The following is a 57,671-nucleotide window of genomic DNA, read 5'->3' as shown; positions in this document are numbered from 1 at the left end:
CCAGCTTGTTTTCCTTCTAAGATAAGCATCTCAAATAGCTTTTTGTCATCATAGACAGGATTTCCCCATTCTTTGTCGTGATATATTTTTTCAAGGGGATTGTGATTTGCCCAATCACAACGAATACAATCATGTTCTTTCATTAAATTATACCTCCAATACCGAAAGCAATCAAAAAATCACTTTTATAATTATACCATAAAATAGGAAGGTATAATTTTAAAAATACATTATTTGGAGAATAAATATTTATAAGGAAATTAGGTAAATAAAAATATTAACAAATATTAGATATTTTATACGATCATTTTGTTGTGTATGCATAGTATAAAAGTATTAAGATAGCCTTTAAAGGAAAATATTTATTAGTAGTTAAGATATATATAAATTATAAAAGAGGTGTATAAATGGAATACAATATATTAATTGGTGGAAGTGCAGGACAAGGACTTGATACCCTAAGTGATTTTTTAGAAAAAACAATAAAGAAATCTGGATTGTATCTTTTTTCAAATAAAGATTATATGTCAAGAGTTAGAGGAGGACATAACTTTATACAAATCAGATTTGGAGAAAATAAAATATATTCACATAAGAATGAATTAGATTTAATACTTGCTTTAGATGAAGATACTATTTTATATCATATGGATAGATTAAAGCATGATGGAGTTGTAATAGCGGATAAAGGTATAAAGCTAGAATATGAAAAAATTTTAAAACTACCACTAGTAGCTACAGCAAAAGGATTAAGTTTATCTAAGGCTTTTACTTCAGTAGCAGCGGGAGCAGTATTAAAATACTTTTCTATAGATATAGTAGGTATAGATAAATATTTTAGTAATAAGTTGTCTGATGATATAAGAAATAAAAATATAGAAGCAGTTAAATTAGGATATGATTTAATTGATTCTAAGTATTCAATGGAAGAGACAGACTTATCAAAGCATATATTGATAAATGGAAATAATGCTATTGCATTAGGTGCTATTGCAGGTGGATTAGATTTTTATTCTGCTTATCCAATGACACCAGCAACGAGCATAATGACTTACTTAGCTAAAAAGCAAGTAGAAACAGGAATAGTTGTTGATCAAGCTGAAGATGAAATTGCAGCTATAAACTTTGCTATTGGAGCATCATATGCAGGGGCTAGGGCAATGACAGGAAGTTCTGGTGGTGGAGTTTCACTTATGGTAGAGGCATTTGGACTTGCAGGTATAACAGAAACACCAATAGTTATAGTAGATTCACAAAGGCCAGGGCCAGCCACAGGTTTACCAACACGAACAGAGCAAAGTGATTTAAGTTTTTTATTAACAGCATCTCAAGGAGAATTCCCAAGAGCTATAATAAGTGTTAGGAATGCAGAAGATGCTTTTTATAAAACTGCGAAAGCCTTAAATTTAGCTGATAAATATCAAACTGTTGTAATTTTATTAACAGATCAATATTTAGCAGATGCCAATATAACTATTCCTAAATATGATTTAGATAAAATAAAAATAGAAAATTATATATCAGAGGGAGAAGAGTTAAAAGAAGGAGAGGAATATAAGAGATATAAAATAACAGAAAGTGGAATATCTCCAAGAATGCTTCCTGGTAACTCTAAGCATCAAGTAGTTTTAGTAGATAGCGATGAGCACACTGAAGAGTCCCATATAACAGAAACAGCAGAAATGAGAGTTGCTCAAATGGAAAAGAGGATGAGAAAGCTATTATTAATGAAAAAGGATATGGAAGAACCAGAATTTATAGGATATGAAAATGCTGAAATTTTATTATTAGGCTTTGGTTCAACTTATGGAGCATTAAAAGATGCTGTTAAAGAATTAAATAAGCAGGGGAAAAAAGTTGGAGCATTAAGTTTTGGAGATATATATCCATTACCACAAGAAAATTTGAGAAAATATTCAAAACAAGCTAAAAAAATAATAAATGTTGAACAAAATTTTACAGGACAATTAGGTAAGTTAATAACTCAAGAAACAGGGATATTAATGACTTCCAGCATATTAAAATATGATGGAAGACAAATAACAGGAAGTGATATAGTAAAGAAAATTGGAAAGGAGGAGTTCTAATGTTAGAGTTAAATTTATATAAAAGTAATGATGAAATTGCTTGGTGTCCAGGATGCGGAAATTTTGGTATATTAGCAGCGATAAAAGAAGCATTATCTGAACTAGAGCTAAAGCCAGAAGATGTTGTTATGGTATCCGGTATTGGACAAGCTGCTAAAACTCCTCACTATTTAAAAGCAAATGGATTCAATGGTCTTCATGGTAGAGCATTACCACCAGCACAAGCTATAAAAATGGTAAATAAAAATCTTAAGGTAATTATAACTAGTGGTGATGGAGATTCTTATGGTGAAGGTGGAAACCATTTTATTCATAATATAAGAAGAAATGTAGATATGGTACATCTTGTTCATAACAATCAAATATATGGTTTAACAAAAGGACAAGGATCTCCAACAACGGCAAAAGGGCAAGTTACTTCAATGCAATTTGAAGGAGTATATATTAATCCAATAAATCCATTAGCAATAGCCATTAGTGCAGGAGCAACTTTCGTAGCAAGGAGCTTTTCAGCAGATAAGGAGCATTTGAAATCTACAATAAAAGCAGCAATGAATCATAATGGATATTCACTAATAGATATAATGCAACCTTGTGTAGTATTTAATAAAATAAATACTTTTAAATGGTACAAGGATAGAATATATAAGTTAGATGATAGCTATGATTCAACTAATAAAGTAGAAGCACTTAAAAAAGCAGAAGAATTCGGTGATGAAGGAATTCCAGTAGGAATAATATATAGAGATAATACTAAAGAAAGCTATCATCAAGCTCATCCAGTATTAAAGACAGGTGCAAATTTGATAGATAGAAAATGGCAACCGAAAGATACTGAAATGCTTGTTGATGAGTTTTTATATAATTAGAAAGTTTAAGATGAAAAATAGATTTATATTAAAAATAGTAAGTAATTTGTTAAATTACTTACTATTTTTAATAATTAATCAAGAGTATTTAAAAAACTTAGAACTTCATGAGAATTCCCACTGAAAATAACCTTTTCCTTTTTGTTTTCTAAAGAGTATTTATAAAGAGGATCATAGTAATCTTTAAGAAAGACCTCTATCCAATTCTTATGTTTTTCTAATCTGCCAGTTGATAATTGATTTTTAAAGGCAAGCTCAAGTTCATCTAGTACTATTTTGAATCTATCCCCACCTAATTTTTTCTTTAATCGGTCCATACTAGAATATATGTAATTAAACCATTCATTTAAACCTAACTCTTCACCAAATTTATTTTTATATTCTTTTTGTGCATCGATAACATATTCTTTTAATGTATTTTCAATACGCTCTTCTAGGGAAACATCTAAAAGAACTACATTTCCACTATGAAAATAATTAAATAAATCTAGTGGAATAAAGTTCCTTCCTACATTTTTTCCTTCATCTTCTAAAATAATATGTTTAAGGGCTTTTTCTTTATGTTTGATTAAAGAATAAGCTAAATTATTTTCAAAGTTTATTTGTGTTGGTTGAGGAGTAGTATGAGCACCAAAAGAGGAGCCTCTATGATTAGCTAGTCCTTCTAAATCTATTGAATTCTCTAATTTATTTAAAATTATAGTCTTCCCAGAACCAGTGAATCCTGTGAGAATTATAGGAGTATAATTTTGATTTTCTAAAGCTAATGAATCTATAAGATAATTACGAAAGGCCTTATATCCGCCTTCTATCCTATAAATTTCCTTTTTAAGCTCGTTTGTAATCCACTCTTGAGAAATTCTTGATCTTGAACCACCTCTAAAGCAATATAATATAGCATTAGGATTAGATTCTATAAATGATATCCAAGAGTTTACTCTATCATCTTTAGTTTTACCTGAAACTAATTTATATCCAAGCTTTGTAGCTTCCTCATTTCCTTTTTCTTTATAGCAAATCCCAATAATATGACGTTCCTCATTATTTAAAATAGGAAAGTTAAATGAATTTAAAAATGCTCCTTTTTCATATTCAATAGGAGCTCTTACATCTATAAGTGGTATTTCTTCTAAAACAATTTTTTTGAAATCATTAGTTAATGGATATTTAGTATTGATCATAATCAGTCCTTTTTAATTTAATATACTTGTTAATTATACTATTATTATAAGCTTTATTAAATATTATAAGAGTTTATTTAATAATAATAAAGGGAAATCTTAAAACTAATGAAATTTAATGTAAGAAATTGTATATAAAAATATTGAAAATGATTACATAAAATGTTAATATATGTATGGGATAAATATATTAATTAAATTATTTAGGGGGTCTTAATAATGTTTTTATTTGAAGCAATCCCATGGTATTCATTTGCTATGTGGATTGTAGTATTAATTGGACTTATTCTTATCAATGAAATTGCTCGTTCAAACAAATGGTTTTCACTAGCAATATTTTTAATTCTACCAATAGTTCTTACTTTTGAAGTATGGCCTAAAACTGCAGGGAAGGGTTCTAGTGTTGGAACTTGGTTCCATTGGGCAAAGGTTTATTCAGCACTGGCAGGATGTTTAGGGTTTATGGCTTTAAGATTTATTAAAGAAGCTAATACTAAAAAATATCTTTTAATTTTTCCACCATTAATATTATCTATAAATATTTTAGAAGCCGTTATTCGTGATTTTCAGTGTTATAGCTTAAATGGATTAGTAGATGGTGTTTTTATGGTTGGAGGACCATGGAATATTATGAATGGAATTGCAGGAATATTAAATATAATAACAATTTCGGGTTGGATGGGAATTGTTATAGGAAAAGATAAGTATAAAGATATGTTATGGCCAGATCAATTATGGTTTTGGATAATTGCTTATGATTTATGGAATTTTGCTTATGTTTATAACTGTGTTTCAGATCATTCTTTCTATGCTGGACTAGCTCTTTTATTATCTTGTACAATTCCAGCATTTTTTATAAAGAAAGGTGCATGGTTGCAACATAGAGCTCAAACTTTAGGAATATGGATGATGTTTGTTATGTGTTTCCCATCATTTGTTGATACATCAATGTTTGCAGTTAAATCATCACATAACGAATTAGCTTTATGGATAGTAAGTGGATTAGCCTTAGCATCAAATGTAGCAGTATTTATTTATCATTTCTATAAGATAGTAAAATATAAACGCAATCCTTTAAAAGTTGAAATCCATAATGATTTAGAAGCATATAATGAAATTTTAGCAAAGGGAAATATTACTCTATAATAAACGAAAAGCGTATGAACTGTAAAAGTTTCTACGCTTTTTATTTATATTTTAAGATTTTTAATGTATAAGCTTAAATATTTTTAATAGTTCTTAGTTGATAACTAAGATGAGCAGTAGGAAAATACAATAATTAAAGTTATGTGACATAGTTACATAAAAAACTCTTTTAATGATGTAAAATATCCACATAAGAAAAAAATAATAAATTTTAGGAGTGAAAATAGTATGTTTGGTTTATTTAATAAAAATTCAGGAAAAGTTATGAATGTAAATGATATTGATAATTTAATTGGAAAGATAGATTTAATTGATATAAGAGAACCATATGAATATAAAACAGGAAGTATAAAAAGTGCAAAAAATATTCCAATGGGAGATCTTTTATCAAATCCAGAAAAGTATTTAAAGAAAGATAAAGAGTATCACATATTATGTCAATCAGGGGGAAGGAGCTCATCAGCTTGTGGTAAGTTAACAAAGCTTGGCTTTAATGTAGTTAATGTAGCTGGTGGCGTTGGCTCATATGCAGGAAGTAAAAGAAAGTAGTATAAATATATATTAATAAAACCTTTGAGAGGGTTAAGGTATGAAAAAAAGAATATTAATAATTGGTGGTGTTGATAGAGGAGCTTCAGCAGTAGCAAGACTTAGAAGATTAAGCGAAGAAGATGAAATAATAATGTTTGAAAGGGATACTCATGTATCATTTTACGAATACTTTAATGATAAAACTACATAAAGAGAAAGTATAGAAACAAAATATAATTTTAAATAACAAAAAGGCTTCAAGAAAATTATCTTGAAGCCTTTTTAGGAGTAGTTTAATAAAGAGAAAGAGATAAAATACATAAATAGTTTATGTATTTTAAATGAATTTATACAAATTAATTAACAAATATAAAATTTATATAATTTTTAAAGGAATATAGAGTTAAGATATATATGTGTTAAAATATAGAGTGTTAGATAAAATATGTAAAAGTTAATTATAAAGATAATTTCTTTTATAAGTATATTTTATTTAAATGAGTAAAAAAACAATATAAGAATGGAGAGTGAAGTTATGAAAAGAGTAGAAGAAAGATTTTTAGAATATGTAAAAATAAATACTAAATCAGATGAAACAACTAGAAAGACTCCAAGTACAAAGGGGCAATTAATTTTAGCAGAAAAACTATGCAATGAGCTTAAAGAAATAGGATTAAAGGATGCAAAAATAAGTGAACATGGATATGTTTATGCTACACTAGAGAAAAACTGTAACAGAGATTTACCAGTTGTAGGTTTTATAGCTCATATGGATACAGCTCCAGATTATAGTGGAGAAAATGTAAATCCTAAAATTATAGAGAATTATGATGGAGGAGATATTAAGTTAAATGATTCAGTAGTACTATCTCCTAAATTTTCACCTGAATTAAAAGAGTATATAGGAAAAACATTAATTACTACAGATGGAAATACACTTTTAGGTGCAGATGATAAAGCAGGACTTGCAGAAATTATGACTGCAATAGAGTATTTAGTTAATCATCCAGAAATTGAGCATGGAACTATCAAAGTAGGATTCACACCTGATGAAGAAATTGGAGAAGGTGCAGATCATTTTGATGTTGAAGAGTTTGGAGCAGATTTTGCTTACACTATGGATGGTGGGAGACTTGGAGAGCTTGAGTATGAAAACTTCAATGCTGCTGGAGTAAAAGTTCAAATAAAAGGAGTTAATGTTCATCCAGGTTATGCAAAGAATAAGATGTTAAATTCAATAATGGTTGCTAATGAATTTATAAATAGTCTTCCATTAGATGAAGTTCCAGAAAAAACTGATAAGTATGAAGGCTTCTCACATCTTACAGATATAGAAGGAACTGTTGAAAATACATCACTAAATTATATTGTAAGAGATTTCTTTACAGATTCTTTTGAAGCAAGAAAAGAAAAGTTTAAAGCTATAGAAAAAGAATTGAATGAGAAGTATGGAGAAGGAACTGTAGTGGTAAGTATAAAAGATCAATATAGAAATATGAAAGAAAAAATTGAACCTGTTATGCATATAGTAGAAAATGCAAAAGAAGCTATGATAGATGCAGGTGTTACTCCAAATATTAGACCAATAAGAGGTGGAACTGATGGCGCCAGACTTTCATTTATGGGCTTACCAACTCCAAATATATTTGCAGGTGGAGAAAACTTCCATGGAAAGTACGAATATGTTCCAATAGAATCAATGGAAAAAGCTGTTGATGTAATAGTTAATATAGTTAAGAAATATAGTAAATAGTTATACTTTTTAATAAAAAAATTACTACAAGTTTATTAATTCTTGTAGTAATTTTTTGCGAATTTATTCTATTATGTTTGATGCCTTTTCCTCAGTATCTTTTGGAGCAATATTATTAGAAGTAGGAATTACATTAGTATCTTTATTGACGAAATTATTTAATACATTTGCTAAATCTACACCTGTTAAACTTTTTAACACTTCAAAGCCATTAGCAGCAACGTCAGTTACAATTTTAGAAACTTTTGATGCTCCTTGGCTACCACCATTATCTATTACTGTTAATTTATCTATTTGCTCTAATGGGCTTGCTACTTCTTTCATTACATCTGGCAATTTATTTACTATCATTTCAACTATTGCAGCTTCACCATATTTAGCCATTGCCTCAGCTAATCTGTCTTTTGCTTCAGCTTCGGCAATTCCTCTAGCCTTAATAGCCTCAGCCTCAGCTAAACCTTTAGCTCTTATTGCTTCAGCATCAGCTTGAGCTTGTATTTTTTTAGCATCAGCTTCAGCTATTGCTCTTACTCTTATTGCTTCAGCATCAGCTTCTGCTTGTCTAATTGCTTGTATTTTATGTGCTTCTGCAGCAACTTCAACTTCATACTTTTTAGCATCAGCAGGCTTCTTTACTTCTGCTATTAATTTTTTTTCTACAACTAAAGCTTCTTTTTCAGCAAGTTCAGCTTGTTGTTCAGCTAAAATTGAATTATTCTCAACTTCTTGCAATTTATAGGCAACGTCTGCATTTGCTTTTGCCTTGTCCTGTTCAGCTCTAAAGGATTCTAGTTTGATTTTTTTGTCTCTTTCACTTTGAGCAATTTGAGTTTCAGCTTCTAGTTTTGCTTTTTGACCTTCTCTTGTTGCACTTGCAGTTTTAATTTCCGTATCTCTTTTTCTTTCAGCTTCTGCTATGTCTGCTTCAGATTTTGCTGCTGCTATTTGAGGCTTGGCTCTATTTTCTAAGTAGCCTCCTTGAGTACTTATCTTTAAGATAGTATAAGATATCAGAACTAATCCCATTGATCCTAATTCATTTCTTATATCATCTTCAATTCTTTGTTCAAATGAAGCTCTATCTTCATTTATTTGTTCAACAGTTAAAGTAGATATAATACCTCTTAACTTACCTTCTAATATTTGCTCTACTATAGTTCTTATTACGGTTACTGTATTTTTTTCCCCACCATTACAGAATTGTTCTACTGCTTTTAATACGCTTTCATTATCACTTTTAACTTTTACAACTGCTGTACCAACTATATTTACAAATATACCTTGCTTCGCAGGTGCTTCATTTACATCTGTTGTCATTGAAATATTTTCTAGTGAAATAGTAGAAGATGTTTCTAATACGGGAATCATTAATCCCCCTCTTCCAACTAAAACTCTTTTTCTAAGTCCTGTGATTACCATTGCTTTATCAGCAGGTACTCTTCTCCAAAAAGATAGAAAGACTATTAATACTACAAGTACAATAATTATTATTGGAAGTGCATTTAATAATTTTTCAAGTAAAATATTCATTATTATTTCCCCCTTGTATAAATTTAGATTAATTCTATACTTATATTTTATCATAAATTTTTCATTATTATGAAATATTTACAAAGATTTTTTGCTACATAAACCTAAAACAATTTATATATATATTGGTAAAATATGTTTTTAAATGTAGGTATATATTGTATAATAAATATAAAAATTAAGTATGTAAGGAGAAGATTTAAGTTATCTTTAGTAATTATAATATAGATAGTAAATAATAATATAAGTATTGATAAAAGTAGAGATATAGAGGGATAAGATAGTATAAGAAGAAACAAGAGACTATCGAAAAGGTTAATAGAGTAATAGATAAACTAAAGCGTTCTAAAACAAAGAAAATCAACTTTAAAACAGTAGGCGAGGAAGCAGGAGTATATAAGGCTACTCTATATAATAATGATATTCTAAAAGAGCGTATATTAAGCCTTAGAGCTATTGAAAAAGGTGTTCCTAATGATAGTATGTTTCTACATCTAAAGATAAAATAAAGGAATTATATAAAGAAATAAAAAAACTTAAAGATAATAAAGAAAAACTAATAATTCAACTTATAGAAATGGAAGAACTTAAAGTTTAGAACAAAAATTGTAAAATAATGAGAATTAAAGAGTATTTATATTAACATAGGGAGGCCAGTTGTAATGGAGTTTTTAATAAGACCAATAGATATTGGAGATGGCAAAGGAATAAATGCACTTAGGCGTATGCCAGGAGTGTTTGAAAATATACTAGGTATTCCGTCAGAAAGAGTAAAACGTAATGAAGATTTCATTGTGAATATGGATGGTAACCAACACCAATTTGTAGCTATAACAAAAAATAAAAATGGTGAAGAACAAATTATTGGCTCCGCAGGTTTAACGATCAACGCAAATCCTCGTACACGCCATAGTGGTAGCATCGGAATTATGATTCACAAGGACTATCAGAATATGGGTGTCGGCACTGCTTTAATGGAAGCTTTACTTGATGTTGCGGACAATTGGTTGATGCTTATTCGTGTTGAGTTAACAGTTTTTGAAGATAATAAAAGAGCTATTCATCTTTATGAAAAGTTTGGTTTTGAAAAAGAAGGTCTTAAACGTCTTGCAAGTATTAGAAATGGTAAATATGAAAATGAATACTTAATGGCAAGGATTAACCCATCATATATTAAAGAATAAAATACTTAGTGTACTTTATTCTTATAAAGCGAATTAACTTCTTATTAGATAATAAAAAATGTATAAAGCGAAAGGAGGATAGATTTAGTGAGGGTTTTGTACTTATAAGAGATACTCTCACTAAAGATAAAATATGATGGGAGCAATTTTAATATTAATACTTTTATTAACTATTTATAATGTTATTTTTTATATTCCTAATAAGCTGAAGGCTCAGGATGAAAAAATATCATTACACTTTAAAGAATTATATATTCGATTAAATAGACTTGAAAAGATGATTAAAGACAATTCAAATGAAGTGGAGTGATAGAAAATTAAAAATAATGACTTATGCATAATATTGAAGATAGTTTTATGTTTATATATTAGCTGGACAAGTGTAGAGCTTAATAAATTAAGTTTAGCAGTTGTAGTTATTATATTAATTTATATAATAACTACATTTATTAGAAGGGTTTTATATAATAAATACAGATTTTCATCTGAGATGTTAACTATATTAGAGGTTTTACTTTCACTTTTATTTACCTTGAGATATATTGAATTTGGAGTTTTAATGATAAGCTTAAGTATGGCTGAGTATTTTATAAGTGAAAAGAAAAGAGTTGTATTAGGGATAATTTTAGCTAGTACTCCTTTATCTTTAGTACTTAAGTATCAGGAATTCAGTGATATAATTATGATTTTAGTTATTATATTAATAGCAATAATAAATGATAACATTCAATGTAGTAAACTTAAAAGATTTGAGGATATAGAAGAAAAACAACGAAAGTCTATAAATAAACTTCAAGACAAATTAGCTAAAGAAAGATATATACAAGAGCAAATTCTTCATACAGCAAGACTTGAAGAAAGAAATAAAATATCTACAAGACTTCATGATAAGATAGGGCATACTGTTTCAGGAACCCTGCTTCAGCTAGAAGCTATTAAACTTATAATAGATACAGATAAAGAAAATGCATACGTTATGTTAGATTCATGCACCGAAAATTTAAGAGCTGGAATGGAAGAGATAAGAATGGCTCTGAGAAATATTAAACCTGCAGAGGAAGAATTAGGTATTAATAGAATTAAAAAAATACTAGATGAGAAAATAAAAGGGACAAGCATTAAGGGAAAAGTAAATTACATAGGAGATTTAGATAAGATATCTTCAAGAATATGGTTATTATTTATACAAGCTATAACTGAACTTACAACTAATTCAATTAAATATTCTAGAGGAGATTTTATAACAATTAATATAGAGGTCTTAAAGAAATTTATAAAGTTAGAGGTAAAAGATAATGGAGAGGGCTGTAAGACTCTTAAAAAGGGAATAGGTCTTAGTAGTATAGAAGATAAAGTAAATAATATTGATGGAAAGTTTATTGTAAATTACGACAAAGAATTTGGGGTTATAATTTTAATTCCTTATTAACTAATAAGGGGGAACTAAAATGAGTATAAAGCTAGTACTAGCAGATGATGATGCTTTAATTAGAGAAAGTTTAAAGATCATTTTATCATCTCATAGTGAAATTGAAGTAGTAGGAGCATTTGAAAATGGAAAAGATGCAATTGAATTTTTATTAAATAATCATGTTGATATAGCATTGCTAGATGTTAGAATGCCTTTAATTAATGGAGTGATAGCAACTGGTGAAATATCTAGAAAAACAAATACGAAAGTAATTATTTTAACTACCTTTGATGAAGATGAATATATAAGGGACGGAATAAGAAATGGCGCTAAAGGTTATTTATTAAAAAATACTCATCCTAATAAAATAATAGAAACTATAAAAATGGTTAGTGAAGGAAATTGTGTTATTCAAGATGAAATTTTAATTAAGCTTAGCGGTAATTTAAACAAAGAAGAGATAAAAGAAAATAAATTAGATAAAAGTATATTTACTGAAAGAGAATTAGAAGTTATGAAAGCTATTTCAGAAGGATTAAATAATAAGGAAATTTCAAAATCTTTATATATATCAGAGGGGACAGTTAAAAATTATATAACCTCTATATTCCAAAAAACTGGACTAACACATAGAACTCAAATTGCAATTTATTATATAAAAGGAGAACAGTAGTCTATGTAAATTTATTTATTCCGTCGTTACGCTCCAAGTCAACATAAACTTACATAGACTACTTAAAAACTGAAGGAAATATATGACTTTTGTCATAGTTAAAAGGTGACCTTTGCTAGATTCTCTAGAAGGGTCTTTTTTATATAATATTAGTAAAGATATATTAGGCATCTGAAAATAAATAACAAGTCAAAGATGAGAAGTATATTTTGACTTATTTATTTTTTGAAGATGCCTTAAGGAGGAGAATCTTATGGAAGTTATAGAAATAAAAGATTTAGTAAAAAAATATGAGGATAATATAGCCGTTGATAATATTAATTTAAAGATAGAAGAAGGAGAAATTTATGGGGTTTTAGGACCAAATGGGGCAGGTAAAAGTACAACTATAAGCATAATTTGTTCGCTTTTACACCCTACATCTGGTGAGATTAAGGTTTTAGGAGAGGATATAAGAAAAAACTCTTTAAAGGTAAGAAGATGTTTAGGACTAGTTCCTCAAAATATTGCTATATATAGTGATTTTACAGCTTATGAAAATGTTAAATTCTTTGGAGAGCTTTATGGGCTAAGAGGTAGTGAACTTAAGGAAGGCATAGAAAATTCATTGGAATTTACAGGACTTTTGGAGTTTAAAAATAAAAAAGCAAAGGATTTTTCAGGTGGTATGCTGAGAAGATTAAATATAGCTTGTGCGATAATTCATAAGCCTAAGATATTAATTATGGATGAGCCCACAGTAGGGATAGATCCTCAATCTAGAAATCATATAATGCAGTCTGTTAAAGAACTAAATAAAAAAGGTGTAACTATAGTTTATACAACTCACTATATGGAAGAAGCGGAGGCTTTATGTTCTAAAATTGCTATTATAGATCAAGGAAAAATAATAGTTGAGGGAACTAAAGAAGAGTTAAAGGATATGGTAAGTGACAAAAGAACTCTAAATATAGGGCTTGAGGATATTTATAAGATAAATATTGAATCTCTAAGAAATGTTGAAGGAGTTTTAGATATATCTATAAATGAAAATAACCTTATTATAGCTTCATCAAAAGAGGTAAACAATCTAGATAAGATAATAAAAGTAGTATCAGATCAAAAATTAAAAATAACGGATTTAGGTTTTAAAGAAATAACATTAGAAACAGTATTTTTATCTTTAACTGGGAAAAAGTTAAGGGATTAGGAGGAAAAATTATGATTCCTATAATAAAAGCAACAATTTTGCATTGTATAAGAGATAAAAAGAATCATTTATTTATGATATTTTTTCCGTTATTTTTAATACTATTGATTGGAAGTACATTATCATCATACTTTAATAAAGTGAACAACAAAGCTGTTTTGAATGAAACAATTATATGCTATTTAGATGAAGGTTCTGATGAAACTAAAGAAGTTTTAAATGCATTTAAGAATGCAAAATTAGATGATGAAGAGGATTTATCAATTACTTTTAAAGAGATAAGTGATATAGAGGAAGGAAAAAAAGAAGTAAGAATTAATAGAGCTGTATTGTTACATTTAAAGGAGGATACTATAGAGTTTTATTCTAATAGTCAATCTTTAATAAAGCCATCCTTTGTATATGGAGTATTAAATGGAATTTCTAATAAGTTTAATGCTATAATGGAGGTTTATAGTATAAATCCTAGTAAGGTTAATGAGATAGTTAAGATTGAAAACACTAAGAATTATATAGAAGAAGAAAATATTACTTTAAATGAAAAGCCAAGTTCAATGGATTATTATGGTGTGGCAGAAATAGGTCTTATGATATTTTATTTTGTAACATTACCTCTATATAATATTAAAAATGATAGAAGAAATAGTATAAAAGATAGAATAAGCTTATCGGGAGTATCTACGAGTAAATATTATCTATCATCATTTATTGGATTTTTCTTATATTCTTTTGGAACATTAATGGTAACTTATTTATTAAGTAATATTATTTTTGATGTAAATTATGGTAAAAATTTATTTATAGTACCTTTGGCAATGTTACCATTTTTAACTATAGTAATTGGAGTAGGTATTGTAATACCAATGATTTTTAAAGAAGAAGAAATTTCAGGAACACTAATACAAAATATTATTATACCAGTTTTAGTATTCTTAGGTGGAGGATATATAGCATTAGATGACAACTTAGGTAGAGTATTAAATTTTATAACTAATATTTCTCCGTTGAGATGGTTTAATATAAGTATATTTAGATATATTTATTCAGGAGATTCATCAACTTTAATTAGATGGTTAGAAATTGGATTGATTAGTTTAATAATTACAATATTATTAATCTATATTATAGGGAGAAGGAGTGATAGAGTAAATGAAAAATATAATAGTATTAATTAAAAACAATTTAAAGATAGCTATAATAAAAAAGCCAATAGGGTTTATTATGTCTATTATTGCTCCTATTTTAATACTTTTGCTTATGTTAAATGTAATTAATATGAATTCAGGCTATATAACAGTTGGCATTATCGATAATGATAGTTCAAAAACTAGCAAGGATATTCTAGATTCAATTAAGAATTATGAGGGATTTAATGTAAGGGAAATCCAACAAAATGAGAAGAAAGATTTATTTTCAGAAAATGCTATAAATGCAGTTATAGAAGTAACCAGTGGATTCGAAGATAGTTTATTGAAAGGTGACACAAACCCAATAAAGATTACTTCTGTAGAAAATGATGATGTTGGAATGATAATAAGAAACTTAGTAAATGAGCAAATGAGCAATATAAATAGTATTGCAATAGCAGCAGAAGGAAATAAAGAGGTATATTATAAATCTTTAGATAATTATAGTAATAATTCATATATAAAGCTAGAAAGAGAAAGTTTAAATGATTTACATGAAGAGTATTCTTTTAGTCAAACGTTTATTGGTTTTATAATAATGTTTATGCTTATAAGAGGAATGAGTACTTCATATAGAGTATTTAAGGAAAAGGAGGAAAATGTATATAATAGAATATTTATGGCTCCTATAAAGACATATGAATATTATGTTGCTGATGCAATAAGTGGATATATATCAATATTACTTCAAGTTAGTCTAAGTATTATTGGTATAAAATTTGTTAAAGTACAAGTTGGAGTTAGCACTTTAGAATTATTTGCAATATTAAGCCTTGTAGGCCTTGTTTCAATTAGTCTTGCAATATGTTGTAGATCTTTTGCTAAAAATATAACTGAGGCTTCTAATATATTTAATTTTGCTAATATAATAATGGTAATGATAGGAGGAGCTTTTGTACCAATAGAAATAATGCCGCCTATAATAGAAAAAATATCATATTTTACTCCTGTTAGATGGGCTATTCAATCAATAATAGATATACAGCAAGGGGCAAGCTTTAATGAGATATATAAATATTTAATTATAATAGTATTATTTGCAGTAGCATTTTTTGTTATTGGAATCTATAAAACTTCTAAAGAAGAAAGAAAGCTTAGTATAAATTAATAATTTTGAGATATATAAAGTAGGAAGCTACACTAACGTGTAGCTTTTTTGTTAAAAGTTTACAGTTAGTAAAGTTTTATGGTAAAATATCTATAAAAGAGTTTAACTACTATCTTTGCATTTATCATTTCATTTAAATAATTAAATGATAAATGTATAAGGGAAAGGAAATTCTGATGAAAAAGGTAGTATTATATATAATTTTAAGTATTTTAATAGCAGTTAATATTTGGATAGTTATGTTATTGTTTAATGAATCTAATTTACTATCTAAGTTAAATTTCTATTTAGTTTGGATAGTATCTATTTTAATTGGGGTAATAACATTTATAGTATCTAGAAAATATAAAATTAATAAAAATATTGATATGATTATATTAGTAGTAACTATTGCTTCAATATTATTATTAACAATTATAGGAGGCACATTAATTATAACATCGGCTATTTATTAAGAAAAATAATAAAGTTTATAGGAGGAGAACTATGGAAATCTTTTTTTTGCTTCTATATATTACAATACCTATTTTAGCTCTATATTTTATAATAAGACTTGCAGTTAGTCATGCCATAAAGGATAATTTAGAAAATATTGAATCGGTTATGAAAAGAGCTATTAAGACGAGTATTAACGAAAAAGAGTGGAGAGAAAATAACTAATAAGAGGGGAGAAAATATGGAAATTAACTTGAGACTATTAAATAAATTAGATGTAAATGAATACTGGGAGGTAGGATTTGAAAATCCAGACCAAGAAATGTTTTATTATACTGGAACAACAAACTACCCTACAAAAGAAGAAATAGAATTATTTATTGAGAAATCTATAAATAATGGGGAGAGAAGACATCTACTAATATGTGATAATGATCAAATTCTTGGAGAAGTAGTACTTATGGATATAGATGATGAGTATAAATCATGTAGTTTTAGAATAGCTATATTCGATAAGGATAACTTTAGTAAGGGTATTGGATTAAAAGCAACTAAGAAAGCTTTAGAGATCGCATTTACAGAACTAAATTTAAATAGAGTTGAATTAGAAGTTTTTGATTATAATCCTCGTGCTAGAGCTATGTATGAAAAGGCAGGATTTAAATTTGAGGGAACAAAAAGAGAAGCTCTTTTTATAAATAATGAATTTCATGATGTGCATATGATGGCAATATTAAGTAAAGAATTTAAACATAATTAGAATTAATAAAATCAAATATAAAAAAATTATAGACAGTTTAATTATAAATATGGAGATAAGGAGACATTATCTTGAAATATAAAAATGTTATAAAAGAAATTAGAGGGATTTTTTTAACTATAATAGGGAGCATCATAATAGTAACCGTAGTAAATACAAAGGCTTTAGCTAGTGCTAAGGTTCAGCAGGAATCTATGGAAAATACACTATATAACAATGAAAAACTTATAGTTGATAAATTGAGTTACAATTTTACAGAGCCTAAAAGAGGAGATATTATAATATTTTTTGATCACGGAGAAAAAGGTAATATATTTGAAGAAAGCTATGAATATTTAAAAGAAGTGGCTTCAGTTTCATATAATACTGATACAAGAACAAGACTTGTTAAAAGAGTAATTGGAATACCTGGAGATGAAATAGATATAAAAGGTGGATATGTATATTTAAATGGTGAAAAGTTAGAAGAAACATACGCTAAGGGTACGACCTATAGTAAAGATACTGCACTTTCAGTTAAGGTAAAAGAGGGAACTTTATTTGTATTAGGAGATAATAGAGAGGTAAGTAAAGATAGTAGAGCGTTTGGACTTATTAATATTAATCAAGTTGAAGGAAAAGCAGTATTTAGATTATCACCATTAAATAGATTTGGATTTCTAGAATAAAAAGTGGATTTATCCACTTTTTTATTATGTTTTATTTTAATTATTGCAAATGTATTAAGATTATAAAATTATGTTTAAGTTACAGATTTATTTATATATAATTAAAATTACTATAATTTTCAAGGAAATTAATATTACGAAGGATATTGTGAGAAAAGAAGTTAGAAATAATGAAGAAATACCTTATGTATTCAAAAATAATATTCAAGGATGTGATATGGGTTGGATACTCAAATTATAATTGTTTTAATATTAAACTTTATAATTTCATTAATTGGAACATTAGCCTATTCAGTTAGGTTAGTAGGTGTTAGAACTGGTAAGATAGCTGTTACCTTTGCAGTTTTTAATGTATTGATGCTTGTTTCTAGAACAGCATTAACGTTTCAGACTCCTTTATTAACAAAATTTGTAGAAAGTAATCCTAGTAGTGGAGATTTAATGACTATATTTAATTTAATAATTATAGTTTCAGGAATTGCAAGTATAGCTGGAGCTTTTTTAATACCAACTTTTCAACAAATGTTTAGTAAGGCAGTAAATCATTTTTCAGTAGAAAGATCTATCCCTAAACTTATTATCCATAGTGTTTCAAAGAACGGTATAAAGTATATGAAAGATAGTATAGCAATTCCAGTAAAAGAAAGTTTAACAAGTATAGATTACAGAAGACTTCCTAAAAAGATCTTATTTTATAATTTTATTTCTGTAGCTATTATTACGGCAGGAGCCTTTGCACCAATATATGCAGCAAGTATAGCTCCAGATCTTAGAATGACTTGTTTATCTTTGTCACCAATAATTAATGGAACAGCAACAATACTTACATCAATTTTTATTGATCCACATTTATCTATTATGACTGATGATGTTGTAGATGGTAAATGTAGTGTAGAAGATTTTAGGGCTTGTGTTATAGCTATGGTAGGAAGTAAAGTGGTAGGAACTTTCGTAGCGTTGGTATTATTTGTACCAGCATCATATTTAATTGCTTTTGTAGCTAATTTTATATAAGGTGAGTGAAGAGGAAATGGAGAATAATGAAACTTTTAAAGTTAGTAATATATTGCTTTTAATTTTAGGACTTTTTTGTGCAAAATTATGGGCATATCTATTAAGAGATATAAATATTCCTGAATTTTTTAAGTGGCTTACAGGTATTATAGTAATATTAACTATAATTTTTTCTATAAATAAAATCTATATAGTTATAAATCAAAAGAAAAAATAACTTTAATAGTTTATGTATTCTTATTTAATAAAAATTAAGAATATATTCAAAATTAAGAAGTGGGAAGAAGTTTAAAAATAAGCATGAAATTAAGAACATGAAATTAAGAATAGGTAATAAATATCTTTATATAATAAAAATATTTATTACCTATTAATTTTTATAGAAGTTAAAGTATATTAATTTATTCGTGTTATTGTGTAGCCTTTTTCTTCTAATAATTTTAATATGTTATCATCACCGATAAAATGGCCAGCACCAACTGCGACGGTATGTTTTTTATCATCTTTAATTAATTCATCTATTTTATTTGCCATATCAATGTTTCTATCAGTAATCATTATTTTATAAACTTCTGGGTTATCACTTTTAATCTTATTATTTGATTCTTCAATAAATTCAATATCACCATTTTTATAGGCATTAAGAGAATTTATTGCATAATCAACTTCCTTATCTATATTAGAATCAGAGTAATTATTTATATACTCTTTTATATAATTCCAAGTAAAAGTTTTATTTCCAGCAATAATTTGTGAATCAACTCCCTCCAGTTCATTTATAACTATAGTATCTCTGGCAGCGTTATGTTGCTTCATTTCATTAATCATTAATAAATCTAATCCATTTCCAAGTATACCAGCTTTAGCACAACATAGTTTAGTTAATAAGCTATACAAAGATGGGGGATTTAAATATTTAATACTATCTATATTTAAATTGGGACTTAAAGATTTAAATATAGAAGATAATTTTTCAGTTTCACTTTCAGTTAAATAATTATCTATAGTTTCACCATTTTTTAAATATCCAGATGATTGAGCTTTTTCGATAGTTTCTTTTTCAGATAAATCGAGTTCTACAGATAATACATCAGTTTCATCAATTATTTTTTTAATATCATCATTTAAAAAATTAATTTTATTGTCACCAATATGCATAGTTCCAACTAAAGTTACACTATTAGTTCCATTAGTAGCCTCCCAAATATACCCCCTAGCAGTTTCTTTTTCAATAGCTTTATTATTATTATCACATGCAACTGATATAGATATGAAGAAAGTAATAAGAAAGAAACAAAGAAAATTTTTCAGTTTTAAAATACTTCTCATATATTTTACCTCCTTAAAGTAATTTATTTTATGTTAAACTATATTTTACCATAAATGGTTTTATATTCATAGGAGACTTTATATAATATAACTTACTATATAAGTACTTATAAATTTTTTTAGTAAATTACTATTAAGAGTTTATATTATAGTTTATTATGTTAAAATTAGAAAAAATAAGCTAGTCAAATTGTATTATTAATATTTATGTAAATAATATAGAAATAGGAGAATATTATTATGAAGAGAAAAGTTGTATTATATATTGCAGTAAGCTTAGATGGATATATGTCAAGAAAAAATGGTGATGTAGATTTGCTATAAGATGATGGAGTATCTTTATTTAAATAAAATAGTCTAGAAATAAAATTTAAATTATTAGAAAGTAAAATTTTTAATAGAGTAGTAAAAAAATACTACATAAAAAAGATAATATCTAGCTAAAGATCGATATTTTAGGTTATAATTAAAATATAAATTTTAGGAGGGATACTTATGATAAATAAAATAGGTAAAATAACTATATACGTTAATGATCAAGAAAAGGCAAAGGAATTTTGGACTAAAAAATTAAACTTTGTAGTTAAATTTGAGCAAGCAATGGGTCCAAATATGAAATGGATAGAAGTAGGTCCAAGTGAAGATGAATTCACAACTTTTGTTTTATATAATAAAGAGTTAATGAAAGCTCAAAATCCACAAGCAAATGTAGAGCATCCATCAATAATACTAAGCACTAGTAATATTGAAGAAACATATAACAAAATTAAAGGAAATGAAGTTAAAGTTGGAGAACTTATGAAAATGCCATACGGTTCTATGTTTTCTTTCTTTGATGAAGATGGAAATCAATATTTAGTAAGAGAAGATTAGAGGTTTATAAATAAGGCTTATTATAATTAAATATGATAAGCCTTATTTAATTTACTTTCAAAATATATTATGTATAGTTTTTAAATTTATTATATAATATTAATAGGTAAAATATAGTATAGATATTAAATGGAGGTATAAAAATGAAAAATGCAGAATATTACATAGAAAGTTTAAACATGACTTCACATGTAGAAGGTGGATATTTTAAAGAATCATTTTTATCAAATGATGAAGTAAGAAAAGATAAAAAACTATGGAGTAGTATATATTTTCTTTTAAAGACAGGTGAAGTATCAAACTTTCATAGATTAAAATCTGATGAATTATGGTATTATCATGATGGTGAAGCACTTACTATTTATATGATAAGCCCAGAAGGAGAACTTATAGCAAAACAGCTTGGTATTAATATAGAAAATGGAGAAGTTCCACAGGTATTAGTTCCAAAAGGATATATATTTGGATCTGCAATGAACAATGATGGCTTTGCTTTAGTTGGATGCATGGTTGCACCAGCATTTGAATTTGATGACTTTGAATTGTTTGAAAGAAAAGAGCTTTTAAACTTATATCCAGAGCATGAAGAAACAATATTGAAGCTTACTAGAGAAACAAATAATAATTAATATTTTAACGTTTAAAAGTTATTATAAAGAGAAAGAAAATTATAATAATATTAAAACTAAATGTAAGTCAGTAACTCCAATTATTAATTATATAAAGAATTATCTAAAAAGTGATAAATTTATCTTATTATGAGGTAAGTTTATTACTTTTTTTCTTATAATATATACATAAACTGTAATTATATGGTATAATATGCCTCGGAGTTTATTGAAAATTGGAGAAGTGAAAGAGATGAAGTCTAAAAAACTTATTTATATTATTATTGCAATAGTTATAGTATCGGGAGGAATTATAACAATAAATAGATTTATTGATAGGTTTTATATAGGAAATAATAGAAAAAGTATTTATACAGATAATTCAAAAATAGTAGCATTAAATGATAATTACTCTTATTTATATAAGAGAGGAATAAATGAAAAAGGATATACTAATATGTCCTTTAAGTTTTCAGGGATGGAGACTATTTGGGAAATTAGTTCTAAAAATGATTCAACAATAGATATAGAATTTGATTCTAAAATAGAATCTGGAAAATTTAAAGTAGTATTAATAGATCCAAATGATAATGTTATAAAAGTTTTAGAGCAATCTCAAGAAGGTAGGAGCAAATTTGATATAAAAAAAGGGAATAGTAGAATTAAAATAATAGGAAGTGATTGTAAAGGTAAACTAAAAATAAATATAACTACAAATGAGGAAGAAGATGTAGATATAGTAGATGGTTACTAACAGGAGTAGTTATCTTTACTTTTCCTTTACTTGAAGAAAAATCTATTGAATTATTAGAGTAGCATTAATCTATTTAAGGAATAATAAAAATATAATTTTTATAAGTAGGTGATGTTATGAAAAAATTAATAGGTATGGTTCTAATAATAGTTTCATTTCTGAATTTAGCATTGTGTAAGACATACAGTTTAACTTTAGATGATAATGAATATAAAAACAATATTAAAAGAGATTTATTAGTGTTAATGGTAGCTTATGAAGATGAAATAGAAGATATAGAGGTGTCACAGGATTCTTTTGTTTATTTAATACTTAAGAATGGAAAAAAAGTACTATATGATGATAAAAAGGAAAAAGGAAAAGAAGAGAAGATTTCAAATGCAGATATTCAAGATACTTTAGAAATAATATATCCTTTAAATAGTATTGATTCAGTTTTAGATAATATAGATCCAGCAAGAGGAAGATCCTATTCTTTTCTTAATGTTATCTATGGAAGCAATAGAAACGAAATAGAAAAAAACCTATCTAATTTCTCAACAGGATGTGGAAATATAATGTTTAATAAAAACGCTAAAGCAGGTGAATCTCTTAAAAAATCTTTAAATGGAGCTAAGGAGTTAATATCTAGAGATGGATATGTAAGTAGTTATGTATTTCCCATAAACGGTACATATAATTATAGAGTTATTCAAGATACAGGAAGGCTTAGTCCACATGCTTATGGAATTGCTATAGACTTAAATAGAAACAATGCAGATTATTGGAAATGGGTAGACAAGGCTAAAGGTAGTAAAAGAATAGAAGGATATCCTAAAGAGTTAGTAAAGATATTTGAGGACAATGGATTTGTTTGGGGTGGTAAATGGTCACACTTTGATATATTACATTTTGAATATAGGCCAGAAATAATATTAAAGAGTAAGTATTTTGGGGATTTATCAAAACTAAATGAAGGAAAATGGTATGAAGGCGTCCCTATAGATGAAAAAATCGAAAGAATTATAAAAATTATAGATTGCAAAATAATCTGATGTCATGCAAAGCATGACATTTTTTTTGAAATAAATTATATTAACCATAGCCATAAAACAAGAATAAATTAAGATACATGTAATTTAATGATGATTGTTTAAAAAAATGAGAACTTATAAAAATGCAATTAAAAATATTTTATTGTATAATTAAAAAATGAGCGATTAAGAAAAGATAAAATATTGAGTTTTTAGAACTTTTAAGGGGAGTAGATTTGTTAAATGAAAGTTATTAAAAGAGATGGAAGTATAGTTGAGTTCGACAAGGGGAAAATAAGGGATGCTATTTCTAAAGCAATGAAGAATGGAAGTGGTATTTACTTAGCTGATATAGCAAAGCTTATAGCTAGTGATGCTGAAAAATATTTTAGCAAGCAAGGAGATACCCCAACTATACATAAAATAGAGTCTTATGTTTATGATAGATTAGTTCATTATGGACAAATCGTAACGGCTAAGTCATACGAAGGATATAGAGCAGTACAAGAATTTAAAAGAAATACAAATACAACAGATGAAAGTATATTAAGTCTTTTAAATAAAACAAATGAAGATGTTATAAAGGAAAACTCAAATAAAAATTCAGTTATAGCAGCGACGCAAAGAGATTTAATTGCAGGTGAAGTTTCAAAAGATATATCAAGAAGAAGACTTATACCAACTCATATTGTTCAAGCGCATGATGAAGGAATAATACACTGGCATGATATGGACTATACTCTTTCTAATATTTTTAATTGTTGTTTAATTAATTTAGAAGATATGTTAAATAACGGTACAGTTATAAATGATAAATTAGTAGAAACACCAAAATCTTTTAGCACAGCATGTACTGTTACTACTCAAATAATGGCTCAAGTTGCGAGTAATCAATTTGGGGGTCAAAGTATAACAATAAAGCATCTTGCTAAATTTTTAAGAGTTACTGAAGAAAAAACATATAAAATGTATTTAGAAAAATATAATAATGAAGAGCTTGCAAGAGAGTTAGCTAAAGATATGAAGCTTAAAGAGTTAAGAGATGGTGTTCAAACCATAAGATATCAATTATCTACCTTACAAACAACAAATGGACAGGCTCCTTTTAGTACAATTTATCTAGAGATTGAAGAAGGTAATGAATACGAAGAAGAAATGGCTTTAATTTGTGAAGAAATGATAAAGCAAAGATTAGAAGGAATGAAGAATTATAAAGGTCAAGAAATAGGAGAAGCCTTCCCAAAGCTTGTTTATTTACTTGATGAACATAATTGCCTAGAAGGTGGAAAATACGATTATATAACTAAATTAGCTGCAAAATGTACAGCAAGAAGACTTGTTCCAGACTATCAATCAGCTAAAATTATGAGAATGAATTATGAAGGAAATACTTTCCCACCAATGGGATGTAGATCACATTTAAGCCCATGGAAAGATGAAGAAGGTAATTATAAGTGGTATGGTAGATTTAATCAGGGTGTAATTAGTTTAAATTTACCTCAAATTGGAATAATAGCAGATGGAGATATGGAATTATTTTGGGATATGCTAAATCAAAGATTAGAGCTTTGTAAAGAAGCACTTTTAACTAGACATAATATGCTTCTTGGAACTTCCTCAGATGTATCTCCAATTCATTGGCAACATGGTGCAATAGCAAGATTAGAAAAAGAAGAGAATATTGATAAATTACTTAAAGATGGATATTCTACATTATCATTAGGTTATGTAGGTATATATGAAATGGCACAAGCTATGCTTGGAGAAAGTCATACAACAAAAGAAGGAGAAAAGTTTGCATTAGATGTAATGAATCATATGAATAATGCTTGCCAAAAGTGGAAAAAAGAAACTGGCTTAGGTTTTAGTTTATATGGAACACCAGCAGAAAATTTAATATATAGATTTTGTAGATTAGATAGAAGTAAATTTGGTATGATTCCAAATGTAACAGATAAGTTATATTATACTAATTCTTATCATGTTCATGTATGTGAAGAAATTGATGCATTTAGTAAATTAAAATTTGAATCTCAATTCCATAATATAAGTTTAGGTGGGTGTATTTCTTATATTGAAGTTCCTGATATGAGTAAAAACTTAGATGCTATAGAACAGATAATTAGCTTTATATATCATAATATTCAATATGCAGAAATAAATACGAAGCCTGATGTATGCTATAAGTGCGGATACACAGGTGAAATAAAACTAGATGATAATTTAAAGTGGCATTGTCCATCTTGTGGAAATAAAGATGAAGCTGAAATGCAAGTAATGAGAAGAACTTGTGGATATATAGGAACTAATTTCTGGAATAAGGGCAGAACTGCTGAAATTGGAGACAGAGTTCTTCATTTATAATTAATAATGATCCCCCTAAAGTAAAAAAGCGTATTTATAAATATGTTATTTATTTTAGGGGGAAAAATTAAACTAGTTTTTAGGTTTAAGGGGATGCTAGAATGAATTATGCTAAAATAAGAAAATTTGATGTTAGCAATGGACCTAACATAAGAACAACTTTGTTTGTAAGCGGATGTACTAATAATTGCGAGGGTTGTTTTAATAAAGAATTACAGAATTTTAATTACGGTAATAAGTGGACAAAAGAAGTAGAAAATGAGTTTATAGAATATATAAAAGATCCTAATGTAAAAGGGGTAAATATATTAGGTGGAGAACCTATGGATCAAATCCATGATAGAGATTTAATTAATTTACTAAAGAGAATAAAAGAAGAAACTGGGAAGAGTATTTGGCTATGGTCAGGATATTTATACGAAGATATAATAAAAGATAATAATAGAAGAGAAATTTTATCTCTAGTTGATATTATAGTAGATGGTAGATTTGAAATAGATAAAAGGGATATATCTTTAAGATATAGAGGATCAAGTAACCAAAGAGTAATAGATGTTTTGCAGAGTCTTAAGAATAATAAAGTAATAGAAATAGAACTTTAAATTTCTTATTAAATAATAAAGGGCATTTAGTTTAATAAAGATAATTTTACTAAATGTCTATTTTTATATAATATATTGATAATTATTATAAAATTTTGACAATATATAAAGAATATTTTGACTAAAAACACGCTATAATGGATAATTAAATTGTATTAAATTTACAATATGGGTGAGGTGGAGCTATGGTTAAAAATTTAAAAGTTAGAGTTAAAATATTTATATTAACAACAACTCTAACTATTATGATGCTTATTATAGGTGGGATTGGAATATTCCAAATTAATAAGGCAGATGAAAGAATGCAAAAGATGTATAATGAAAATTTTTCTTCAGTAATAAGCCTAAGTAATAGCATAAATGAAGAGAGAAGTATCGAATCAAGTATATACAAAATAATTTTAAATACTGACAATAAAGCTTTTCAACAAGAAGAGTATGATGAAATTATAAAAAGTCAAGAAAACTTTGATAAAAACTTTAGCAATTATAAAAATATAGATATTGATGAATATTCAAGTAAAGCAATAATAGGATTAGAAGATAAAATAAAACCATATAGAGAAGAGCAAAAAAAGATTATTGATTTAGCTATGTCAGGTAATGCTTCTGAAGCCAAGAAGAAGTTTGAGGAAATAGAATTAAATTTTGGAGAAGGCTTTAGATATCAGTTAAACAAATTAGCAAACTATAGTAATACCTTAGCGGAAAGTATAAAAACTGAAAATCAAGAAGCTGTACAAAAACTTATAGTATTATTAATTATAAGTATAATATCAGTACTTTTAATAGGAATAATAGCAGCGGCTATTATAACAAGAAATATAGTTAAACCTCTTAAAATAGCTGTAAATGAAATGGAAATAATTTCAAAAGGTGATTTTTCAAGGAAAATAGATAATAAAATTTTAAATAGGAAAGATGAGCTTGGTGTTATATTAAAGTATATAAGTACAATTCAGGAATCCTTAAGTAATTTAATAAGTAGTGTAAAACTAGAATCTAAAAATACAGAAGTTTCAATTGTAAACATAAACAATAATATATATGATTTAAATACAGGATTAGAAAATATGGCTGCTACTTCAGAAGAAATAACAGCAGTAATGGAAGAAACGTCAGCTTCAACTCAAGAAGTAGGACATTCTATACAAAATATAGAGAAGTCAGCAGAGTTAATTGCAAATAAAGCAAATGATGGTTCTAAAATAGCGAGTGAAATAAGTAAAAGAGCTTTAGATAATAAGAGTTTTGTTAGCTTAGGACTTGAAAACACAAACAATATTTTAGGTGAATCTAAAGATATATTAAGAAAAGCAATTGAGCAAACAAAAGTAATTAATAAGATATACCAGTTGTCAGAGATTATTATAGAAATAACTGAACAAACAAATCTTTTAGCTTTAAATGCATCAATAGAAGCAGCTAGAGCAGGGGAAGCCGGGAGAGGATTTGCAGTTGTAGCAGAAGAAATAAGAAAGCTAGCAGAAGCATCAAAGGATTCTGTAATAAAAATAAAAGAAACAGGCATGGATATTTCAAATGCGGTAAATACTCTTATAGACAGTTCAAATAACTTAATTAATTTTATGGATGAAGATTTACAAAAAGAATTTTCTAATATGATAGCAGTTACAGAAACATATGGAAAAGATGGAGTGTTAATAGATAATATTGTAAAGGAATTCAATAAAATTTCAAGCGACTTATTGTTATCTATTAAGGAGATTTCAGATATAATGAATGGAGTTTCTAAAGCTACAATAGAGGGAAGTAAAGGAATAACTAGTATTAGTAATAAAATTGTAGAAGCTAGTAACAAGTCAGATAAAACCATGATAAATTCAAATACAGCAAAAGAAAGCTCTGAAAATTTGAAAAAATCTATAGATATATTTAAGATAAGAGAATAGTATTAAAAAGGATAATATGAAAAATAAATTTATTTTCATATTATCCTTTTTAATTACGTTGGATTAATATCATATTTGTAGCTAAATAATATTTCCTTTTTTGAGTTAGGTTGCATTACCGTTTGGAAACAAGGGTTGCCATTCTTATCTTTATCATAATTATCAGTAGAAAAATCCATTTGCCAAGGAGAAAAAATTGGTTCACATATTTTTATATTAATAGCTTCTTGTTTTGTATTAGTAAGTATATATTGTACTTCTTTAAAGATATAATCTTTATATTTTTGATAGTTTATTACATTTCTTTGAGAAGTAACATCAAAGGCATTTCCAATAATAAAGGAAACCTCCCTATCCTTAGCAATATCTTTTATAGAGCTTCCACCTAAAAATTCAAAATTACCGTCATAACCAGTATAAGTGTTTATACTACCAGAAGGCAGAGGAAAGCCTAAATTATTATCAGTTGTATTTTGAAATTTAATTATAATATTAGCATTTACATTATTGTATCCGAAATCATAAAGTTTATTGTACTTTACATTTTCACTAGAAAAATTTTTTATTCTTTTTAGTGTATTATTAGTAAGTTTATATTTATTAGGAACTGTGTAAATATAATAATCAGACATTTCTTCAATTGGAGTAGTGTAGCTTTGCAATTCTGTAGATTTAATAGATTTATCATGAAGAACTAAACTTTTATAATCTAAGTTAACATCTCCTGCAACAAATTTTAAAGTTACATTGTCATAGTCTATACCAGATTTATTTATTAAGTTAAACCATGAGTGAATTGATAATACTTCTTCCTCTAGGATTATTACATAGCTACTATACCACTTAATGTTATCAGTTAAATAATATGTGGTTATTTCTCTTGACTTAATACCATCACCTTGAATCAAAATTGAATTAGGTATTAAATTTTCACAACTATTGCAAGGCAATATATCAAGATTTTTTTTACTGTTACAACAAAGATAGTTAAAGTTCATTAAAATATCATTCATACCTATAACAACAACAGATGTCTCGTTTATAAATTTACTTATATCAAAATACTCAATAGTAACATAAGAAGAAGGATCTATTTTACTTTTAAGAACTTCTCTTGTTTCATTTATAAGTGCTACATTATTATAAACTGTTATTGAAAGATTTTTATTTTGTAAGTTTGTAGACTTTATATACATTAAAACCCCTTATAATAATTGATTATATTAGTATATTAGTATAATGAATATTATAAGGTGAATATATTTAGTATATAAATAGACATAACTAAAATAATCCATAAGGTTTATATTACCTTATGGATTATTTTGGTTATTTATTTAATAATTCTTTTACATAGTTAGGAAGCATAAAAGCACCTACATGTAAATCAGTATTATAATATTTAGTTGATAACCCTAAAGCACTCCAACTATTAGCATCAAAGTCTTTTATAGGATGTAATTCTTTAGATGCAAAGCAGAACATCCAATGACCAGAAGCATATGTAGGCATGTGATATTGATATGCTTCACAAATATTAAAGATTCCTTTTAATTTACTAAAGGATCTTTTCATTTCTCTTGCATTATGTGGATAATAAGGGCTTTCACATTGATTTATTAAGATTCCTTTTGATGTTAAAGCATTAAAGCAATCTTTATAAAATTCTGTAGTAAATAAACCTTCTCCAGGTCCAATTGGATCAGTTGAATCTACTATAATTAAATCATATAAATTTTCTTTTCCCTTTACAAATTTTATTCCATCTTCAAAAAATAAATTAACTCTTTTATCATCTAATTTATTTGAAGTAAATGGTAAGTGTTCTTTTGAAGCTATAACTACAGCTTCATCTATTTCAACCATATCTATATTTTCAATAGTTTCATATCTAGTTAATTCTCTAACAGTGCCACCATCACCAGCACCTATAACTAATACATTTTTTATATTTTTATTAGTAGCCATAGCTACATGAGTTATCATTTCATGGTAGATAAATTCATCTTTTTCTGTAACCATTGTCCAGTTGTCAATTACAAGTACTCTTCCAAATTCATAAGTATCTAAAACGTCTATTTTTTGAAATGGACTTTGATGTGAGTACAAGTGATTTTTAACTTTCATAGAAAAATTTACATTTTGGGTTTGATTTTCTGTGTACCATAATTCCATATCCATATCCTACACCTCCATTTTATGTTTTACTTGAATATTATCGTATGCACCATTAGAAAAAGTTTTAACTTTGTCGACTAAACCTCTTGCAACTTCAGTAGATTCACTTCTATCAGCTTTTAATGCATCTTCAAGATATTTAAAAGCAAGCCAAGGGTTAACAGTATCACCACAAGTAAATAGATCTACAGATGCATAACCATATTCAGGCCATGTATGAATTGTAAGATGAGATTCCTGGATTATAACAGCACCGCTTACTCCCCAGGGATTAAATTTGTGGAAACAGCTAGTAACTATTGTTGCATTAGAAACAATAGCAGCTTCTTTCATATGCTCCTCAATAATAGAATGATCTTTTAAGATATCCTTATCACAGTTATAGTATTCCACTAAAATATGTCTTCCTAGTTGTTCAATTTTCATAAAAATCCCTCCATAAATTTAAAATTTGATTCTATCCAACAGATAAGTATTTAACTAACAAAAATGCTTCACTCATGAAACCTCCTAAAATCGCACAAAAGTTTAGTAATAGTAAACTCGAAGTTAAACTATACTAACTATATTATTCTAGCAGTGAGGAGAAATGTTGTCAATAAGTATTTTTTGTATAAAGAAACACTAAGTATAATATAACTTCGTATTATATTAGCCTTAAATATATAGTTTATATTTTATTATTTTGTATTAATATCCAAAAAAAATAAAATGTATAGAAAAAATTCTAGTAATCATTTACAATTGGGTTAAGAAGTGTTTCTTATTAAATTTTGTTAAGTTAAATATAGAGTTTTATGGAAACGTTTCCGTTAATGAAATCTTTGATAATTAAATAAAAGGGAGGATTTTTATGAGGGTAAATAATATTCTTAAACACAAAGCTAAACTAAGTATCTTTACAGTTATACTATTTTTTCTAACATTAATACCTATTCCTAATAAAGTAGTTAAAGCAGGAACTACCGAAAGTCAAAAGGTAAAAGTTAGATTTTTAAAAGAAGATGGAGATTATAATGGATGGAATATTTGGTCTTGGTGGCCTCAAAAGAATGGGCATTCAGTTGAATTTACACATAAGGATGATAAAGGTGTATATGCAGTAATTGATGTACCAAAATCAGGTGAACTTGGACTTGTTGTAAAAAAAGGTGAATGGGAAGCTAAAGCTAATGAAGATATAAAATATGATTTAGCTAAAGGTGAAACTGAAATCATAATTACAGCTGGAACTATAGATAAGGAAAATCCTAAAGAAAAAAGTGTTGAGTACTCAGATTTATATAAGGATTTTTCAAAAATCAATATTAAAGTAAACTATAATAGACCTGACGGAAATTACGATAAATGGAATCTATGGAATTGGGTAGATGGAGGAATAGATGGATCTGAAGATAAAGTAGGCTTATTTACAGATTCTAATGATTTTGGTAAATCATCAAATTTATCATTTACTAATATAACTAAATCAAATAAAAATGTAGGAATCATAATTAGAACAGCTGGATGGGTATCTAAGGATGGAGATGATAAATTAATAGATTTAGCATACTTAGATTGTAATGGTAATTTAGAAGTTTATTATAAGGCTTCTGATGATACAACATATTATGTTAAACCAACATTAAATGAAGAGAATCCAGGAAATGGAGAAATAACTCCAGATGAACTCATTAATCAACCAGGCGGAAAAAATAAATGGTATGTAGCAGGATCATTTCAAGGATGGTCAAATAATAATCCAGATACTGAATTAAAACATTTAGTTGATGGTTTTTATGAGTACTCAACAGTATTACCAGCTGGTGAGCATCAATTTAAATTTGTTAAAAATGGAACTTGGGATGGATTTAGTAATAATGGAGACAATTTTACTATAAATTTATCTGAAAAAACTAAAGTTAATTTTTATATTAATGAAGAATTAAATCAGGCTAGAATAAATATTTCAGGAGTTAATGGATTAGAACAATATATTCCGAAATTAAGTAATGATAAATGGCCAAGGTTAGTTGGAGATATTCAAAAAGTTTTTGGGGAAGGTGAATGGATTCCAGATAAAGCTAAACAGATGTTTGTTGATTACTACTTTGATGGTAGTATATATAAGTTACAAAGAAATTTACCAGCAGGAAAATTTGAAGCTAAAGTGGTTTTTGGATCAGATTGGAGTAGTGAAAACTATGGAGCTGATGAAAAAGGAAGTAATTTAGTAGTAAATACTTTAGATCCAGCAGATGTTGTATTTACAATTAATCATAAGGGTGATAAAAAATTAACTCATAATTATAAAGCAACAGAAGGTAATTTTGATGGTCTTATAAATAAATCAGCAATTAAATTTGATTCAAGAAGTATTACTTATAAAAAACCATTTGGTGCAATAAAAGAAGAAAGTGAAGATTTAACATTAAGAATTGGAGTTGCTAAAGATGATGTTCAAGTTGCAAAGATTGAACTTATAGATGGTAGTGGAGTAGCAAAAAGCTATGATATGAGAAAAGCAACTACAATAGGAGAAACGGATTATTATGAAGCAATAATTTCAAAAACAGAGTTTAATGGGATTGGAGTATGGGGTTATAAGTTTATATTAGTAGATGGAAAAACTAAGCTTGAATATGGAGATGATAGCTTAAGTGGAGGGCAAGGAGCTGTTGTAGAAGAGGGTGCATTACCATATAACTTAACAGTTTACGATAAAGATTATAAAACTCCAGATTGGATGAAGGATTCAGTTGTATATCAAATATTCCCAGATAGATTTTTTGATGGGAATAAAGATAATAATAGAGCAAAATTATTAGATGGATATCGTGGATATATTGGAACTGATGGAACTCTTAAGAGATATGAAATTCAATATTATGATGGAGGAGTAGAAAATGATCCAGCTTCATCACAAGTGTGGGGTAGCTGGAGAGATTATCCTGAAAATCCTAGACATGCAACACCTGAAAATAAACCGTATTATCCAAATTCAAAAACAGATAATATATGGACAAATGAATTTTATGGTGGAGATATTCAAGGAATAGAAGATAAACTTGATTACTTAAAATCTATAGGTATAACAGCAATTTATCTAAATCCTGTAGCTTGGGCAGCATCTAATCATAAATATGATGCTACTGATTATAAATCTCTAGATCCTATGTCTGGACAACCTGTATATAATAAAGATGGAGATCCTAATTCAGGGTTAAATTATGAAGCAACAAGAGCAGCTTCAGATAGAGTATATCAAGCTTTTGCAAAGGCAGCTGAAGAAAAGGGGATTAAGCTGATAGCTGATGGAGTGTTTAATCACGTTGGTGATGACTCTATATATTTTGATAGGTACGAAAAATATCCTGAAATTGGTGCATATGAGTATTGGAAAAAGGTATGGGATAAAGTAAACACAGGTAAATCTCAAGAGAAAGCAGAAAAGGAAGTTATAAAAGAATATGAAAGTATTAAGAACCCTTTAACAGGAAAGAACTATTCTTACCCAGAAGATTTTGGTTTTACAACTTGGTTTAAGATTGAAAATCAATGGCTAATAAGAGATAAAGATGGTAATATGTTAGATAAAAAAGATCAACATTATAATTATGAGGGATGGTGGGGATTCGATTCATTACCAGTAATGGATGCTAAAGCTCCACAAAATGGGGATAGCTTAGCTATTCCAGGAAATCATGAATGGAATAATGTAGATTACAGAGATAATGTTATTGGCCATGATTTAACTGGTTTAAGTGATAAAGAGGCTGAGGAGCAAATGAAGTTTGCAGCATCTCAAAAATGGATGTGGATGGGAGCAGGAGGTTGGAGATTAGACGTTGCTCCAGATGTATCAACAAGTACATGGCAAAAATTTAGAGAAGTTGTTAAGTCAACAAAAGGAAGATTAGATGTTAATGGAAATGTAATAGATGATCCAGTTATCTTAGGAGAAGAATGGGGAGTTGCAACCCATTACTTATTGGGAGATCAATTTGATTCAGTAATGAATTATCAGTTTAGAGCAGCACTTCAAAATTATATACTAAGTGGTAATTCAGCAGACTTCAATAATGCATTAGAAGTAATTAGAGAAAATTACCCAAAAGAAGCATGGCAAGCAATGATAAATTTGGTTGATTCTCATGATACAATTAGAAATATTACAAAAATGGATAACCCAACATGGGAAGAAGAAAATACAAAAATTGCACCAGAAGCTTCAGACAATGCATTAAAATTACAATCATTAACTGCAATATTCCAAATGGGATATGCAGGTGCGCCTACTATTTATTATGGAGATGAAGTTGGGGTAACAGGAACTAAGGATCCAGATTCAAGAAGAACTTTCCCATGGGAAAGAGTTTTAGAATCAAATGGTGATTTCTCAGGTGTAGGTAGATATGCAGAGTTATTTGATGTTTATAAAAATGCAGCAAGAGTAAGAAATGAAAATCTTGATTTATTTGCAACAGGTGAAATTCAAACAGCATATGCAAATGATAACGTAATTGTATATGCAAGAAAGAATTTAGAAAAAGGTGCATTGCTAGTAATAAATCAATCAACTGAAGTTAAGACTATAGAAGCTGATGTAACTGGATTTTTACCAGATGGCTTAATATTGAAAGATGAACTATATGGAAATATATCATCAACAGTAAAAGATGGAAAGGTTCAAATTACAATTCCAGCACAAACAGGATTTATGATGGTATCTACAAACAATATAGTAAATGTTGAGAAAGTACAAGACCTTAAGGCTATTCCAGAACAAGGAAAGGTAAGTTTAACTTGGAAGAAGGTACCAGGAGCAAGTAAGTATAATGTGTATAGAACTAATCTTGAAGGACAAAAAGCTGAAAAAATTGGAGAAGAGGTTAATAATACATTTGTTGATAAAAATGTAGTTGATGGAATAAGATATTATTATTATGTTACAGCGGTTAAAGATGGTGGCGAAAGTGAGTTTAGTGATGCAGTAACAGCACTACCATCCTTTAATATTAAGTCAATTAGCTCACCAAGTATAGTAAAAGATTTAATTATTGGAATAGGAAACAAAACTGAAGAAGTAACCGTAAATATATATATTCCAGGATTAACAGATAAAGAAGAATATAAAGGAAAAGATATTCCAAATTTTGAAGCTAAATTAATGTATTATAAAGATGGAACTTTAAGAGAAAATGCAAATAGCACTAAATTGAGATATAAATCTGATTTAGAAGATGGATCAAAAGTTTATTATGCAACTTTTGAACCAACAGAAGCAGGAGTATATAACTATTTTGCAAAAGCTACAACAAATGCAGGAGATACTTATACAGAGTCAAGCGAAGTATCAATGAAAGCTGTTATGAATCCTGAAGATAATACGGCACCAAAAGCTCCAGTATTAAATGATATAATTGTAGAATCTAATAGATCAAAGCTTGAATGGGCATCAGATGGAGTAGATGTAGAAGGATTCGATATATATCGTAAGGACGGTAATGGAGAGTTTATAAAAATTGCAGTAGTAGATAAGAGTGCAAAAGAATTTGCAGATTTTACAGTAAGCAATGATAAAAATTATACTTATAAAGTAGCATCTTATGATAAGTTCTACAATAGGGAATATTCAGAAGAAAAGAGTGTTACGCCAACATTGGTTATGGTAGATGTAACAGTAAGACTTCATATTCCAAATTATACACCAGCAACTGATGATATTTTTATAGCTGGTGATTTAAATGGATGGAATGCTGCAGGTGGAAGACTTACTGTACCTAGTGGAGCAACATCTAGAGATATAGTAGAATATAAATTTAAGATGATGGCAGGTAAGAGTATTCAATATAAATATACTAGGGGATCATGGGGCACAGAAGCCTTTACAAGCCATACACGTGTTGCAAATGACACAGAGGATTATGGAAATTGGGCATATAGTTCAACAGATACCAATATGAAGTTAACTGTTAAAAACCAAGGCGGAAATGCAATGGTTGTTGATGATTATGTTCTTCGTTGGGTTGATATGCCAATGATGGTTTCTATGCCAAGAATTTCTTATGGAGATAATATTGAATATGAAACTAATGAAAAGGAATTTACTTTAAAGGCTCAAGTTCCATATGGGGTTGCATTTACAATAAATGATAAGGATATAAATACATTATATCCAAATGCCATGGACCAATATGGCAATGTATATGTAGAAGGTATTAAATTAAAATCTGGAATTAATGAATTCAAACTTCATATAGAGCCTACACAGGAAACTGTTGATTTACCATGGTACACTGATGATGGAAGAGCTGGACAAGCAACTAAGACTATTACAATGAAAATTAATTGTACAGCAGATCCAGATGGAGAAAAACCAGATGATGTAAAAGTGACAGGAGTAAGCTTAGATAAAACTTCAGAAGAATTAAAGATAAATGAAAGTTTAGAATTAAAAGCAACAATTTCACCAGCAGATGCAACAAATAAAGATGTTACTTGGACAACAAGTGATGAAAAAGTAGCAAAGGTTGATGAAAATGGAAAGGTAGTAGCAGTTGCACCAGGAAAAGCTACAATAACAGTTACAACTAAAGATGGAAACTTTAAAGCAGTAGCTGAAATAATTGTAAAAGACAAAGAAGTACCTGCAGTAAAAGTGACAGGAGTAAGCTTAGATAAAACTTCAGCAGAATTAAATATAAATGAAAATTTAGAATTAAAGGCAACAATTTCACCAGCAGATGCAACTAATAAAGATGTCACATGGGAAACAAGCGATGAAAAAGTAGCAAAGGTTGATGAAAATGGAAAGATAACAGCAGTAGGAGCAGGAAAAGCAATGATAACTGTTACAACTAGAGAAGAAAACTTTAAGGCTATATGTGAAATCACTGTAAATAGTGATAAGGAGAATAGTGGAAATACTAATCCTATAGAAAATGTAGTTGAAAAAGTAGAAAATCCTAATGGAAAGAATGAAGTAGTTATAAAGAATCCATCAAATGAAATTAAAGTTGAAGTAAAGGATATAGAAGCTATTAAAACTGGAAATGGATCTTTAGAAATTAAGAATGGTGAGCATATTATATTATTACCATTTAGTATAATAGATAAAGATTTATTAAAAGAAGGCTCAAGTATTATTTTTGAAATGAATATTAAAGAAGATTCATCTATTACTTATAGGATAAAGGGAGTTAAAAAAGTATTTGAATTTAACTTATATGTTAAGACAGGTAATGAAACAGTTAAGATTCACAACTTTAAAGATGGAGTTGCAACTATAACATTAAAATTAACAGATGAGGACTTAAAAGGATTAAATAAAGATAACTTAGCTGTATTCTATTATAATGAAGAAACTAAGACATTTGAACAATTAGAAACAACTATAAATGGAAATGAAGTAACATTTAAAACATCACACTTTAGCAAGTTTATAGTTGCAGAAAAATCAACTGATAAAGAAGGAGTTACTTTACCAGCTACAGGAGGAAATAATCCTATAAATGCTTTAATATTTGGATTAATATTAGTATGTGCAGGAGTATATTTCATATTTAATAAAAAATCAAAACTTGTAAAGTGAAAATATAAATAGTAATTAATAAAAGCAAATGGATTATGCTTTAAATAAAGCATAATCCATTTTTTTAATTTATTTAATATTTTTACATAAGACTTTACTTAAAATAATGTGACTAATTTAATTAACATAATGTTAAAAATTTAATATATAGTATCATTAAATAAAAAAATATAAGAAATTATTATTTAAAATATGGAAAATTAAGTTAATTAAATTTATTTTGCTGAAATATGGAATAAAAAAAATATTTAATAACAATCTATTCGACTAAAAAAACGTTTACTAAGTGATAAAATTAAATAAGTGAAAGTTACAAGGGGGGATTCTATAGAAAGGTATAGAAAACTTTATTTAAAATCCGCATTTTGAGTTTGACCTAATTAACAGAAGACATAATAAAAAACTTATACTAAGTGCTTATTTAAAATTGTTTAAAGTGAGATGAAGCGCTTCTAAATTTTAGTATAAGATAATTAATTAGGTAGCATAATATCATCTCAAATTTAAATAAGAATGGGTTGGGGAGCATAAACTGAGGAGGGATGTAATTAGGAGAACTAAGTACAATCAATATCAGAAACGGAATTTGGGAAAATGTATTAAAAACAATAAAAAGGGGAGATAATAAAGTGAAAGATAAAAAGAAACTTAGATTGCTGGGTTTTGTGTTAACCTTTACAATGGTTGTATCCAATTTCTTTACTAATTTTACAACATTAGTAGCTAAGGCTGAAGAGTTAAATAAAAATGTAGTTATTGAAAATTTTGAGAAGCTTAAAAAATCAGGTTATACGGAAGCGGATGTTGAATTAGAAACTGGTTCTTGGAAGTTTAATAATGCAATGGCTGGAAATCAAGAACCTGATAAGAAAATAGATTCTACAGCTGCAAGGATAAAATCAGAAGGCTTTATAGCTATGAATTTTGATGTTGCTAATGTAAAAGAGATAATTTTATCTCATGCATACTATTCAAAGGATTCTGGATCTACCTTAAAAATTCAAAAATCTACTGATTCAGGAGTAAGTTGGGTAGATGTTGGATCATCAAATGCTATAACAAGTGATTTAAAAGAAGAAAAGTTTGTTATTAATGAAGCAGGTAATGTTAGATTTAAAATTAATGTTGTGGGCACAAAAGATAAAAGAATTAACATAGATAATTTTACTATAGTACACAACGATGGTACTGTAGAACAAATTGCATTAACTGGATTAAGAATTGATGAAAGTTTAGCTTTAGAAGTTGGTGAAAGTAAAGGCTTAACACTTGCTTATATCCCTGAAAACACAACAGAAAAGGGTGTGGAATATACAAGCTTAAATCCTGAAATAGCAACAGTAGATAAAGATGGAAAAGTTACAGCTGTTAAAGAGGGAGAAACAACTATAGAAGTTAAATCAATGGTAAAAGCTGATATAAAAGCAACTTGTAAAGTTACTGTAAATAAAGCTATAGATAATTCTGGACCAAGAGTTACAGATTTAAAGCCTTCTAATGGACAAAATATAGGTGATTTAAGAAGACCAGAAATTAGTGCGACTTTCCAAGATGAAACTGGCGTAGATATGACTTCAATTAAATTATCAATTGATGGAGAAATTGTAAGCGGTAACATAGGTAAGGAAGGAAATACTATAAAATATTTAGTTGATAAGGACTTATCTGATGGTGCTCATACTGTTTTAGTTGAGGTTAAAGATACATTAGGTAATTTAACTACACAAGAATGGAAATTTACAATTGGAGAGCAAAATAAAAATTTATATTTTGGACAACTTCACTCTCATACAAATATATCAGATGGTACTGGATCTATTGATGATGCATACCAATATGCAGAAAATAGTGCAAAAGTAGATTTCTTAGCTGTAACAGATCACTCTAACTGGTTTGATAATGATACAAAAGCTAATTTAGCAGATGGTTCAGCAAGTCAAAGTTGGAATAAGGGATTAAGTGCGGCAGACAAATACAATAAAGAGGGTAAATTTGTAGCTATATATGGATATGAAATGACTTGGTCAGGATCAACTGGTGGATATGGTCATATGAATACATTTAATACACCAGGATTTGAAACAAGAAAAAATAGCAAAATGGATTTAAAAAATTACTACAATACATTAAAAACACAAAAACAATCATTATCTCAATTAAATCACCCAGGTAAAACTTTCGGAGACTTTAGTGATTTTGCACATTATGATGCAGAAATTGACAAACAAGTTACATTAATAGAAGTTGGAAATGGTGAAGGTGCTATCAGAAGTTCAGGTTATTTCCCTTCATATGAATATTATACTAGAGCCTTAGATAAGGGGTGGCATGTTGCTCCAACAAACAACCAAGATAACCATAAAGGTAGATGGGGTAATGCGAATACTGCTAGAACAGTTATAGAGGCTCCAAATCTTTCAAGAGAATCTGTTTATGAAGCAATAAGAGAAAGAAGAGTTTATGCAACTGAAGATGAAAATTTAAAAGTATCTTATGAAGTTAATGGAAATACAATGGGATCTATATTAGGAAAGACAGATTCATTAGATTTTAAAGTAAATGTTGAGGACATGGATTCAGGAGATACTATTAAGAAAATATCAATAATTGGCGATGGTGGTAAAGTTGTTAAGTCTATTGATAATGTAAACTCTACAACTAAAGAATGGTCATTTACTTTAGATAAATCAGTTAGTTCATACTACTATGTAAGAGTAGACCAATCTGATAGAGATATAGCTGTTACTTCAGCAATTTGGGCTGGAGAAAGAGAAAATGTTGGAATTTCTACAGTAGATTCTGATACAGAAGTAATAGTTGCTGGGGAAGAATTTAATATAGGAACTACTATATATAATAATGAAGCAGTTGCTATAAATAATGTTAAAGTAGAATACTATTTAAATAATGGAACTGAAGCAATAAAGACAGAGATTATTGAATCTATAGCTTCTGGATCAACAGCTGTAGCAAAGCTTCCATATAAATTTGATAAAGCAGGAGATTATTCTTTCCAAGTAAAAGTTACTGCTACTGTAAATGGAGTTGAAAGAGAGTTCAAAGGAGCTAAAGAAGTTTCAGTTTTAGGATCAAATGAAGTTTCTAAGGTTGTAATAGATGGTGCACATCAAAATCAATATGTTTCTGGAGACTACTCAGGAAAGATTACAACTTTAACAGCTTTAATGGCACAAAACAATGTTAAAGCGGTTATAAATAAAGAGCCTATAACAGATGAAGTTTTAAAAGGTGCATCTTTATTAATACTATCAGACCCTCAAAGTAAAGCAGTTACTTCTAGTGGATTATCACCTCAAAAATATACCTCTGATGAATTAGCTGCAATAGCTAGATTTATTGAAAAAGGTGGAAATATAGCAATAACTTCTAAGGCTGATTACGGTGATGCAACAGGTGAATATGGGAATGCAGAACAAGGTAATTCAGTTCTTAACGCTATAGGTGCAAAAATAAGATTTAATGATGACCAAGCTACTGATGATGTAGAAAATGGTGGTCAGAACTTTAGATTATACTTTAACGACTATAATACAGAAAGCAGTTGGCTAAATGGAATTGATACAACTAAGAAATATAGTTTCTATAGTGGATCAACTCTTGTTATGCCAAAAGATGCTTCCAATATAGACGTTTTAGTAAAAGGTCATAGTACTACTTATGGAAATGATGCTGACAAACAAGGAGATAATACAGCTGTAGGTAAAGGTGATGTTGTTGGTTTAGCCGTTGAAACATTAAGTAGTGGAGCTAAAGTAGTAGTTTCAGGAGCTACATTCTTCTCAAATTTTGAAATGGATGGTTTAGATTATTCAAATTATCAAATAACTGAGAAAGTTATCAAGGAATTGGCAGCAGCTCCAGAGATTCCTGTAAGTAAGATATCAAGTGTTAGAATAGATGAAAATAAAGATAATACTCCAGATAGATTTGGAGAAACAGTTGTTGTTGAAGGATATGTAACTGCAGCTTCAAATATTGCAGCACCAGGAAACTCATTCTTTGATGTTATTTATGTTCAAGATGATACTGCTGGATTAACTGTATTTGGAGTTTCAACTACATCAGTAAAATTAGGTCAAAAAGTAAGAATTAAAGGAAAAGTTTCATCATATTTGGGAGATGCACAAGTTGCTCTTAAAAATGAAAGCTTAGGATTACAAATTATTGATGAAAATATTAACTTAGTAGAGCCTACTAAACTTTCAACTAAAGATAGTATGTTGGAAGAAAAAGAGGGACTTTTAGTAAAAGTAGAAGGAAAAGTAACTAGAATTGATGGACAAAATATATTTGTAAATGATGGAACTGGAGAATCAAGAGTATATGTTGAAGGATACATTGGAAGTAGTAAAAATCCTGGAGTAGCTGATGAATGGAAAACTAGAATCAATGTAGGAGATAAAGTATCAGCTATAGGACTTGCTTCAGAAGATCCTGAAGGACACAGATTAAGAGTTAGAGATTCAGCTGAAATTGAAAATCTATCTAGCAATAAAGTAACAGGAGTAAGTTTAGATAAAACTTCAGCAGAACTTGAAGTAAATGAAACATTAGAATTAAAGGCTACAATTACACCAGAAGATGCAACAAATAAAGAAGTTACTTGGGCATCAAGCGATGAAAAGGTAGCAAAGGTTGATGAAAATGGAAAAGTAACAGCAATAGGAGAAGGAAAAGCCACAATAACTGTTACAACTATAGATGGTAATTTTAAAGCTACATCTGAAATAACTGTAAAAGCAAAAGAAGTACCAGTAGTAAAAGTAACAGGAGTAAGTTTAGATAAAACTTCAGCAGAACTTAAAGTAAATGAAACATTAGAATTAAAGGCTACAATTTCACCGTCAGATGCAACAAATAAAGAAGTTACTTGGGCATCAAGTGATGAAAAGGTAGCAAAGGTTGATGAAAATGGAAAAGTAACAGCAATAGGAGAAGGAAAAGCTACAATAACTGTTACAACTAGAGATGGTAATTTTAAAGCTACATCTGAAATAACTGTAAAAGCAAAAGAAGTACCAGTAGTAAAAGTAACAGGAGTAAGTTTAGATAAAACTTCAGCAGAACTTAAAGTAAATGAAACATTAGAATTAAAAGCTACAATTACACCAGCAGATGCAACAAATAAAGAAGTTACTTGGACATCAAGTGATGAAAAGGTTGCAAAGGTTGATGAAAATGGAAAGGTAGTAGCTGTAGGAGCAGGAAAAGCTACAATAACTGTTACAACTAAAGATGGTAATTTTAAAGCTACAGCTGAAATAACTGTAAAAGCAAAAGAAATACCAGTAGTAAAAGTAACAGGAGTAAGCCTAGACAAAACTTCAGCAGAACTTAAAGTAAATGAAACATTAGAATTAAAGGCTACAATTACACCAGCAGATGCAACAAATAAAGAAGTTACTTGGTCATCAAGCGATGAAAGAGTAGCAAAGGTTGATGCAAATGGAAAAGTAACAGCAATAGGAAAAGGAAAAGCTATAATAACAGTTACAACTAAGGATGGTAACTTTAAAGCTACTGTTGAAATAACTGTAAAAGCTGAAGATTCAGGAAATGGAGGAAATACTTCAGGAAGTGGAGGAAACACTTCAGGAAAGGGAGGAATTACATTACCAAGCACAGGCGGAAACAATCCTATGTATGGTTTAATAGTTGCCTTAATTATAGTAGGTGCAGGTGCATTTATGGTATTAAGGAAAAAGAAAAAAGAAGTAAAAGAAAAATAAATTTTAAAAGAGCTGCTAGTATATTTCTAGCAGCTTTTAAAATACTCTTAAAAAAGCAAAGATAATAAGCATTGTACCTGATAGCCATGAAAGGTTTAGATTTGTACTTTCAACAAATTTTCTTCCCATAAATGATCCGAGGAGTATTGCTATAATTCCTATGAAAAGAGCAACAATAAAAACTTGAATATAATTAATAGAAATAAGGCTACTACCAAATCCAACTGCTAGACTATCTAAAGAAAGAGCGAAAGCCAGATAAAAAGCTTCTTTAGAAGTAAGTATTTTGGATTTATCAAAATCTGCTTTTGTTTCATCAGCATATACTTGAAGAACAAAATTGAAATCAAATAATTTGAAGGTTAAAGGAGAAGGTTTGTTTGAATTTTTTTTTATATATGATTTAAGTAGACTTTCAAAAAGTCTATATATGCCTAAAGCAAAAAGTATAAGGAAACTTGCTATTTTTGCAGCATTAATAGAAATATAATTTTGTATAAATCCTCCAATTACAAGAGAAACCCCTAACATACTTGCTGATATTATATCTATTATAAGAGCAGATGTTAGAGGAATTTTTATTTTATTAGTTCCATATGCAATACTTGCCAGGAATGAATCTATAGATACAGATAAAACTAATAGTATTGTTTCTAACATAAATTTATCCTCTGAAATTATTATTAATTCATAATATGAAAAAAATAATCATATAGTTACAAAATATGACTAAGACAAATAAGAAGATAAAAATAAAAAAATATAAAAAAATAGTGGTAAAAAAGATTTTTTGAATATAAAATATTAGAGAATAACTTAATTCAAAGGAGAATAAAAATGGATAAAAAAGATTTAAACATAAATGAGGAAGAGAAGCAAATAATGACATTCCTAGATGAAGAGGGAAATAAAGTTGAATTTGAAGCAATAGCTAAGATTTATTTAGAGGAAACAGAATATTTACTTTTAGCTCCAATAGATGATGTTAATTCTGAAGATGTATATGTATTTAGAGTAGATGAAGTAGATGGAAAAGAGGAATTAAATTTAGTAGAAGATGATAAGGAATTTTTAGCTGTAAAAAAAGAATATAGAAAATTATTATATTAATCTCAGGAGGTAAATTATGAAAATTGATAAAATTATAAGTATGTTAGATGAAAACTTATTGTCAGACATTGAAGAACTAAAAAATGAAGAGGAAATGTTTTTAGTAAAATTTCTGTTTGAGTTTGATGAAGATGTTTTAAATGCTGCTAGAAGCTACTCAAATGAGGAAAGTGATTATGAAGAAGAGAGCAGTGAATGGTACACTGAATACTTTCTTCCATATCTTTATGAATATGGAAATGATGAAGTGGTAGACATTATAGAAGAAATAGTAGAAGAGTTAGAAATATCAGGAGAGGTGATGGCTTTTCAAATGGATCCATCAAATTTTGAAGGACTTAAATTCATGGCATTATTCACAGAAGAAGATAGTGACATATCTATAGAGGATGTAGCAAAAGAATTTGTTTGCTAAGATATATATCTATGTGTAAAAATTTCTATTGAATATGATATAATTTATGCTATAATTAAATCATAATAAATCCTGAGATGTACGCTAAGCTTAAAATATTCAACCTACATTGAATATACGGGATTTACAACATCCTTTACGATGTCAGGCTTCAGTAATTCACTTTAAGTGGCAGGAGAAGGCAGAGGATTGGTGAGTTTAGCCCACCTGCGAGAAGCAGGTATGAATATTTAAGTGAATGGCATGTTGGGACATATTTGATATTAATACCTCAGTAATGAGGTGTTTTTTGTTTAAAAATATAAAAACTTTTTAAAATAAATTTAAAAAGTTTTTATATTTTTTATTTTTGTAATAAATTGGTATTTGAATAATTTATAAAATAAAATAAAGTAGTTATTACAATACATATTAAATATTTAGTAAAATATTTAAGCAACCTTTTTTAAAGTGTTGCTACCAAAATATTTTCTAATATACTTTTTATATATATTTTTTTGTGATTTACTGATAAGCTTGTCCAAGTCTTGTGAAAGATAAATTATCAGTCTATTACTCGGAGAAAGATATCTTAGTAAAAAGTTAAGTATAGCTTTCTTAATTAGTATTTGTCTTCTACATTTCTTTATCATTTAGTAGCACCTCCATCTATTTACAAATTACATCTCGTTATAACAATATTATACCAAAAAGTATAATAATGTAAAATGAATTCATAAAACAAATAACAACAAATTTATATATAATTTTACTGAAAAATCTTATATTATATGGCATATTAAGTAATAAATTACAAAAAATAGAGAAGTAAATATTTTCATAAAAAATGTAAATATTATCATTTGTCGAAATTATATAAGTTGATATTGACTAAAATAGAGGTTAAAATATAATAAAGACTTAAATTTAAATAATGAAAAGGAGAACTAAAGATGGACTATCAAAACATGAAAATGGATGATGTAATTAAAAGAATTAATGAGCTTTATAAGAAAAGCAAAGAAGAAGGATTAAATGACTCAGAAAAAGAAGAACAACAAATTTTAAGAAGAAGATATATAGATAGTGTAAAAAGTAACTTTAGAGCTCAATTAGAAACAGTAGAACCGAAAAAAAGAAATTAATTGAAGGGTGATAAAATTGTCAGTTACAGTTGAAAAATTAATAAAAGATTTTGATATGGAAGTATTGGTAGAAGGTGAAAAAAATGTAGAGATCTTTGTTAATGATATAAATAGGCCAGGTTTGCAGCTATCGGGATTTTACAACTATTTTGCCCCAGAGAGAATACAGGTAATAGGTAAAGCAGAATGGAGCTTTCTAGAAGCTATGGGGATTGAATTACGTAAAAAAAGAATAGATAAATATTTTAGTTTTAATTTAAAATGCTTAATCATAACAAGAGATTTAGAGCCACAAGAAGAACTACTTAAATCAGCTCAAAAAAATAAGGTCTGGTTAATAAGAACTAAATTAGTAACAACTAAATTTATGAGTAAATTAACTATATACCTTGCGGGAGAATTAGCTCCAGAAACTAGACTTCATGGAGTGTTAGTAGATGTGTATGGTATAGGTATTTTAATAACAGGTGAAAGCGGTATAGGAAAGAGTGAAACTGCTCTTGAACTTATAAAAAGAGGACATAGATTAGTAACTGATGATGCGGTAGATATAAAGGAAATAGATGGAGAGCTTATAGGTACGTCTCCGAGAATAACTATAGGTATGCTTGAAGTTAGGGGGATTGGAATAATAGATGTAGCATCATTATATGGTTTAAGCTCTGTACTTCAAGAAAAAGATATAAAATTACTAATGCACTTTGAACATTGGAAGGATGATGGGGATTACGATAGATTGGGGTTAAATGATGAACGTCAAGATATTTTAGGGGTTAAAGTAAAAAGACTTAGAGTACCAGTAAGACCAGGAAGAAATATTGCAGTAATAATAGAAGCTGCAGCTGTAAATTATAGACACTCACTTATGTCAGATGTAACACCTGTAGACATAATAGAAAGTAGAATGGATAAAATAGTAGAGTAATAATTTACATAATTAAATCTATAATATTTTATGATAAATAAATTTAGGAGGGCTAATTATGGGCAAAAAAGAAGATAAAAAAAATCCTTGGTTAAAGTATATGGGGGATAAAAAAGAAGAGTTATTTTATTTCTGTAATGGGTATATAGATTATATGTCTATATGTAAAACAGAAAGAGAGTGTGTTTTAACAAGTATAGATATGGCAATAGCTCTTGGATATAGAGATTTAGAAGAAGTTATAGAAAATGGAGAAAGCTTAAATCCTGGTGATAAGGTTTTTATAAACAATAAAGACAAAGCTTTAGCATTATTTCTTATAGGGCAAGAGCCTATAGAAAAAGGAATGAGGATAATAGGATCTCATGTTGATTCCCCAAGATTAGACTTAAAACAAAATCCATTATATGAAGATTCAGATCTTGCTATGATGGAAACTCATTATTATGGTGGAGTTAAAAAGTATCAATGGGTTACTTTACCTCTAGCTTTACATGGAGTAGTTGTTAAAAAAGATGGAACAAAAATAGACGTAGTTATAGGTGAAGATAATAATGATCCAGTTGTAGGAATATCTGATCTTTTAATACACTTATCAGGAGATCAAATGCAAAAGAAAGCTAATGTAGTTATTGAAGGTGAAGATTTAAACCTTTTAGTAGGAAATATGCCGCTAGAAGGAGAAGAAAAAGATGCTGTTAAAGCAAATATACTTAAACTTTTAAAAGAAAAGTATGATTTTGAAGAAGAAGATTTCTTATCAGCAGAAATTGAAGTTGTTCCAGCAGGAAGAGCAAGAGACTATGGATTAGATAGAAGTATGGTTATGGCTTATGGTCAAGATGATAGAGTTTGTGCATATACTTCATTAATGGCACTTTTAGATTTAGATCAAACTAAATACACATCAGTTGTTTTGTTAGTAGATAAAGAAGAAGTGGGAAGTAATGGTGCAACTGGGATGCACTCGAAATTCTTTGAAAATGTAGTAGCAGAGGTTATGGATAGGCTAGGAGAGTATTCAGGGTTAAAATTAAGAAGAGCTTTAGCTAATTCTAAAATGCTATCAGCTGACGTAACAGCTGCATATGACCCTAATTATCCATCTGTTATGGAAAAGAAAAATTCAGCATATTTTGGAAAAGGTTTTGTATTTAGTAAATATACAGGAGCAAGGGGTAAATCAGGATGTAATGATGCAAATCCAGAATTTATGGCCTGGCTTAGAAATGTTATGGATAAGAGCGATGTTCCTTTCCAAACAGCTGAACTTGGTAAAGTAGACCAAGGTGGCGGTGGAACAATCGCTTATATATTAGCAGAGTATAATATGGAAGTTATAGATTGTGGAGTAGCTCTGCAAAATATGCATGCTCCATGGGAAATAGCTAGTAAAGTAGATATTTATGAAACTATGAGAGGCTATAAAGCCTTTTTAGAAGAAGTATAGAAAAATTAAATAATCCTACTACTGAATGCAAATGGTTTAGAGATGATAAGGTTAATAAAGATGAATTAAAAGATAAAAACAAATAATTAATTAAGTTATAGAGATATTATATTTTAAGTAAAGGGTATATTATCTCTATTTTATTTATTAAAAATATTTGCAAATAGATACCATTTAAAGATAAAATTAAATAGACATAATTTTAAATTTAATAAAATATTATAAAGTGAGAATTGGTATGAAAATTGGGGAATTTAGCAAGATAAATAATATAAGCATAGAAACAACAAGACATTATATGGATTTAGGGCTTATTGTACCATATAAAAAAGGAGCTCAATATGAATTTAATAGGAAATGTCAAGATGACTTAACTAATATATTAGAATTAAAATCATTAGGTTTTACATTAAATGAAATAAAGTCTATATTTATTTATGAAACACTAGGAAAACTTAGTAATGAAGAACAAAATGGATTCTTACAAGATATATTTAAACTAAAGAATGAAGAAATAAGTAAAAGAATAGATGAGTTAAAAATAATAGAAACAAAATTAATTGATAAGCTAAGTGAAATTAATAAAAGAAAAATAAAAAGTAATTTTAATATTGGAGTTGATATAAAAAAAATAGATTTATTACAGTGTATTGATTGTGGAGGAAAGCTAGATTTAGAAGAAGCAAATATAAAAAACAATCAAATATTAGATGGAAGCTTAAAATGCTTATGTGGAAAAAGATATAAAATAAATTCTGGAATATTAATTGTACAAGAGAATTTAATAAATAAAGATAGTGAAAAATGTAAAAATGTTATTGAAAATTATATAAAAGAAACAGATGAAAATCATATTTTAAATATTAGAAAAGACTTGAATTGGACATATAACAAGTTATGTGACATTGATTTCAAAGATAAAGTAATTTTAGAAATAGGTAGTGGACTAGGATTTCTTTTAAGAAACTTATATGATAATTTAGATAGTAGTAGTTTATATATAGCAATAGATAATGATATTCAAAAACACATTTATTTAAAAAACTTAATTGAAAAAAGCAATTTAAAAAAGAATATAATGTTTATTTGTACAGATTTTAAATTTATTCCAATAAAAAGAGAATCTGTTGATTTGCTTTTAGATTGTGCAGGTAGTAGCAACTACTGGTTTGATAAAAATGATTTTTCTATTAAAGACATATTAAAATATTTAAAAGAAGATTCCTATGTTTTCTTATCATATATTTTATTTAAAAAGTTCTCTTTAACTAATTCTATTAAAGAAGAAAATAGAAAGAATTTTAATATTAATTACATTAAAAGCAAATTAAAAGAAAATAACTTTAATATGATATCAGATATAAAATCAAATTATTTGAATAAGCCTAGTATATATGAAGACTATTTTTCAGATAATGAAGAAGTATATAGCTATTTATTTTTTGGTAAAAGGTAGGGTTAACCCTACCTTTTTTATTATATTCATCAAAAAAAGACTTTATTTAGTATTGATGTTTTGTAGAGACTCTATTATAGAATTTAGTTAGAGGTGATTAAATGATTTATTTAAAAAATAAGGAGTATAAAAATATAATTTTATTTTATTTAGGACGATTTATATCAATATTTGGGACATCTATATATACTTTTGCAATGAGTTTATATGTATTAAAAATAACTGGATCTAGTCTTAGTTTTTCGACTACATTGATTTTAAGTATATTACCTGTAATTATATTAAATCCAATTGCAGGAGTAATTGCTGATAAATACGATAGGAAAAAGTTAGTTGTTATAGCTGATTTATTAAATGGATTGTTTCTATTTAGTATATATTTAATTAGTATTGTAAAGGGGTTAAGTGTAGGGGTAATTTATTTAAGTACTTTTGTTATAACAAGTATAAATATAATATTCGATATCAGTATAGGAGCATCTATACCTAATATTGTATCTAGAGAAAAAATAGTTAATATTAATTCTGGAAGTAGAATAATAGACTCAACATCATCTATACTAGGACCTATTATAGGTGGAATAATTTTCTCCGCCTTTAATATAAAAAGCTTTATATTATTCAATTCAATATCATTTATATTTTCAGCCTTTTTAGAAGTATTTATTGATTTTAAATATGCTAAAAACCAAGAGAAAGATATATTTATTGATAAGAATAAAATAAATTATATAAAAGATATAAAAGAGGGATTTAAGTATTTAATAACTCAAAAGTATATTATCAATATGCTAATAATATTTATAATATTTAACTTCTTTATATCTTTCTCGGTTACTATTCCTATGCCAATTATATTAAATAATATATTAGAGTTATCATCAAAAGGTTTTGGGATAATTCAAGGTTCAATTCCTGTAGGAATGATAGTAGGAGCATTTGTGGTTAAAAATGTAATATCAAGATATAAGATAAATAATATATTTTCTATAGTGGGAATATTAATGTCTATAAATATAATATTGTTATCAATACCTTTATTATTTGAAGACAACATAAATAATACAAATATATATATTATTTATTATTCAATTGTAATGATTTTTATGGGAGTATGTATATCTTTAGTTGATATTCCATTTTCATATAATATGCAAACTAAGATTGATGAGGAGTATAGAGCTAGATCTATGAGTCTTACAATAAGTATAGTGAAAATAGTTGTGCCTTTTTCTTATTTGATTTCTGGGGTTTTACTTCAAAACATTGAGGCTTATATAATAATTATTTTAGGTGGTATATCAGTTCTTTTAATAAGCATTGTGTTTTATTACTACACTAATAAAAAAATTGGAACTACAGGCAATTAAGCCTGTAGTTTTAACCAATCTAACATTGAAAGTATCCAATCTTCTTGAGGGATGTGCACATCTCCAACATTTCCGTGACTTTTATCATTAGGAATACCATGACAATCAGAACCACATGAAATAAATAAATTCTTTTCTTTAGCTAATTTTAAAAATCTTTTTGTATGAGCTTTAGTGTTTCTAAAATAGATAGATTCTAAACCATCAAACCCAAGCTTTAATAAATCTTCAATTGGTGTTTTTCTAACATGTAGTGGATGAGCTAAAAAAGTTAAAGCATTATATTTTTTTAACAACTCAAGGCCTTCCTTTGTAGAAAGTTTTGTAGATGGAATATAAGCAGGACAATTATTTCCTATAAAGTTATTAAAAATATATTCATGGTCATAAGGATATCCAGCATCTATTATAGCTTTAGCTATGTGAGGTCTTGCTATAGTATCCTTTCCATTAGATAAAACTTTATCTATATCAATTTCAATATTATGATATTTTTTTAGGTTATCTACAATTTTATAAGCCCTACTAATTCTTTTTTCTTTAAATTCATTTAATATATTATTTAACTCAGGATTGTTATAAGTATCTTTATTAAAAAAACCTAAAATATGAATTGATTCTCCATTGTGTTCTGTTGATAGCTCAATACCTGGGATAAAATTAATACCAAGTTTATTAGCTTCATTCAAAGCTTCATCTATTCCAGTTAATGTATCGTGATCCGTTAACGAAACATAGTCTAAATTCTTATCTTTTGCCATCTTTACTATGTCTCTTGGAGTAAATCTACCATCAGAGCAAATAGAGTGAATATGTAAATCACATTTAAACATATAGTACTCCTTTCAATAAACATAAAATAGAAGTTTAAATTTCAAACTTTTATATTATTATGATATAATTTATTCATTAAAATTATTTTAACATAATAACATCACTTTTAACACAAAACATGGAGGAGATTTATGCTTTTAATGATAGATAATTATGATTCTTTTGTGTTTAATTTAGTTAGATATATAGAAGAACTAGGTGAAGAAGTTTTAATATATAGAAATGATAAAATAACAATAGAAGAAATAAAGTACTTAGATATAGATGGAATAATAATATCTCCAGGACCTAAAGCTCCAAAAGATGCAGGAATATCATTAGATATTATACATAGCTTTAAAGGAGTTAAGCCTATTCTTGGAATATGTTTAGGACATCAATGTATAGGACACTACTTTTCAAGTTCAGTAATTAAAGGGAAAGAACCAGTCCATGGAAAAATAAGCTATATTAAACATTCAAATAATGACATATTTAAAGATGTGAAAAATCCATTAAGAGTTACAAGATATCATTCACTAATAATAGATGATAGAGATATTAGTAAGGATTTAGAAGTAACTGCCTATACAGAAGATAGGGTAATAATGGGAGTGAAGCATAAAAAATATCCTATATACGGCGTACAATTTCATCCTGAGGCAGAAATGACAGAGGAAGGTCATAAAATAATAAAAAATTTTATAGATGTAGCTAAGAACTTTAAGGGGGTATAAATGATTAAAGTAAGAGAAGTAAAAATAAATTTTAATCCTCTTGAGGTATATAATATTTTCAAAGATGAGGTCAATACAGTATTATTAGATTCATCTAAAGAAGATAAAATTTTGTCTAAGTTTTCATTTATAGGCATAAATCCATTTCTGATTTTTGAATCAAAAGGAAAAGAAGCTTTTATAAATAAAAAGTTGTTTAATGGAGACCCTTTTAATGTTTTAGAGGAGCTTTTAGATAAGTATAAATGTAATTCTAAGGAGTATGATAATATTCCATTTTTATCAGGTGCAATAGGATATATTTCATATGATACAGGAAGAATTATAGAAAATCTTCCTAATACTAGTAGTGAAGATTTTTATATAGATGATATGAAGTTTATATTTTATAGAAATATAATAATTTTTGATTTAGATAAAAATAAACAATATATAACATCAATTAGTGATAATAACTGGGATAAAGAAATTGATTTAATAGAGGAAAAGATAAAGTTTGCCCAGGAAATAATAGAAGAAACCTTTGAGGAAAGCAATAAAATTTTTATATCTAACTTTGAAAAAGATGAATATAAAAAAGCTATTACTAAATTAAAAGATTATATTATAAGTGGTGATGTGTATATAGCTAATTTAACTCAGAGGCTTTACACAGAAAGTAAGGAAGATTCTTTTGAAATATACAAGAAGTTAAGAACTATAAATAAGGCTCCTTTTGCAGCCTATATGAACTTTGAAGATTTTCAAGTAGTAAGCTCTTCTCCAGAAAGATTTATGGAAATAAATAAAGGTAGGGTAGTTACAAGACCAATAAAAGGTACAAGACCTAGAGGGGAAAATAAAGAACAAGATCTTGAAAATAGTCTAGAGCTTATAAATAGTGAAAAAGATAAAGCAGAGCTATTAATGGTGGTAGATCTTGAAAGAAATGATTTAAGTAAGGTTTGTAAGCCACATTCAGTAAAGGTAACAGAATTATTTAAGCTTGAAACATATGCAACTGTATTTCATTTAGTTTCTACTGTAGAGGGAGAATTAAAAGATAATATATCAGCAGTAAGATGCATAAAAGAATGTTTTCCAGGAGGTTCTATAACAGGAACTCCTAAAATTAGAGCTATGGAAATAATTGAAGAGTTAGAGAAGATTAAAAGAAATTTTTATACAGGCTCTATAGGATATTTTGATTTTAGAGGTAATGCAGATTTTAATATAGCCATAAGAACTATTATAAAAAAAGATAATAAAGCTTACTTTGGAGTAGGAGGAGGAATAACCTACGATTCTATAGAGGAAGATGAGTATAATGAGACACTAGATAAAGCAAAAGCATTAATGAGGGTATTATAATGAGAAATTTAATTTATAAAAACGATAAAGCTTATATAGATAGTGGGTTCTTTTTTGGAAGAGGAGTTTTTGAGACTATACTTATAAAAAAGACCCCTATATTTTTAAGAGAACATATAAATAGATTAAATAATGGTATTAAGACTTTAAAAATAGGAGAACCTTTAGAAGAAAATTATATAATGAGCATAATAAAAGAAATTAATATACAAAATTGTGCATTAAAAATAGCTGTAACTGAAAAAAATATAATATTAGAGCCTAGAGAAGTGTTATATAAAAGTGGGGACTATATAAGAGGCTTTTCATTAAAAACTTCAAATATTATTAGAAATTCTACATCTAAACTAACTTATATAAAATCTCTAAATTATTTAGATAATATTTTAGAGAGAGAATCTGCTTTAAAAGAGGGATATGATGAGGTTCTATTTTTAAACGAAAAAGGATATATTTCTGAAGGCAGTACTTCTAATATTTTTATAGTAAAAGACAATATAGTGTACACACCTAATGTAAGGAGTGGACTTTTACCAGGAATAGTTAGAGATTTCATAATTAACAATTATGAGGTATATGAAAAAGAAATAACTTTAGATGAAGTTATGGAATCTGATGAAATATTTATAACAAATAGCTTACTAGGCATAATGGGAATAAGTAAAATTAATAATAAGATTTTAAAGGAAAATAAAGTTACAATAAAGATTAGAGAAAAATACGAATTGAAAATAGAAAATTAGGAGGGGCATTAATGATAGATAAAGAAAAGATACTACAAGGAGTAAAACTGATATTAGAAGGAATAGGAGAAGATACAGAGAGAGAGGGGCTTTTAGATACTCCTGATAGAATAGCTAGAATGTATGAAGAAATATTTTCAGGTATAGGCAAGGAAGCAAAAGAAGAATTATCTAAAACTTTTACTGTTGAAGGTAATGACTTAGTATTAGAAAAAGATATTACTTTTTATTCAATGTGTGAGCATCATCTTGTTCCTTTCTATGGAAAAGCTCATATTGCTTATATCCCAAAGGGAAAAGTTGCAGGTCTTTCAAAACTTGCAAGATGTGTTGAAGTTTATGCAAAGAAACCACAATTACAAGAAAGATTAACTACTGAAATTGCTGATGCTATAATGAAATATTTAGATGCAGAAGGAGTTATGGTTGTAATTGAAGCTGAACATATGTGCATGACTATGAGAGGAGTAAAAAAGCCAGGAACAAAAACTGTTACTACTACATATAGGGGCTCCTTTAAAGAAGATTATGAGTTAAGAAGAGAAGTATTAAGTTTACTAAAGTAGGAGGTAGAATTTTGGAAAATGTCAATAAAATTCTAAATCATACAAAGTATAAAGAATTATTAGATGAGCTTAATGAATTAGAAAAAGAAAGAGAATTTTGTAATCATACTCTCGAGCATTTTTTAGATGTAGCGAGAATTGCTTATATAGATGTATTAGAAAAAGGGTTAAATTATAATAAAGAGATAATATATTCAATAGCATTATTACATGATATAGGAAGAGTACTTCAATATAATGAAGGAATAGACCATCATGAAGGAAGTGCTATAATAGCACTAGAAATATTAAAGGAAACAGCTTTTAGTCAAGCTGATAAAGAATTAATAATTAAGTGTATAAAAGAACATAGAAAAGAAAGCCAAGATGAGCTTTCAAAAATTATATACGTAAGTGATAAACTCTCTAGAAATTGCTTTAAATGCAAGGCATATAAAGAGTGTTATTGGAGTGAGGATAAAAAAAATAAAACTATAAAATATTAATCTTAGGCATCTGAAAATAAATAACAAGTCAAATATGGGAAGTATATTTTGAGTTAGACAAGGAAACAGGTTCCACAGATAGTAGCACTATCTAAGGGGTCTGTTGACGCAGTATAACACAAAATAGACGAACATTCTGACTTATTTATTTTTTGAAGATGCCTTAAGGGGAGAGAAGCATGAAGATAGGAAATAAAGTTATTAATTTAGATGAAAGAACATATTTAATGGGAATTCTAAATGCAACACCTGATTCTTTTTCTGATGGAGGTAAATATAATGAAGTTGAAGAAGCTGTTAAAAGAGCAAAGGAAATGGTAGAAGAAGGCGTTGATATAATAGATATAGGAGGAGAATCAACAAGGCCAGAGGCAGAATATGTATCTGAAGAGGAAGAAATAAAAAGAGTAGTTCCAATAATAAAGGCTATAAAAAAAGAGTTAGATGTTATAATATCAATAGATACTTATAAAAGTAAAACTGCTGAAGAAGCAATAAAAGCTGGTGCAGATATAATAAATGATATATGGGGCTTTAAGAAGGATAGTAATATGGCTACAGTGGCTGCTGAATATAATATTCCATGTATATTAATGCATAACAGAGAAGAAAAGCCATATACAAATCTAATGAAGGATGTTTTAGAGGATTTAATAGAAAGTATAAATATAGCTTTAGATGCAGGAGTAAAAAGAGAAAATATAATATTAGATCCAGGAATAGGTTTTGCTAAAAGTTATGAAGAGAACTTAATTGTTATGAATAACTTAGAAAAGATTGTTAAAATGGGATATCCAGTATTGCTTGCAACTTCAAGGAAATCTATGATAGGTTTTGCATTAGATCTTCCAGTTACTAAAAGATTAGAAGGAACTATAGCAACAACAGTTATGGGAATAATGAAAGGTTGCAAGATTATTAGAGTACATGATATTGTTGAAAATAAAAGAGCTTGTATAATGACAGATAAAATACTAAAAATGAAATAGGGGGGGGACTATGGATAAATTATATTTAAAAGATGTAGAGATATTTGCAAATCATGGTGTTTTTAATGAAGAAAAGTCTTTAGGTCAAAAATTCATATTATCTTTAGAGCTCCATGTTGATTTAAGTGAAGCATCTAAGAATGGTGATTTAACAAAGTCAGTTCATTATGGAGAGCTTTGTCATAATATAGAGAAGGAGTTTCAAAAGGAAAGCTATGATTTAATAGAAACAGCAGCAGAAAAAATAGCAGAGTATGTATTATATAATTATGATTTAGTTAAAGGAATAAAAGTATTATTAAAAAAGCCATGGGCTCCAATAGGTAGGTATTTAGATACAGCAGCAATAGAAATAAATAGAAGCTGGCATAAGGCTTACATTGCATTAGGTAGTAACATTGGAGAAAAAGAAGAAAATATAAAAAAGGCAATAGAAAAAATTAAAGATAATAAAG

At 27.7% G+C, this 57,671-nt stretch carries 51 protein-coding genes (2 of these 51 cut by a window edge); 41 read left to right on the top strand and 10 right to left on the bottom strand.

What is annotated here, in order from left to right:
• Positions 1–143, bottom strand: the start of a protein-coding gene (locus ACH36K_RS14130) for a DNA-3-methyladenine glycosylase I (RefSeq protein WP_322412589.1). 448 nt of this gene lie to the left of the window's left edge; only the first 143 of its 591 coding nucleotides appear in the window; its start codon is at positions 141–143; its stop codon lies off the left edge, out of view.
• Between the two features lie 264 nt (positions 144–407).
• Here ACH36K_RS14130 and ACH36K_RS14125 point away from each other — a divergent pair, with 264 nt between their 5' ends.
• Both ACH36K_RS14125 and ACH36K_RS14120 read left to right on the top strand, forming a co-directional pair.
• Positions 408–2,087 (top strand): 2-oxoacid:acceptor oxidoreductase subunit alpha, encoded by a 1,680-nt coding sequence (locus tag ACH36K_RS14125; RefSeq protein WP_411168250.1) that lies wholly within the window; start codon positions 408–410, stop codon positions 2,085–2,087.
• Positions 2,087–2,956 (top strand): 2-oxoacid:ferredoxin oxidoreductase subunit beta, encoded by an 870-nt coding sequence (locus ACH36K_RS14120; protein ID WP_411168249.1) that lies wholly within the window; start codon positions 2,087–2,089, stop codon positions 2,954–2,956. Before ACH36K_RS14125 ends, ACH36K_RS14120 begins: the two co-directional genes overlap by 1 nt.
• 74 nt (positions 2,957–3,030) lie before the next feature.
• Here the strand turns inward: ACH36K_RS14120 and mnmH are convergent, their stop codons facing one another.
• Positions 3,031–4,137 carry a tRNA 2-selenouridine(34) synthase MnmH gene (mnmH, locus tag ACH36K_RS14115; protein WP_411168248.1) on the bottom strand — a complete coding sequence of 369 codons (1,107 nt, stop codon included), beginning with the start codon at positions 4,135–4,137 and terminating at the stop codon, positions 3,031–3,033.
• Positions 4,138–4,356: 219 nt separating this feature from the next.
• Between mnmH and ACH36K_RS14110 the strand changes: the two genes are divergently transcribed.
• From ACH36K_RS14110 to pepT, 4 genes are all read left to right on the top strand, one after another.
• Positions 4,357–5,283, top strand: coding sequence for a DUF5692 family protein (locus ACH36K_RS14110; protein ID WP_411168247.1), 927 nt, complete (start codon positions 4,357–4,359; stop codon positions 5,281–5,283).
• Between the two features lie 228 nt (positions 5,284–5,511).
• Positions 5,512–5,832 (top strand): rhodanese-like domain-containing protein, encoded by a 321-nt coding sequence (locus ACH36K_RS14105; RefSeq protein ID WP_411168246.1) that lies wholly within the window; start codon positions 5,512–5,514, stop codon positions 5,830–5,832.
• Between the two features lie 40 nt (positions 5,833–5,872).
• Complete coding sequence (locus tag ACH36K_RS14100) at positions 5,873–6,025, top strand: hypothetical protein (RefSeq protein WP_411170731.1); 153 nt, start codon at positions 5,873–5,875, stop codon at positions 6,023–6,025.
• 309 nt (positions 6,026–6,334) lie between these two features.
• A complete protein-coding gene (pepT, locus tag ACH36K_RS14095; RefSeq protein ID WP_411168245.1) occupies positions 6,335–7,567 on the top strand; it encodes a peptidase T in 1,233 nt (410 codons plus the stop codon).
• Between the two features lie 63 nt (positions 7,568–7,630).
• On the opposite strand, the gene ACH36K_RS14090 is transcribed toward pepT, so the two are convergent.
• Positions 7,631–9,097 (bottom strand): SPFH domain-containing protein, encoded by a 1,467-nt coding sequence (locus ACH36K_RS14090; RefSeq protein WP_411168244.1) that lies wholly within the window; start codon positions 9,095–9,097, stop codon positions 7,631–7,633.
• A gap of 662 nt (positions 9,098–9,759) precedes the next feature.
• Here ACH36K_RS14090 and ACH36K_RS14085 point away from each other — a divergent pair.
• The 12 genes from ACH36K_RS14085 (at position 9,760) to ACH36K_RS14030 (ending at position 18,943) form a co-directional block, all read left to right on the top strand.
• Positions 9,760–10,281, top strand: coding sequence for a GNAT family N-acetyltransferase (locus ACH36K_RS14085; RefSeq protein WP_411168243.1), 522 nt, complete (start codon positions 9,760–9,762; stop codon positions 10,279–10,281).
• Positions 10,282–10,624: 343 nt separating this feature from the next.
• On the top strand, positions 10,625–11,710 hold the full coding sequence (locus tag ACH36K_RS14080) for a sensor histidine kinase (protein WP_411168242.1): 1,086 nt from the start codon (positions 10,625–10,627) through the stop codon (positions 11,708–11,710).
• 19 nt (positions 11,711–11,729) lie between these two features.
• A complete protein-coding gene (locus tag ACH36K_RS14075) occupies positions 11,730–12,365 on the top strand; it encodes a response regulator (RefSeq protein WP_411168241.1) in 636 nt (211 codons plus the stop codon).
• Between the two features lie 253 nt (positions 12,366–12,618).
• Entirely contained in the window at positions 12,619–13,554 is a 936-nt protein-coding gene (locus ACH36K_RS14070) for an ABC transporter ATP-binding protein (protein WP_411168240.1), read from the top strand.
• An 11-nt stretch (positions 13,555–13,565) separates the two neighbouring features.
• Positions 13,566–14,729, top strand: a complete 1,164-nt coding sequence (locus tag ACH36K_RS14065; protein WP_411168239.1) for an ABC transporter permease — start codon at positions 13,566–13,568, stop codon at positions 14,727–14,729.
• On the top strand, positions 14,704–15,849 hold the full coding sequence (locus ACH36K_RS14060; RefSeq protein ID WP_411168238.1) for an ABC transporter permease: 1,146 nt from the start codon (positions 14,704–14,706) through the stop codon (positions 15,847–15,849). Before ACH36K_RS14065 ends, ACH36K_RS14060 begins: the two co-directional genes overlap by 26 nt.
• Positions 15,850–16,025: 176 nt before the next feature.
• Positions 16,026–16,304, top strand: a complete 279-nt coding sequence (locus ACH36K_RS14055) for a hypothetical protein (RefSeq protein ID WP_411168237.1) — start codon at positions 16,026–16,028, stop codon at positions 16,302–16,304.
• Positions 16,305–16,335: 31 nt separating this feature from the next.
• On the top strand, positions 16,336–16,509 hold the full coding sequence (locus ACH36K_RS14050) for a hypothetical protein (protein WP_411168236.1): 174 nt from the start codon (positions 16,336–16,338) through the stop codon (positions 16,507–16,509).
• Between the two features lie 16 nt (positions 16,510–16,525).
• A complete protein-coding gene (locus tag ACH36K_RS14045) occupies positions 16,526–17,044 on the top strand; it encodes a GNAT family N-acetyltransferase (protein WP_411168235.1) in 519 nt (172 codons plus the stop codon).
• Between the two features lie 71 nt (positions 17,045–17,115).
• Positions 17,116–17,712, top strand: a complete 597-nt coding sequence (lepB, locus tag ACH36K_RS14040) for a signal peptidase I (RefSeq protein WP_411168234.1) — start codon at positions 17,116–17,118, stop codon at positions 17,710–17,712.
• A 222-nt stretch (positions 17,713–17,934) separates the two neighbouring features.
• Positions 17,935–18,726: a lipid II flippase Amj family protein gene (locus ACH36K_RS14035; RefSeq protein WP_411168233.1), complete on the top strand. Its 792-nt coding sequence runs from the start codon at positions 17,935–17,937 to the stop codon at positions 18,724–18,726.
• Positions 18,727–18,742: 16 nt separating this feature from the next.
• Entirely contained in the window at positions 18,743–18,943 is a 201-nt protein-coding gene (locus tag ACH36K_RS14030) for a hypothetical protein (protein ID WP_411168232.1), read from the top strand.
• A 179-nt stretch (positions 18,944–19,122) separates the two neighbouring features.
• Here ACH36K_RS14030 and ACH36K_RS14025 read toward each other — a convergent pair whose 3' ends face one another.
• The gene (locus ACH36K_RS14025) at positions 19,123–20,055 is read right to left on the bottom strand and encodes a TraB/GumN family protein (protein ID WP_411168231.1); all 933 of its coding nucleotides are present in this window, start codon (positions 20,053–20,055) and stop codon (positions 19,123–19,125) included.
• A 495-nt stretch (positions 20,056–20,550) separates the two neighbouring features.
• Between ACH36K_RS14025 and ACH36K_RS14020 the strand changes: the two genes are divergently transcribed.
• From ACH36K_RS14020 to ACH36K_RS13990, 7 genes are all read left to right on the top strand, one after another.
• Positions 20,551–20,928 carry a VOC family protein gene (locus tag ACH36K_RS14020; RefSeq protein ID WP_411168230.1) on the top strand — a complete coding sequence of 126 codons (378 nt, stop codon included), beginning with the start codon at positions 20,551–20,553 and terminating at the stop codon, positions 20,926–20,928.
• Between the two features lie 143 nt (positions 20,929–21,071).
• Positions 21,072–21,557, top strand: coding sequence for a cupin domain-containing protein (locus ACH36K_RS14015; RefSeq protein WP_411168229.1), 486 nt, complete (start codon positions 21,072–21,074; stop codon positions 21,555–21,557).
• Positions 21,558–21,789: 232 nt separating this feature from the next.
• Positions 21,790–22,290 (top strand): hypothetical protein, encoded by a 501-nt coding sequence (locus ACH36K_RS14010; protein ID WP_411168228.1) that lies wholly within the window; start codon positions 21,790–21,792, stop codon positions 22,288–22,290.
• Positions 22,291–22,406: 116 nt separating this feature from the next.
• Positions 22,407–23,324: a M15 family metallopeptidase gene (locus tag ACH36K_RS14005; protein ID WP_411168227.1), complete on the top strand. Its 918-nt coding sequence runs from the start codon at positions 22,407–22,409 to the stop codon at positions 23,322–23,324.
• A gap of 222 nt (positions 23,325–23,546) precedes the next feature.
• Positions 23,547–25,667 (top strand): anaerobic ribonucleoside-triphosphate reductase, encoded by a 2,121-nt coding sequence (gene nrdD / locus ACH36K_RS14000; protein ID WP_411168226.1) that lies wholly within the window; start codon positions 23,547–23,549, stop codon positions 25,665–25,667.
• A 101-nt stretch (positions 25,668–25,768) separates the two neighbouring features.
• Positions 25,769–26,269 (top strand): anaerobic ribonucleoside-triphosphate reductase activating protein, encoded by a 501-nt coding sequence (nrdG, locus tag ACH36K_RS13995; protein WP_411168225.1) that lies wholly within the window; start codon positions 25,769–25,771, stop codon positions 26,267–26,269.
• Between the two features lie 185 nt (positions 26,270–26,454).
• Positions 26,455–28,182 carry a methyl-accepting chemotaxis protein gene (locus ACH36K_RS13990; protein WP_411168224.1) on the top strand — a complete coding sequence of 576 codons (1,728 nt, stop codon included), beginning with the start codon at positions 26,455–26,457 and terminating at the stop codon, positions 28,180–28,182.
• Between the two features lie 53 nt (positions 28,183–28,235).
• Here the strand turns inward: ACH36K_RS13990 and ACH36K_RS13985 are convergent, their stop codons facing one another.
• The 3 genes from ACH36K_RS13985 to speD all read right to left on the bottom strand — a co-directional run bounded on the left by ACH36K_RS13985 (position 28,236) and on the right by speD (position 30,786).
• Positions 28,236–29,378 carry a DUF4139 domain-containing protein gene (locus tag ACH36K_RS13985; RefSeq protein ID WP_411168223.1) on the bottom strand — a complete coding sequence of 381 codons (1,143 nt, stop codon included), beginning with the start codon at positions 29,376–29,378 and terminating at the stop codon, positions 28,236–28,238.
• Positions 29,379–29,511: 133 nt separating this feature from the next.
• Positions 29,512–30,357 carry a polyamine aminopropyltransferase gene (gene speE / locus ACH36K_RS13980; protein WP_411170709.1) on the bottom strand — a complete coding sequence of 282 codons (846 nt, stop codon included), beginning with the start codon at positions 30,355–30,357 and terminating at the stop codon, positions 29,512–29,514.
• A 9-nt stretch (positions 30,358–30,366) separates the two neighbouring features.
• Complete coding sequence (gene speD / locus ACH36K_RS13975) at positions 30,367–30,786, bottom strand: adenosylmethionine decarboxylase (protein ID WP_411168222.1); 420 nt, start codon at positions 30,784–30,786, stop codon at positions 30,367–30,369.
• A gap of 427 nt (positions 30,787–31,213) precedes the next feature.
• On the opposite strand from speD, the gene ACH36K_RS13970 reads away from it, so the two are divergent.
• Positions 31,214–37,933, top strand: a complete 6,720-nt coding sequence (locus ACH36K_RS13970; RefSeq protein ID WP_411168221.1) for an Ig-like domain-containing protein — start codon at positions 31,214–31,216, stop codon at positions 37,931–37,933.
• A gap of 629 nt (positions 37,934–38,562) precedes the next feature.
• Positions 38,563–43,683, top strand: a complete 5,121-nt coding sequence (locus tag ACH36K_RS13965; protein ID WP_411168220.1) for an Ig-like domain-containing protein — start codon at positions 38,563–38,565, stop codon at positions 43,681–43,683.
• A 36-nt stretch (positions 43,684–43,719) separates the two neighbouring features.
• Here ACH36K_RS13965 and ytaF read toward each other — a convergent pair whose 3' ends face one another.
• Positions 43,720–44,343, bottom strand: coding sequence for a sporulation membrane protein YtaF (ytaF, locus tag ACH36K_RS13960; RefSeq protein ID WP_411168219.1), 624 nt, complete (start codon positions 44,341–44,343; stop codon positions 43,720–43,722).
• Positions 44,344–44,520: 177 nt separating this feature from the next.
• Between ytaF and ACH36K_RS13955 the strand changes: the two genes are divergently transcribed.
• Positions 44,521–44,793 carry a DUF1292 domain-containing protein gene (locus ACH36K_RS13955; RefSeq protein WP_411168218.1) on the top strand — a complete coding sequence of 91 codons (273 nt, stop codon included), beginning with the start codon at positions 44,521–44,523 and terminating at the stop codon, positions 44,791–44,793.
• 16 nt (positions 44,794–44,809) lie between these two features.
• On the top strand, positions 44,810–45,208 hold the full coding sequence (locus ACH36K_RS13950) for a hypothetical protein (protein WP_411168217.1): 399 nt from the start codon (positions 44,810–44,812) through the stop codon (positions 45,206–45,208).
• 431 nt (positions 45,209–45,639) lie between these two features.
• On the opposite strand, the gene ACH36K_RS13945 is transcribed toward ACH36K_RS13950, so the two are convergent.
• Positions 45,640–45,840 (bottom strand): hypothetical protein, encoded by a 201-nt coding sequence (locus tag ACH36K_RS13945; RefSeq protein WP_411168216.1) that lies wholly within the window; start codon positions 45,838–45,840, stop codon positions 45,640–45,642.
• Positions 45,841–46,140: 300 nt separating this feature from the next.
• Between ACH36K_RS13945 and ACH36K_RS13940 the strand changes: the two genes are divergently transcribed.
• From ACH36K_RS13940 to ACH36K_RS13920, 5 genes are all read left to right on the top strand, one after another.
• The gene (locus ACH36K_RS13940) at positions 46,141–46,332 is read left to right on the top strand and encodes a DUF896 domain-containing protein (RefSeq protein WP_291651300.1); all 192 of its coding nucleotides are present in this window, start codon (positions 46,141–46,143) and stop codon (positions 46,330–46,332) included.
• 16 nt (positions 46,333–46,348) lie between these two features.
• Entirely contained in the window at positions 46,349–47,257 is a 909-nt protein-coding gene (gene hprK, locus ACH36K_RS13935; RefSeq protein WP_411168215.1) for an HPr(Ser) kinase/phosphatase, read from the top strand.
• A gap of 58 nt (positions 47,258–47,315) precedes the next feature.
• Entirely contained in the window at positions 47,316–48,707 is a 1,392-nt protein-coding gene (locus tag ACH36K_RS13930) for an aminopeptidase (protein ID WP_411168214.1), read from the top strand.
• Between the two features lie 238 nt (positions 48,708–48,945).
• A complete protein-coding gene (locus ACH36K_RS13925) occupies positions 48,946–50,163 on the top strand; it encodes a MerR family transcriptional regulator (protein WP_411168213.1) in 1,218 nt (405 codons plus the stop codon).
• A gap of 101 nt (positions 50,164–50,264) precedes the next feature.
• Positions 50,265–51,533, top strand: a complete 1,269-nt coding sequence (locus ACH36K_RS13920) for an MFS transporter (RefSeq protein WP_411168212.1) — start codon at positions 50,265–50,267, stop codon at positions 51,531–51,533.
• Here the strand turns inward: ACH36K_RS13920 and ACH36K_RS13915 are convergent.
• Entirely contained in the window at positions 51,530–52,366 is an 837-nt protein-coding gene (locus ACH36K_RS13915; RefSeq protein ID WP_411168211.1) for a PHP domain-containing protein, read from the bottom strand. The genes ACH36K_RS13920 and ACH36K_RS13915 overlap by 4 nt on opposite strands.
• A gap of 132 nt (positions 52,367–52,498) precedes the next feature.
• On the opposite strand from ACH36K_RS13915, the gene ACH36K_RS13910 reads away from it, so the two are divergent.
• The 7 genes from ACH36K_RS13910 to folK all read left to right on the top strand — a co-directional run.
• Positions 52,499–53,083: an anthranilate synthase component II gene (locus ACH36K_RS13910; protein ID WP_411168210.1), complete on the top strand. Its 585-nt coding sequence runs from the start codon at positions 52,499–52,501 to the stop codon at positions 53,081–53,083.
• Positions 53,084–54,433 carry an aminodeoxychorismate synthase component I gene (gene pabB / locus ACH36K_RS13905; protein WP_411168209.1) on the top strand — a complete coding sequence of 450 codons (1,350 nt, stop codon included), beginning with the start codon at positions 53,084–53,086 and terminating at the stop codon, positions 54,431–54,433. It begins immediately after the preceding gene.
• Positions 54,433–55,176 carry an aminotransferase class IV gene (locus ACH36K_RS13900; RefSeq protein WP_411168208.1) on the top strand — a complete coding sequence of 248 codons (744 nt, stop codon included), beginning with the start codon at positions 54,433–54,435 and terminating at the stop codon, positions 55,174–55,176. Before pabB ends, ACH36K_RS13900 begins: the two co-directional genes overlap by 1 nt.
• Positions 55,177–55,187: 11 nt before the next feature.
• Positions 55,188–55,742 carry a GTP cyclohydrolase I FolE gene (gene folE / locus ACH36K_RS13895; RefSeq protein ID WP_411168207.1) on the top strand — a complete coding sequence of 185 codons (555 nt, stop codon included), beginning with the start codon at positions 55,188–55,190 and terminating at the stop codon, positions 55,740–55,742.
• Between the two features lie 11 nt (positions 55,743–55,753).
• Positions 55,754–56,227, top strand: coding sequence for an HD domain-containing protein (locus tag ACH36K_RS13890; protein ID WP_411168206.1), 474 nt, complete (start codon positions 55,754–55,756; stop codon positions 56,225–56,227).
• A gap of 179 nt (positions 56,228–56,406) precedes the next feature.
• Positions 56,407–57,216 (top strand): dihydropteroate synthase, encoded by an 810-nt coding sequence (folP, locus tag ACH36K_RS13885; protein WP_411168205.1) that lies wholly within the window; start codon positions 56,407–56,409, stop codon positions 57,214–57,216.
• A 10-nt stretch (positions 57,217–57,226) separates the two neighbouring features.
• On the top strand, positions 57,227–57,671 hold the 5' portion of the coding sequence (gene folK / locus ACH36K_RS13880; RefSeq protein ID WP_411168204.1) for a 2-amino-4-hydroxy-6-hydroxymethyldihydropteridine diphosphokinase. 371 nt of this gene lie beyond the right edge of the window; 445 of the gene's 816 nt are visible here — the first part of the coding sequence; its start codon is at positions 57,227–57,229; its stop codon lies off the right edge, out of view.

This window comes from Clostridium sp. MB05, from assembly GCF_046581255.1.
Taxonomy (GTDB): Bacteria; Bacillota; Clostridia; order Clostridiales; family Clostridiaceae; genus Clostridium.
Note: the sequence above shows the minus strand (reverse complement) of the source record. Positions and strands in the feature narration are given on the sequence as shown.

Excerpts from the sequence above, each read along its gene's own strand:
- ACH36K_RS14105 (WP_411168246.1), top strand. The coding sequence starts at position 5,512 with ATGTTTGGTTTATTTAATAAAAATTCAGGAAAAGTTATGAATGTAAAT.
- ACH36K_RS14085 (WP_411168243.1), top strand. The coding sequence starts at position 9,760 with ATGGAGTTTTTAATAAGACCAATAGATATTGGAGATGGCAAAGGAATA.
- ACH36K_RS13925 (WP_411168213.1), top strand. The coding sequence starts at position 48,946 with ATGAAAATTGGGGAATTTAGCAAGATAAATAATATAAGCATAGAAACA.
- ACH36K_RS13955 (WP_411168218.1), top strand. The coding sequence starts at position 44,521 with ATGGATAAAAAAGATTTAAACATAAATGAGGAAGAGAAGCAAATAATG.
- speE (WP_411170709.1), bottom strand. The coding sequence starts at position 30,357 with ATGGAATTATGGTACACAGAAAATCAAACCCAAAATGTAAATTTTTCT.
- nrdG (WP_411168225.1), top strand. The coding sequence starts at position 25,769 with ATGAATTATGCTAAAATAAGAAAATTTGATGTTAGCAATGGACCTAAC.
- ACH36K_RS14030 (WP_411168232.1), top strand. The coding sequence starts at position 18,743 with ATGGAGAATAATGAAACTTTTAAAGTTAGTAATATATTGCTTTTAATT.
- ACH36K_RS13985 (WP_411168223.1), bottom strand. The coding sequence starts at position 29,378 with ATGTATATAAAGTCTACAAACTTACAAAATAAAAATCTTTCAATAACA.
- ACH36K_RS13945 (WP_411168216.1), bottom strand. The coding sequence starts at position 45,840 with ATGATAAAGAAATGTAGAAGACAAATACTAATTAAGAAAGCTATACTT.
- ACH36K_RS13900 (WP_411168208.1), top strand. The coding sequence starts at position 54,433 with ATGAGAAATTTAATTTATAAAAACGATAAAGCTTATATAGATAGTGGG.
- folE (WP_411168207.1), top strand. The coding sequence starts at position 55,188 with ATGATAGATAAAGAAAAGATACTACAAGGAGTAAAACTGATATTAGAA.
- ACH36K_RS13970 (WP_411168221.1), top strand. The coding sequence starts at position 31,214 with ATGAGGGTAAATAATATTCTTAAACACAAAGCTAAACTAAGTATCTTT.
- ACH36K_RS14065 (WP_411168239.1), top strand. The coding sequence starts at position 13,566 with ATGATTCCTATAATAAAAGCAACAATTTTGCATTGTATAAGAGATAAA.
- nrdD (WP_411168226.1), top strand. The coding sequence starts at position 23,547 with ATGAAAGTTATTAAAAGAGATGGAAGTATAGTTGAGTTCGACAAGGGG.
- ytaF (WP_411168219.1), bottom strand. The coding sequence starts at position 44,343 with ATGTTAGAAACAATACTATTAGTTTTATCTGTATCTATAGATTCATTC.
- ACH36K_RS14005 (WP_411168227.1), top strand. The coding sequence starts at position 22,407 with ATGAAAAAATTAATAGGTATGGTTCTAATAATAGTTTCATTTCTGAAT.
- ACH36K_RS13950 (WP_411168217.1), top strand. The coding sequence starts at position 44,810 with ATGAAAATTGATAAAATTATAAGTATGTTAGATGAAAACTTATTGTCA.
- ACH36K_RS14125 (WP_411168250.1), top strand. The coding sequence starts at position 408 with ATGGAATACAATATATTAATTGGTGGAAGTGCAGGACAAGGACTTGAT.
- ACH36K_RS14025 (WP_411168231.1), bottom strand. The coding sequence starts at position 20,055 with ATGAGAAGTATTTTAAAACTGAAAAATTTTCTTTGTTTCTTTCTTATT.
- ACH36K_RS14050 (WP_411168236.1), top strand. The coding sequence starts at position 16,336 with ATGGAAATCTTTTTTTTGCTTCTATATATTACAATACCTATTTTAGCT.
- ACH36K_RS14055 (WP_411168237.1), top strand. The coding sequence starts at position 16,026 with ATGAAAAAGGTAGTATTATATATAATTTTAAGTATTTTAATAGCAGTT.
- pabB (WP_411168209.1), top strand. The coding sequence starts at position 53,084 with ATGATTAAAGTAAGAGAAGTAAAAATAAATTTTAATCCTCTTGAGGTA.
- ACH36K_RS13910 (WP_411168210.1), top strand. The coding sequence starts at position 52,499 with ATGCTTTTAATGATAGATAATTATGATTCTTTTGTGTTTAATTTAGTT.
- ACH36K_RS14010 (WP_411168228.1), top strand. The coding sequence starts at position 21,790 with ATGAAGTCTAAAAAACTTATTTATATTATTATTGCAATAGTTATAGTA.
- ACH36K_RS14100 (WP_411170731.1), top strand. The coding sequence starts at position 5,873 with ATGAAAAAAAGAATATTAATAATTGGTGGTGTTGATAGAGGAGCTTCA.
- ACH36K_RS14060 (WP_411168238.1), top strand. The coding sequence starts at position 14,704 with ATGAAAAATATAATAGTATTAATTAAAAACAATTTAAAGATAGCTATA.
- ACH36K_RS14090 (WP_411168244.1), bottom strand. The coding sequence starts at position 9,097 with ATGAATATTTTACTTGAAAAATTATTAAATGCACTTCCAATAATAATT.
- ACH36K_RS13930 (WP_411168214.1), top strand. The coding sequence starts at position 47,316 with ATGGGCAAAAAAGAAGATAAAAAAAATCCTTGGTTAAAGTATATGGGG.
- ACH36K_RS13920 (WP_411168212.1), top strand. The coding sequence starts at position 50,265 with ATGATTTATTTAAAAAATAAGGAGTATAAAAATATAATTTTATTTTAT.
- ACH36K_RS13940 (WP_291651300.1), top strand. The coding sequence starts at position 46,141 with ATGGACTATCAAAACATGAAAATGGATGATGTAATTAAAAGAATTAAT.
- folP (WP_411168205.1), top strand. The coding sequence starts at position 56,407 with ATGAAGATAGGAAATAAAGTTATTAATTTAGATGAAAGAACATATTTA.
- ACH36K_RS14020 (WP_411168230.1), top strand. The coding sequence starts at position 20,551 with ATGATAAATAAAATAGGTAAAATAACTATATACGTTAATGATCAAGAA.
- ACH36K_RS14015 (WP_411168229.1), top strand. The coding sequence starts at position 21,072 with ATGAAAAATGCAGAATATTACATAGAAAGTTTAAACATGACTTCACAT.
- ACH36K_RS14075 (WP_411168241.1), top strand. The coding sequence starts at position 11,730 with ATGAGTATAAAGCTAGTACTAGCAGATGATGATGCTTTAATTAGAGAA.
- ACH36K_RS14070 (WP_411168240.1), top strand. The coding sequence starts at position 12,619 with ATGGAAGTTATAGAAATAAAAGATTTAGTAAAAAAATATGAGGATAAT.
- mnmH (WP_411168248.1), bottom strand. The coding sequence starts at position 4,137 with ATGATCAATACTAAATATCCATTAACTAATGATTTCAAAAAAATTGTT.
- ACH36K_RS13915 (WP_411168211.1), bottom strand. The coding sequence starts at position 52,366 with ATGTTTAAATGTGATTTACATATTCACTCTATTTGCTCTGATGGTAGA.
- ACH36K_RS13990 (WP_411168224.1), top strand. The coding sequence starts at position 26,455 with ATGGTTAAAAATTTAAAAGTTAGAGTTAAAATATTTATATTAACAACA.
- ACH36K_RS14120 (WP_411168249.1), top strand. The coding sequence starts at position 2,087 with ATGTTAGAGTTAAATTTATATAAAAGTAATGATGAAATTGCTTGGTGT.
- speD (WP_411168222.1), bottom strand. The coding sequence starts at position 30,786 with ATGAAAATTGAACAACTAGGAAGACATATTTTAGTGGAATACTATAAC.
- ACH36K_RS14045 (WP_411168235.1), top strand. The coding sequence starts at position 16,526 with ATGGAAATTAACTTGAGACTATTAAATAAATTAGATGTAAATGAATAC.
- ACH36K_RS14110 (WP_411168247.1), top strand. The coding sequence starts at position 4,357 with ATGTTTTTATTTGAAGCAATCCCATGGTATTCATTTGCTATGTGGATT.
- pepT (WP_411168245.1), top strand. The coding sequence starts at position 6,335 with ATGGAGAGTGAAGTTATGAAAAGAGTAGAAGAAAGATTTTTAGAATAT.